At 61.3% G+C, this 56,627-nt stretch carries 56 protein-coding genes (1 of these 56 running past the window's edge); 33 read left to right on the top strand and 23 right to left on the bottom strand.

Features of this window, described 5'->3' with window-relative positions; all coding sequences use genetic code 11:
- The 5 genes from WH299_RS12555 to pilG form a co-directional block, all read right to left on the bottom strand.
- A protein-coding gene (locus tag WH299_RS12555) for an Hpt domain-containing protein (RefSeq protein ID WP_339550409.1) crosses the window boundary here: on the bottom strand, positions 1–3,906 show its 5' portion. 1,899 nt of this gene lie to the left of the window's left edge; 3,906 of the gene's 5,805 nt are visible here — the first part of the coding sequence; it begins with the start codon at positions 3,904–3,906; the stop codon falls past the left edge of the window.
- Positions 3,907–4,073: 167 nt separating this feature from the next.
- Positions 4,074–6,125: a methyl-accepting chemotaxis protein gene (locus tag WH299_RS12550; protein ID WP_339550408.1), complete on the bottom strand. Its 2,052-nt coding sequence runs from the start codon at positions 6,123–6,125 to the stop codon at positions 4,074–4,076.
- A complete protein-coding gene (locus WH299_RS12545; RefSeq protein WP_339550407.1) occupies positions 6,122–6,646 on the bottom strand; it encodes a chemotaxis protein CheW in 525 nt (174 codons plus the stop codon). Before WH299_RS12545 ends, WH299_RS12550 begins: the two co-directional genes overlap by 4 nt.
- A gap of 12 nt (positions 6,647–6,658) precedes the next feature.
- Positions 6,659–7,024 (bottom strand): twitching motility response regulator PilH, encoded by a 366-nt coding sequence (pilH, locus tag WH299_RS12540; RefSeq protein WP_016976047.1) that lies wholly within the window; start codon positions 7,022–7,024, stop codon positions 6,659–6,661.
- Between the two features lie 46 nt (positions 7,025–7,070).
- On the bottom strand, positions 7,071–7,478 hold the full coding sequence (pilG, locus tag WH299_RS12535) for a twitching motility response regulator PilG (RefSeq protein ID WP_010564379.1): 408 nt from the start codon (positions 7,476–7,478) through the stop codon (positions 7,071–7,073).
- A 279-nt stretch (positions 7,479–7,757) separates the two neighbouring features.
- Between pilG and WH299_RS12530 the strand changes: the two genes are divergently transcribed.
- The 9 genes from WH299_RS12530 (at position 7,758) to WH299_RS12490 (ending at position 15,457) form a co-directional block, all read left to right on the top strand.
- Entirely contained in the window at positions 7,758–8,963 is a 1,206-nt protein-coding gene (locus tag WH299_RS12530) for an S-type pyocin domain-containing protein (RefSeq protein ID WP_339550406.1), read from the top strand.
- An 11-nt stretch (positions 8,964–8,974) separates the two neighbouring features.
- A complete protein-coding gene (locus WH299_RS12525; protein WP_339550405.1) occupies positions 8,975–9,337 on the top strand; it encodes a DUF6572 domain-containing protein in 363 nt (120 codons plus the stop codon).
- 232 nt (positions 9,338–9,569) lie between these two features.
- The gene (gshB, locus tag WH299_RS12520) at positions 9,570–10,523 is read left to right on the top strand and encodes a glutathione synthase (protein ID WP_028618297.1); all 954 of its coding nucleotides are present in this window, start codon (positions 9,570–9,572) and stop codon (positions 10,521–10,523) included.
- A 77-nt stretch (positions 10,524–10,600) separates the two neighbouring features.
- Positions 10,601–11,506 carry an energy transducer TonB gene (locus WH299_RS12515; protein ID WP_010207219.1) on the top strand — a complete coding sequence of 302 codons (906 nt, stop codon included), beginning with the start codon at positions 10,601–10,603 and terminating at the stop codon, positions 11,504–11,506.
- A 67-nt stretch (positions 11,507–11,573) separates the two neighbouring features.
- Positions 11,574–12,143, top strand: a complete 570-nt coding sequence (locus tag WH299_RS12510) for a YqgE/AlgH family protein (RefSeq protein WP_028618299.1) — start codon at positions 11,574–11,576, stop codon at positions 12,141–12,143.
- Positions 12,143–12,580: a Holliday junction resolvase RuvX gene (ruvX, locus tag WH299_RS12505; protein ID WP_003195067.1), complete on the top strand. Its 438-nt coding sequence runs from the start codon at positions 12,143–12,145 to the stop codon at positions 12,578–12,580. Before WH299_RS12510 ends, ruvX begins: the two co-directional genes overlap by 1 nt.
- 73 nt (positions 12,581–12,653) lie before the next feature.
- Positions 12,654–13,160: a bifunctional pyr operon transcriptional regulator/uracil phosphoribosyltransferase PyrR gene (gene pyrR, locus WH299_RS12500; protein WP_016976043.1), complete on the top strand. Its 507-nt coding sequence runs from the start codon at positions 12,654–12,656 to the stop codon at positions 13,158–13,160.
- A gap of 24 nt (positions 13,161–13,184) precedes the next feature.
- Positions 13,185–14,189: an aspartate carbamoyltransferase catalytic subunit gene (locus WH299_RS12495; RefSeq protein ID WP_016976042.1), complete on the top strand. Its 1,005-nt coding sequence runs from the start codon at positions 13,185–13,187 to the stop codon at positions 14,187–14,189.
- Positions 14,186–15,457, top strand: a complete 1,272-nt coding sequence (locus WH299_RS12490; RefSeq protein ID WP_122729638.1) for a dihydroorotase — start codon at positions 14,186–14,188, stop codon at positions 15,455–15,457. Before WH299_RS12495 ends, WH299_RS12490 begins: the two co-directional genes overlap by 4 nt.
- Before the next feature lie 149 nt (positions 15,458–15,606).
- Here WH299_RS12490 and WH299_RS12485 read toward each other — a convergent pair whose 3' ends face one another.
- A complete protein-coding gene (locus tag WH299_RS12485; RefSeq protein WP_164393875.1) occupies positions 15,607–16,017 on the bottom strand; it encodes an NINE protein in 411 nt (136 codons plus the stop codon).
- Positions 16,018–16,285: 268 nt separating this feature from the next.
- On the opposite strand from WH299_RS12485, the gene WH299_RS12480 reads away from it, so the two are divergent.
- Positions 16,286–16,924 carry a C40 family peptidase gene (locus WH299_RS12480; protein ID WP_122729642.1) on the top strand — a complete coding sequence of 213 codons (639 nt, stop codon included), beginning with the start codon at positions 16,286–16,288 and terminating at the stop codon, positions 16,922–16,924.
- 123 nt (positions 16,925–17,047) lie between these two features.
- Here WH299_RS12480 and WH299_RS12475 read toward each other — a convergent pair whose 3' ends face one another.
- Entirely contained in the window at positions 17,048–18,082 is a 1,035-nt protein-coding gene (locus tag WH299_RS12475; RefSeq protein WP_123474941.1) for a type IV pilus twitching motility protein PilT, read from the bottom strand.
- Positions 18,083–18,139: 57 nt separating this feature from the next.
- On the opposite strand from WH299_RS12475, the gene WH299_RS12470 reads away from it, so the two are divergent.
- The 9 genes from WH299_RS12470 (at position 18,140) to WH299_RS12430 (ending at position 24,745) form a co-directional block, all read left to right on the top strand.
- Positions 18,140–18,826 (top strand): YggS family pyridoxal phosphate-dependent enzyme, encoded by a 687-nt coding sequence (locus WH299_RS12470; protein WP_339550403.1) that lies wholly within the window; start codon positions 18,140–18,142, stop codon positions 18,824–18,826.
- A 34-nt stretch (positions 18,827–18,860) separates the two neighbouring features.
- A complete protein-coding gene (gene proC / locus WH299_RS12465) occupies positions 18,861–19,679 on the top strand; it encodes a pyrroline-5-carboxylate reductase (protein WP_339550401.1) in 819 nt (272 codons plus the stop codon).
- A gap of 9 nt (positions 19,680–19,688) precedes the next feature.
- A complete protein-coding gene (locus WH299_RS12460; protein ID WP_122729647.1) occupies positions 19,689–20,279 on the top strand; it encodes a YggT family protein in 591 nt (196 codons plus the stop codon).
- A 107-nt stretch (positions 20,280–20,386) separates the two neighbouring features.
- On the top strand, positions 20,387–21,526 hold the full coding sequence (metX, locus tag WH299_RS12455; protein WP_123474938.1) for a homoserine O-succinyltransferase MetX: 1,140 nt from the start codon (positions 20,387–20,389) through the stop codon (positions 21,524–21,526).
- Positions 21,527–21,533: 7 nt separating this feature from the next.
- Entirely contained in the window at positions 21,534–22,154 is a 621-nt protein-coding gene (gene metW, locus WH299_RS12450; RefSeq protein WP_010207236.1) for a methionine biosynthesis protein MetW, read from the top strand.
- Between the two features lie 21 nt (positions 22,155–22,175).
- Positions 22,176–22,613, top strand: coding sequence for a DUF4426 domain-containing protein (locus WH299_RS12445; RefSeq protein ID WP_122729654.1), 438 nt, complete (start codon positions 22,176–22,178; stop codon positions 22,611–22,613).
- Positions 22,610–23,203 (top strand): RdgB/HAM1 family non-canonical purine NTP pyrophosphatase, encoded by a 594-nt coding sequence (gene rdgB / locus WH299_RS12440; RefSeq protein WP_323622874.1) that lies wholly within the window; start codon positions 22,610–22,612, stop codon positions 23,201–23,203. Before WH299_RS12445 ends, rdgB begins: the two co-directional genes overlap by 4 nt.
- Positions 23,200–24,402 (top strand): radical SAM family heme chaperone HemW, encoded by a 1,203-nt coding sequence (gene hemW / locus WH299_RS12435; protein WP_339550399.1) that lies wholly within the window; start codon positions 23,200–23,202, stop codon positions 24,400–24,402. Before rdgB ends, hemW begins: the two co-directional genes overlap by 4 nt.
- A 19-nt stretch (positions 24,403–24,421) precedes the next feature.
- Positions 24,422–24,745, top strand: a complete 324-nt coding sequence (locus tag WH299_RS12430) for a DUF3392 domain-containing protein (protein WP_016972961.1) — start codon at positions 24,422–24,424, stop codon at positions 24,743–24,745.
- A 144-nt stretch (positions 24,746–24,889) separates the two neighbouring features.
- On the opposite strand, the gene trmB is transcribed toward WH299_RS12430, so the two are convergent.
- From trmB to WH299_RS12410, 4 genes are all read right to left on the bottom strand, one after another.
- Positions 24,890–25,615 (bottom strand): tRNA (guanosine(46)-N7)-methyltransferase TrmB, encoded by a 726-nt coding sequence (gene trmB / locus WH299_RS12425; protein WP_122729660.1) that lies wholly within the window; start codon positions 25,613–25,615, stop codon positions 24,890–24,892.
- A 9-nt stretch (positions 25,616–25,624) separates the two neighbouring features.
- The gene (locus WH299_RS12420; protein ID WP_015886353.1) at positions 25,625–26,419 is read right to left on the bottom strand and encodes a thiazole synthase; all 795 of its coding nucleotides are present in this window, start codon (positions 26,417–26,419) and stop codon (positions 25,625–25,627) included.
- 52 nt (positions 26,420–26,471) lie between these two features.
- A complete protein-coding gene (gene thiS / locus WH299_RS12415; RefSeq protein ID WP_185035849.1) occupies positions 26,472–26,672 on the bottom strand; it encodes a sulfur carrier protein ThiS in 201 nt (66 codons plus the stop codon).
- Between the two features lie 71 nt (positions 26,673–26,743).
- Positions 26,744–27,121, bottom strand: coding sequence for a DUF423 domain-containing protein (locus tag WH299_RS12410; RefSeq protein WP_339550391.1), 378 nt, complete (start codon positions 27,119–27,121; stop codon positions 26,744–26,746).
- 74 nt (positions 27,122–27,195) lie between these two features.
- On the opposite strand from WH299_RS12410, the gene mtgA reads away from it, so the two are divergent.
- Complete coding sequence (mtgA, locus tag WH299_RS12405) at positions 27,196–27,918, top strand: monofunctional biosynthetic peptidoglycan transglycosylase (protein ID WP_122729662.1); 723 nt, start codon at positions 27,196–27,198, stop codon at positions 27,916–27,918.
- 193 nt (positions 27,919–28,111) lie between these two features.
- On the opposite strand, the gene rpoH is transcribed toward mtgA, so the two are convergent.
- The 4 genes from rpoH to ftsY all read right to left on the bottom strand — a co-directional run bounded on the left by rpoH (position 28,112) and on the right by ftsY (position 32,120).
- A complete protein-coding gene (gene rpoH / locus WH299_RS12400) occupies positions 28,112–28,966 on the bottom strand; it encodes an RNA polymerase sigma factor RpoH (RefSeq protein ID WP_003176698.1) in 855 nt (284 codons plus the stop codon).
- Positions 28,967–29,095: 129 nt separating this feature from the next.
- Positions 29,096–30,121 carry a permease-like cell division protein FtsX gene (gene ftsX, locus WH299_RS12395; protein ID WP_123474928.1) on the bottom strand — a complete coding sequence of 342 codons (1,026 nt, stop codon included), beginning with the start codon at positions 30,119–30,121 and terminating at the stop codon, positions 29,096–29,098.
- Positions 30,118–30,789, bottom strand: coding sequence for a cell division ATP-binding protein FtsE (gene ftsE, locus WH299_RS12390; RefSeq protein WP_003234627.1), 672 nt, complete (start codon positions 30,787–30,789; stop codon positions 30,118–30,120). The genes ftsX and ftsE overlap by 4 nt, the downstream gene beginning before the upstream one ends.
- A complete protein-coding gene (ftsY, locus tag WH299_RS12385; protein ID WP_122686906.1) occupies positions 30,786–32,120 on the bottom strand; it encodes a signal recognition particle-docking protein FtsY in 1,335 nt (444 codons plus the stop codon). Before ftsY ends, ftsE begins: the two co-directional genes overlap by 4 nt.
- 231 nt (positions 32,121–32,351) lie before the next feature.
- Between ftsY and WH299_RS12380 the strand changes: the two genes are divergently transcribed.
- The 4 genes from WH299_RS12380 to WH299_RS12365 are packed head-to-tail and all read left to right on the top strand — an operon-like array spanning position 32,352 to position 36,832.
- Entirely contained in the window at positions 32,352–33,707 is a 1,356-nt protein-coding gene (locus WH299_RS12380) for a M16 family metallopeptidase (protein WP_068934027.1), read from the top strand.
- Positions 33,700–35,190 carry a M16 family metallopeptidase gene (locus WH299_RS12375; protein ID WP_123474926.1) on the top strand — a complete coding sequence of 497 codons (1,491 nt, stop codon included), beginning with the start codon at positions 33,700–33,702 and terminating at the stop codon, positions 35,188–35,190. The genes WH299_RS12380 and WH299_RS12375 overlap by 8 nt, the downstream gene beginning before the upstream one ends.
- Positions 35,190–35,816, top strand: coding sequence for a 16S rRNA (guanine(966)-N(2))-methyltransferase RsmD (rsmD, locus tag WH299_RS12370; protein WP_122729672.1), 627 nt, complete (start codon positions 35,190–35,192; stop codon positions 35,814–35,816). The genes WH299_RS12375 and rsmD overlap by 1 nt, the downstream gene beginning before the upstream one ends.
- Positions 35,817–35,839: 23 nt before the next feature.
- A complete protein-coding gene (locus WH299_RS12365) occupies positions 35,840–36,832 on the top strand; it encodes a hydrolase (RefSeq protein WP_339550390.1) in 993 nt (330 codons plus the stop codon).
- Here WH299_RS12365 and WH299_RS12360 read toward each other — a convergent pair.
- Together WH299_RS12360 and WH299_RS12355 are read right to left on the bottom strand one after the other, a co-directional pair.
- Positions 36,819–37,673 (bottom strand): sulfurtransferase, encoded by an 855-nt coding sequence (locus WH299_RS12360; protein WP_339550388.1) that lies wholly within the window; start codon positions 37,671–37,673, stop codon positions 36,819–36,821. The two genes, WH299_RS12365 and WH299_RS12360, sit on opposite strands and share 14 nt — an antisense overlap.
- A 34-nt stretch (positions 37,674–37,707) precedes the next feature.
- Complete coding sequence (locus WH299_RS12355; RefSeq protein WP_016976019.1) at positions 37,708–38,379, bottom strand: TetR/AcrR family transcriptional regulator; 672 nt, start codon at positions 38,377–38,379, stop codon at positions 37,708–37,710.
- Positions 38,380–38,523: 144 nt separating this feature from the next.
- On the opposite strand from WH299_RS12355, the gene WH299_RS12350 reads away from it, so the two are divergent.
- The 5 genes from WH299_RS12350 (at position 38,524) to WH299_RS12330 (ending at position 43,095) form a co-directional block, all read left to right on the top strand.
- A complete protein-coding gene (locus WH299_RS12350) occupies positions 38,524–39,951 on the top strand; it encodes a coniferyl aldehyde dehydrogenase (RefSeq protein ID WP_122729679.1) in 1,428 nt (475 codons plus the stop codon).
- A gap of 28 nt (positions 39,952–39,979) precedes the next feature.
- Positions 39,980–40,525: a twin-arginine translocation pathway signal protein gene (locus WH299_RS12345; RefSeq protein ID WP_339550387.1), complete on the top strand. Its 546-nt coding sequence runs from the start codon at positions 39,980–39,982 to the stop codon at positions 40,523–40,525.
- A 37-nt stretch (positions 40,526–40,562) separates the two neighbouring features.
- The gene (locus WH299_RS12340; protein ID WP_339550385.1) at positions 40,563–42,158 is read left to right on the top strand and encodes a GMC family oxidoreductase; all 1,596 of its coding nucleotides are present in this window, start codon (positions 40,563–40,565) and stop codon (positions 42,156–42,158) included.
- A 103-nt stretch (positions 42,159–42,261) separates the two neighbouring features.
- Positions 42,262–42,741, top strand: a complete 480-nt coding sequence (coaD, locus tag WH299_RS12335) for a pantetheine-phosphate adenylyltransferase (RefSeq protein ID WP_003176711.1) — start codon at positions 42,262–42,264, stop codon at positions 42,739–42,741.
- 102 nt (positions 42,742–42,843) lie between these two features.
- Positions 42,844–43,095 (top strand): YfhL family 4Fe-4S dicluster ferredoxin, encoded by a 252-nt coding sequence (locus WH299_RS12330; protein WP_017139475.1) that lies wholly within the window; start codon positions 42,844–42,846, stop codon positions 43,093–43,095.
- A gap of 15 nt (positions 43,096–43,110) precedes the next feature.
- Here WH299_RS12330 and mutM read toward each other — a convergent pair whose 3' ends face one another.
- Entirely contained in the window at positions 43,111–43,923 is an 813-nt protein-coding gene (gene mutM, locus WH299_RS12325) for a bifunctional DNA-formamidopyrimidine glycosylase/DNA-(apurinic or apyrimidinic site) lyase (RefSeq protein ID WP_016976014.1), read from the bottom strand.
- A gap of 21 nt (positions 43,924–43,944) precedes the next feature.
- The gene (locus WH299_RS12320; RefSeq protein WP_177002757.1) at positions 43,945–44,757 is read right to left on the bottom strand and encodes an HDOD domain-containing protein; all 813 of its coding nucleotides are present in this window, start codon (positions 44,755–44,757) and stop codon (positions 43,945–43,947) included.
- Between the two features lie 277 nt (positions 44,758–45,034).
- On the opposite strand from WH299_RS12320, the gene WH299_RS12315 reads away from it, so the two are divergent.
- From WH299_RS12315 to ilvD, 3 genes are all read left to right on the top strand, one after another.
- Complete coding sequence (locus WH299_RS12315; protein ID WP_003195152.1) at positions 45,035–46,231, top strand: class I SAM-dependent rRNA methyltransferase; 1,197 nt, start codon at positions 45,035–45,037, stop codon at positions 46,229–46,231.
- 125 nt (positions 46,232–46,356) lie between these two features.
- Positions 46,357–47,547, top strand: coding sequence for an MFS transporter (locus WH299_RS12310; RefSeq protein ID WP_339550384.1), 1,191 nt, complete (start codon positions 46,357–46,359; stop codon positions 47,545–47,547).
- A 226-nt stretch (positions 47,548–47,773) separates the two neighbouring features.
- Positions 47,774–49,615 (top strand): dihydroxy-acid dehydratase, encoded by a 1,842-nt coding sequence (ilvD, locus tag WH299_RS12305; protein WP_339550383.1) that lies wholly within the window; start codon positions 47,774–47,776, stop codon positions 49,613–49,615.
- 55 nt (positions 49,616–49,670) lie between these two features.
- Here ilvD and WH299_RS12300 read toward each other — a convergent pair whose 3' ends face one another.
- The 4 genes from WH299_RS12300 to WH299_RS12285 form a co-directional block, all read right to left on the bottom strand.
- Entirely contained in the window at positions 49,671–52,118 is a 2,448-nt protein-coding gene (locus WH299_RS12300) for a TonB-dependent siderophore receptor (RefSeq protein ID WP_339550381.1), read from the bottom strand.
- A 132-nt stretch (positions 52,119–52,250) separates the two neighbouring features.
- Positions 52,251–53,198: a FecR family protein gene (locus WH299_RS12295; RefSeq protein ID WP_122729689.1), complete on the bottom strand. Its 948-nt coding sequence runs from the start codon at positions 53,196–53,198 to the stop codon at positions 52,251–52,253.
- Complete coding sequence (locus tag WH299_RS12290; RefSeq protein ID WP_028618331.1) at positions 53,195–53,728, bottom strand: RNA polymerase sigma factor; 534 nt, start codon at positions 53,726–53,728, stop codon at positions 53,195–53,197. Before WH299_RS12290 ends, WH299_RS12295 begins: the two co-directional genes overlap by 4 nt.
- Before the next feature lie 203 nt (positions 53,729–53,931).
- Positions 53,932–54,990 carry a haloacid dehalogenase-like hydrolase gene (locus WH299_RS12285; protein ID WP_445262707.1) on the bottom strand — a complete coding sequence of 353 codons (1,059 nt, stop codon included), beginning with the start codon at positions 54,988–54,990 and terminating at the stop codon, positions 53,932–53,934.
- A gap of 241 nt (positions 54,991–55,231) precedes the next feature.
- Between WH299_RS12285 and WH299_RS12280 the strand changes: the two genes are divergently transcribed.
- Positions 55,232–56,623 carry an L-cystine transporter gene (locus tag WH299_RS12280; protein ID WP_028618333.1) on the top strand — a complete coding sequence of 464 codons (1,392 nt, stop codon included), beginning with the start codon at positions 55,232–55,234 and terminating at the stop codon, positions 56,621–56,623.
- Positions 56,624–56,627: the final 4 nt, after the last annotated feature.

Raw genomic sequence — 56,627 nt, 5'->3', positions numbered from 1 at the left:
CGGGTGCACCAGGCTTTTGATGCGCTCGATGAGCTTGTCCACCGAGCCGACCGGCAAGCCGTCCGCCACCGCGTCGATCATCTGCGCCAGGCGGTCATGGCAGCCTTGCAGCAACGCGAACAACTCCGAGGATGGCGCGAGCAATCCGGCGGACAGGCCTTCATACAGAAATTCCAGCTCATGGGCCAGGTCGCCAATGGGCGCAATCTCAACCATGCGCGCGCCGCCCTTGAGGGTGTGCAGGTCGCGCAGCAGGGTCTCCACTTCCTGGCGATTGCCGGGCTCGGCCTGCCAGCGCGACAGCGCAGCACTGGAGCTGTCGAGGATGTCTGCGGCCTCTTCGAGGAAGATATCCAGCAGCTCAGGGTCGGCGCCGGACGCGGGCGGCGCGGCGACCGGTGCCGCTGGCGCGCTGCCTTGGCGCAGTGCGCGCACCCTGGCGATCAGCTCCGCGCTATCGCTCAGGGGCTGGTGATGGTGCAGTTCTTCAAGCTGCAAGGCGAGGCGCTCATGGCTGGCCATCAGCACGTGGGACAGTTCGGCAGAGTAGCTGTAGCGGCGGTCCACCAGCCCTTCATACAGGCATTCCAACTCGTGGGCCAGGTCGCCAATCAGCTCGATTTCAGCCATGCGCGCACCGCCCTTGAGGGTGTGCAGATCGCGTTGCAACGACGACAGCGGCGCGGCGTTGTCGGGCTCCAGCAACCAGCGCTTGAGCGACTGCCCGGCGCTGTCGAGGATGTCCACGGCTTCTTCGAGGAAGATCTCGACGATCTCGTCGTCCATCGCCGTTTGGTGATCCAACTGCTGTGTGGCGGCGCCCAGTTCGGCAATGCTCAGCGCACGGCTGCCATCGCTTTTGATCAGGCCGGTGGCGGACGGGTCGAGGGCTTCATCCAGCAGCTCACGCAGGGCTTGGACACGAGCCGGCGCCGGGCTGATTTCCTGGCCGGCGGCCAGTTGGTCGAGCATGCTGATCAGCGCTTCATGGGCCTGTTCGGCCTCATGGAAAAACCGCTCGCTGACCGCCAGGCTGCTTTCCTCAACGGCGCCGTACAGATCGAGCAAGGCTTCGCAGAGTGCGTCGATGGCGTACAGGTCGGCAACGTGCGCGCCCTCCCCCAACGTGGTCAATTCATCCAGCAGCGCAGTGAGTTCCTGGCGATCGCCGGGGTGTTGTTGCCAGCGACGCAGCAGGCTCTCGGCGTCGAGCAGGATGTCCATGCCCTGGGCCAGGAAGTTGGCGATCAGTTGTGGATCGCGCTTGATGCGCACGTCGAGCAGTGCTTCAAGTTGCTGATCCAGCAAACGTTGGGTGCGGCTGATCAAGTCCTCTGCACCGTTGATCGGCGCCAGGGGATCGCTCTCCAGATCCCGTAGACCCCGCTGGAACAGTCCTTCGGCTTCCAGCAACAACTCCACTTCGTCCAGGTCCAGCGGCAGGCGGTGGGCCTTGTACTCGCGGGTCAGGTGGTCGAGCGGGCGCGCCAGCTCGGCAATGGGCAGCACGCCAGCCATATAGGCGCTGCCCTTGAGGGTGTGCAGGGCGCGTTGCAGTTCATCGCTGACTTGCAGCGGCACATGCTCGGCGGCCTGTTGCAGGAAGTGGTTGAGGCTGTCCAGATGGCTTTGGGCTTCGTTGCGGAAAATCTCCAGCAGCATCGGATCATGAGGCTCGGCGGCCAGCGCGGGTGTACCGCTGGCCAAGGCGTGGGCACGGGCGGCCAGGGCGTCGACTTCATCGCGTTGACGCTGGTCGTCGATGGCAAAGTCAGCGATCAACTCCGGCAGCAAGGCCACCGCTTCATCCAGCACCTGCTGCACATCCGGACCGAGGGTCACGCTGCGTTCCAGCACACGGTTCAGCAGGTTCTCCACAGCCCAGGCCAACTCCGCCAAGACCAGGGCGCGCACCATGCGCCCGCTGCCTTTGAGGGTGTGGAAGGCGCGGCGCATTTCGGCCTGAGCGGTCTTGTCCGCGCTGTTAGGCAGGTAACGGTGCAGCACCTCGAGGACTTCGTCGGTCTCCTCAAGGAAGACTTCGCGCAGTTCATCATCGATAGGCTCTTCATCGGCCGGCGGCGGCAACAGGCTGCCAGGGCGCTGCAGGGCCGGCGGGTTCAGCCGCGACGTTGGGCTGGCGAGTGCGTCGAACTGCGATTGGCTCGGCGTAACCTCGACCGAGAGCGCGCCATCCGGTACGACCAAGGCCTGGCGCCAGGGTTTTTCGTCGGGCAGGTAACCCAGTGCAGCCAAGCCTTGGGTGGCCAATTCCAGCACACGCTCACCCGCCGCATCCGGGTCCTGGAGCATGCGCTCCAGGTAATATTCCAGGCTGCTGATCACGTCGGCGAAATGCGCCAGTTGCATCTCGGAAGGCGGTGCATCGTTGCCCATCAACTGCTCGTCGACGTAATCGGTGCAGCCGCGCATCAGGCTTGCCGCGCGGGGTAACGGGATCATCGCCAGGGCGCCACGCACCTGGCTCAGCAGCTCCGGCAAGGACTCCAGGCGCTGGCGATCCCAATCGGCTTCGATGCAGTCGATCACCAGTTCCTTGGCCTGCTTGAGGCACTGGCAGGACTCACGGATAACCAACTGGTGGATCTGCGTCAGGTCGGTGGTGGGCAAGCGGCTTTCTTCGCGGCTTTCCGGTTCGACGGTGCCAACCATGCCCGCCAACGTGGCTTCGACGTAGAGCAAGGCGCCGGCGACATCCATCAATACAGCGTCATTGGGTTCGCGCTGGCCTTGGACCAGGCTCAGCACCACGGCGAGTTGGTCGATGATGACTTTACGCGGCTGGCCGAAGCCCAGCACCGCCAGGGTGTCGGCGATCTGCCGCAACGGCGCCAGCAGTGCATCAAGGTCGCTGGTGTGCTGGCGGTCGCTGCGTACGAACAAGTCGAGGCGTTCTTTGACCCGAACCAGCTCTTCACACAAGGCGCCCAGCACCGAGCCCATGGCGTTACGATCCGGCCCGGCCAGACGGGCGCGTTCGGCATCGACCACGGCGCTGTCGGGCAAGGCCTCATCAAGGCCGTAGCGTTCCTTGAGGCTTTGCATGCGCGGCGTCGGACGGGTGACCTTGGCCACATAGAACAGCAGGCTCTTGAGCAATTCATCCGGCGCCGGCTGGTTGATCCCGCCGATGCCCTGGGCCAACAGGCGCTTGAGCTGTTTATCACTGGCCTTGAGCAGGCTGCGCAGCGCCGGGCTGTTGGCGATCACGCCAGTCAGCATGCCTTCGACCAGCGCCGAGGTGACCTGCCACAGCGGCAACAGCGGCGCGCCTTGGCACAGTGCCTCGAGGCGTGCGAACACCCGCGCCATGTCTTCCAGGTTGCTGGGACCATGGTCTTCACGCAGCAGCCCGGCCAGCGCCTGCTGCAAAAGCTGGTGCCACTGGCGCAGTTGCTCTTTCAGGTCGGGCACCGCGCGTTGGGCCAGGGCTTCATCGGGCAGCGGCGCAATCGTCAGCAGTTGCGGGCTGAACAGGCTGGTCTCCGACAGCAGGCTTTCGCCGCGCGCACTGCGCAGGTCATTGAGCAGTGGCAACACCACCAGCGGCAGGTCGCGGCGGGCGCTGTGCACGCGGTCCAGGTACAACGGCAATTGAGTCAGGGCCTGTTGCAGCAGGCGGATGCTTTCGTCGCGCTGACCGACACTCCCGGCTTGCAGGGCCAGCGCCAGCGCTTCGACTTCTTCCGCCAACAGCGCCGCGCCGTAGAACTCGACCATCTGCAACGCGCCATGCACTAGATGGACACACGCCAGGCACTCGCTGATCGCTTCGGCGTCTGAGGTTTCGACGTACGCGTCTAGCGCCGAACGGGCCTGTTTCAGGGTTTCGGCAATGTCGCCCTTGACCCATTCGAGGGCCACGTAGTCGTGCCGATCAACCATAACTGCTCCGCTTAGAATTCGTGGGTTGCTGGTGGTACGAGATCTCAAGACAGATAGAGATCAAATGTGGGAGGGGGCTTGCCCCCGATGGCGATGCATCAGTCAAAGATTGGGTGACTGACCCACTGCTATCGGGGGCAAGCCCCCTCCCACATTGGCACTGCATTTCAATCGTCGACCTGCTTCGGTGGCGGCAAGGTGAAACCCGACACCGACCGGCGCAGTTGGCTGGCCATTTTTGCCAGGTTGCCGATGCTTTCGGCGGTGGCCGTCGACCCCGACGAGGTCTGGGTAGTGATCTGTTGGATCACGTTCATGGTCAGCGATATCTGCCCGGCCGATGAGGTCTGTTGCTGCGCTGCGTTGGAGATGCTCTGGATCAGCGCCGCCAGGGTCTTAGACACGCCTTCGATCTCTTCCAGTGCCACCCCGGCGTCCTGGGCCAGCCGCGCGCCGCGCACCACTTCGGTGGTGGTCTGTTCCATGGAAATAACGGCTTCGTTGGTGTCGGCCTGGATCGCCCGCACCAACGTTTCAATCTGCCGGGTCGCCGCCGATGAACGCTCGGCCAGGCGCTGCACTTCATCGGCGACCACCGCAAAACCACGCCCGGCGTCGCCGGCCATGCTTGCCTGGATAGCTGCGTTGAGGGCGAGGATGTTGGTCTGATCGGCAATGTCGTCGATCAGGCTGACGATGTCGCCAATCTCCTGGGAAGATTCGCCAAGGCGCTTGATGCGCTTGGCGGTGTCCTGGATCTGCTCGCGAATGTTGTCCATGCCGTGGATGGTGTTGTGCACCACCTCGTTGCCCTTGTTGGCGATTTCCACCGAGCGCTCTGCCACCGCCGAGGACTCGGCAGCGTTGGCCGAGACCTGGTCGATGGACTGGGCCATCTGGTTGATCGCGGTGGACGCCTCGGCGATCTGCTGGGCCTGGTGCTCCGAGGCCTGGGCCAAGTGCATCGCGGTAGCCTGGGTGTCCTGCACGGCACCGGCGACTTGCCCGGCGGTGAGGTTGATGGTGGCGACCAGGTCGCGCAGTTGGTCAACGGAATAGTTGATGGAATCGGCGATGGTGCCGGTGAAGTCTTCGGTCACCGAGGCGGTCACGGTGAGGTCGCCGTCTGCCAGGTCTTCGATTTCGTCCAGCAAGCGCATGATCGCGTTCTGGTTGCGTTCGTTCTTCTCGGCGGTTTCGTGCAATTGGCGGTTGGTTTCGCGCACCATCACCAGCCCGATCAAGATGATCGAGGTCAGTGCGAGCAGGCCCAGGACATAGCCGCCGATGGTGTCAAAACTGCGCCCGCTGGCGAGGTTTTCGAACCCGGTGGCCAGGTGCGAGGCTTCATCGAGCAGGGTTTGCGACAGGTTGAAGATATTGCTCGCCGAGGCCCGCACCTGGAACAACTGTGGCGAGGTCTCGAGGATTTCATCCACGGAGCCGGAAACGAATTCGAACAGTTCGGCAATTTCCGCCAAACGCGCGCGGGCGTCGCGGTCTTCGACCTGGGTGATGCGCAAACCGGGGTTGCCCTGCAGCATGCCATTGAGCACCTGGCCGAAGCGGTTGGCGTCGCGGCCAAAGGCATCGGCGGCCTGCACGGCGGTTTCGTCGCCGGCCAGCACGGTGTTCACCGCGCCAAGGATACGTTCGGCCAGCAGTGACTGACGCTGGGCCAGGGCCACCTGGCTCGCCGGGGCGCCACGTTGCAGGAGGATATCGACGACCTTTTCCGATTCCATCTGCAGTTGCGGCACGGTTTCGGCCAGGGTCGCGGCCACCTGGTGCAACGACAGCACGGTCTGCTCGCTGGCGAGAATCGCGTCGGTGTTTTTCAGCAGCGCTTCCCAGTCGGTCTGCACTGCGCGCATTTCGGCACGCACCGCGCTTGGCGCGGCGGGCAGGCCGGTTTCCGGGTCACCTTTTTTCAGGAAGCCCCAGCGCTGGGCGAAGTCGTTGCGCGCATCGCCCAGCAACTTGAACGCCGCAGCCTTGCCGGCGGCGGCTTCGGTGGCGTTCTTGGCGATGCGCTGGGACAGCACGCGCAGCTCACCGGCGTGGCCGATGTACTGTTTGTCGTAGGTGGACTGGGTATTGAGGTACGCGAAGTTGGCGAACAGCAACATGATGAACACGATCAGTGCGATGAACAGCACGATGATCTGCGAGCGGCTGCGTGAGCCGGCCTGGGGTTTGAGTGCGGTAGCGGTGGTCATGCGGCAACATCCATGAAGCCAGGGGCCTGGGCCAGAGCAAAGGGGCTGAACACCTGCCACGACGGATCGCCGTCGAACCGGCCCTGGATAAACGATACGTCAGGCGTAGCGTTCGCCCGCCAGGCGTCTTGTGCGAAATGCTGCATCCCCACTACCTCGTCGACCAGCAGCCCGACAAACAAGTCGCTGAACTCCACCACCAGCACTCGCCGTTGCTTGCGCGCCTTGGACAACTCAAGGCCGAGGAACCCACCCAAGTCCATCACCGGCAACAGGCGCCCACGCAGGTTGGCCACGCCCTTGACCCAGGCCTTGACCCCGGGCATCAGCGTGCAACGCGGCTCATGCAGGACTTCGGCGACTTCGCCCATGGGCGCCACATACCAGTGCTGGCCCAGGCGAAAGCCGATCCCGCTCCAGCGTTGCAGGCGGGTTTCCTGGGACGGCAGGTCAGCGGCCAGCAGGCGGCAGCGGCGGTCGATGTCCAACAGCAGCTCGAAGGCGGTTTGCGACTCGGTCATGATGGCAAACCGTCAGCCGGCCAGCACCTTGTTCAGGGTGGCAATCAGGGTTTCTTCATCCACCGGCTTGGTCAGGTAATCCTTGGCGCCCTGGCGCGCGCCCCAGATCTTGTCGGTTTCCTGGTCCTTGGTGGTGATGATGATGATCGGGATGCCGTTGGTTTCCGGCTCTTTGGACAGCTGGCGGGTGGCCTGGAAGCCATTGAGGCCCGGCATCACGATATCCATCAGCACGGCGTCGGGCAGTTCCTGGCGGGCCAGGGCCACGCCGTCCGCGCCGTTTTCGGCCTTGAGGACCTGGTGGCCATGCTTTTCCAGCATGCCGGTCAATTTGTACATTTCGGTCGGCGAATCGTCGACGATCAGAACACGTGCCATGGTTTTCCCCACTACATAGGTGGACGCCAGCCCTTGTGAGGCGGTGTCAGTGTGCTTGTTCTACTGCGGCGAACCCCGGCACGTAGGCCTTGATCGCGCCCAGCAGTTCTTCCTTGCTGAAAGGCTTGGTCAAAAACTGATCGACACCGACGATGCGCCCCTTGGCCTTGTCGAACAGGCCGTCCTTGGACGACAGCATGATCACCGGGATCGACTTGAACGCCGGGTTGTTCTTCACCAGCGCGCAGGTCTGATAGCCATCCAGGCGCGGCATCATGATGTCGACAAAAATAATATGCGGGTGATGATCAACAATCCGGGCCAGGGCATCGAAACCGTCGATGGCCGTGATGACATCGCACCCCACGTTCTTCAACAAGGTTTCAGCGGTGCGGCGGATCGTCTTCGAATCATCGATCACCATCACTCTCAAGGCGTTGGAATGCTGTTCCATATCTGCTCTGCCATCGCCACAGCGAATCGGTTTTCGGTGTGTACTGCCTGATGTTGCACAGGATGAGCGCCGCAAGCCTTGGAATTCAAGGGCTGCTGCGCCGTGGGAGTCTTTTTAGCACAGTCTGGAGAGAATTCATCTCTGGATGATCAGACGATTTTCTGAGCAACAGCGGAAAAAACACGAACTTTCCCTCATGAATTAACAACCCTTCCTACAGATAGCTCAGGAACTACCCAGTAGCGTTCTTCCACCACAAAGAACGAACAAGGATGCCGCATGAGCGGTTATGTCCCCAAGCCGGCACGCCCCAACGCAAACAGGAAAAACCTCAATAGCGGTGCAGAGCCAATCGACCTGCATGCCTTGCACTGGGCGCAATATCCAGACCTTCCCCAGCACACGCAAACCCGCCCCACGCCCGTGGGCTGTGTTTTCGCCAAGAGTTGCAACCTGCCCGACAGCATCATCAACCACAGCCACCCGACTGGCTTTGTGCCCGTTGAAACGCTGGCCGATTACGGCATGTGGGCCGTGCTGGGCACCGGGGCGGCCATTTCGGCCCAAGGGACACCGCTGCAATGGGTTGCCGGCTCGACTACCGGGCGTACTGTCGCCAGTCGCCTAGCCGGCTCGCTGGCGCTGACACTGCTGGAGAGTGCTGGCGTCCTTGCGGCAAGCGCCACGGTGGGTACGGTCGCACTGCTGATGCCGAACACCCTCGCACCCGACAGTGCCTTCTATACCCAAGATCAATACACAACGCTGGATGTCGGCCGCACACGGGTTCGCGTCAACGTAAAAACCTTGCCGGATGGCTCGGTTAACGCTTACGGCTTCTATACAGGGGGTAAAACGGACTGGGAAAGTGTTCCGGTTATCCAGGCTGAAAAGAATGGCGAGCAGTACGTTGCCGATATTGGCAACGGCATTGGTCTGACGTGGACACCGGCGGCAGACACGGAGGATGTGCTGGGAATTCCGGCGCTGGAAGGTGCCCCTCCGTTACGCACGGTTTGGGTGTATCCGCCGACACCGCAGACGCAAGCGGCGCTGCACAACCCGGAACATCCGCCGGAGTTTCAAGATGCGATTATCTGGTTTCCGGCGGATGCGGGGATTGCGCCGATTTATGTGGTGCTTAGTACGCAGTTGGAGAAGAACAAGATTCAGGGCAAAGACTTTGAGGACGAATCCTATGATGTGTATAGCGCCGAACGGAACCGACACGGTCGAGAGGCGACAGTTAAGACTGAGAAAGGAATACGGGTACGGCTCAATATGCTGGGTGAGGACGCTGACGGTACGATTTCATGCATCGAATGTAAATCTTCTGATACAGCACCGCTTACCCCTAACCAAAAACTCGCATTTCCGGAAATAGAAGAAAGTGGAGCTACCGTGGTTGGCAAAGGAAAACCCGGTTTTCCTGGCGGTACTGTAATACCACCCACAAAAATAAAAATAGTTCGGCCAAATCCCTAGGAAAAATAGCTATGTCCATTACAAATGCAAAGGTAATTGATTTCTGGGCGATACCTCACTGGGAGCCAGAAAACGTAGTACTCGCTATAACCGACCACCTTGAGTGGGGCGATGCCGTCGAGCAAGGAAAGCACTTGCAAATGCTCCAAGAGAAAATAAATGTATACATAGCCTTTATTGAAAGTGGAGAGATTTATACCGAAATTCCTGGCGCGCTGGGCAAACACCCAATTATTCGGATTTTAGGTTTGTATGAGCTTCCAGAACAAGGCAAGCGCTTCATTAATCAGGCCGCCGAGGTATTGAATGAAGCGGGTATCGGATGCGAGTTCGTGCTGAAAGCAACTGACGAAAACTCCAACAGACAACGGTAAACACAGCGCTGCGAGTGGCAATAGTTAACCTCGCTTATTCGGATACCTCTCGCACCCAAAACAAAACTAACGGGCGTCAAACGGTGATAAGAATGAATACGCAGCCTTGCGCACTTGAAAACTCAGCCCGACTCTACCGCTCCCAGATAGTGGTTTTTCCTTGACCCACAACAGCCGCAGCGCCACTCTGACGCCACTTTTATGCGCCCTTATTTGCTAGAGGAAATCCCCCATGAGCGTTCGCGTCGGCATTGTCATGGACCCTATCGCCAGCATTTCCTATAAAAAGGACAGCTCGCTGGCCATGCTCCTGGCCGCCCAGGCCCGCGGCTGGACCCTGTTCTATATGGAACAGCGCGACCTTTACCAGGGCGACGGCGAAGCCCGCGCGCGCATGCGCCCGCTGCAGGTGTTTGCCAACCCTGAGAAGTGGTTCGAGCTGCAAGACGAAATCGACAGCCCGTTGAGCGATCTGGACGTGATCCTGATGCGCAAGGACCCGCCGTTCGACATGGAATTCGTCTACTCCACCTACCTGCTGGAGCAGGCCGAGCGCGCTGGCGTGCTGATCGTCAACAAGCCGCAGAGCCTGCGCGACTGCAATGAAAAGCTCTTCGCCACGCTGTTCCCGCAGTGCACGCCGCCGACCGTGGTCAGCCGCCGCGCCGACGTGCTGCGTGAATTCGCTGCCAAGCACGGCGATGTGATCCTCAAGCCGCTGGACGGCATGGGCGGCACCTCGATCTTCCGCCACCGCGCCGGTGACCCGAACCTGTCGGTGATCCTGGAGACCCTGACCGCCCTGGGCACCCAGCAGATCATGGGCCAGGCCTACCTGCCGGCAATCAAGGACGGCGACAAGCGCATCCTGATGATCGACGGCGAGCCAGTGGATTACTGCCTGGCGCGCATCCCGGCAGCGGGCGAGACCCGTGGGAACCTGGCGGCCGGTGGTCGGGGTGAAGCACGCCCGCTGTCGGACAAGGACCGTTGGATTGCCGCCCAGGTCGGCCCGACCCTGCGTGAAAAGGGCCTGCTGTTTGTCGGCCTGGACGTGATCGGCGAGAACCTGACTGAAATCAACGTCACCAGCCCGACCTGCATTCGTGAGATCGACAACGCATTTGGCACGAACATCGGCGAAATGTTGATGGCCGCCATTGAGCGCAAGCTACAAGCCAAGTGACATAGAACAGCCGGACACGCACCAACATTGCGCTATCATGCCCCACCTGTGAAACGCGCGATGTTGGTTTTTTTGTCATGACACTCCCGTCCGAACTGCCCCCCGAACTCTCCCACAGCGGCGTGCGCCCGGCTGATCGGCTCGGATTTACCCTGTTCCTCGCTGCACTGATTCACCTGGCCCTTATCCTCGGCGTGGGTTTCACCATGGTCGAGCCCAAGCAGATCAGCAAAACCCTGGAAATCACCCTGGCCACGTTCAAGAGCGAAAAGAAGCCCGAGAAGGCTGACTTCCTCGCCCAGGACAATCAGCAAGGCAGCGGCACCCTCGATAAGAAAGCCGTGCCCAAGACCACCGAAGTGGCGCCGTTCCAGGACAACAAGGTGAATAAAGTCACCCCGCCGCCGGTGCCCAAGCCCGAGGTCAAGCAGGCCGCGCCCAAGGCTGCGGTGACCACCGTCGCGCCCAAGCCGCAAAAAGCCCCGACCCAGCGCGAAAAGACCAAGACCGAACCCACGCCCGAGCCCGTAAAGCCTGCGCCGACCTTCGACAGCTCGACCCTGTCCGACGAAATCTCCAGCCTCGAAGCCGAACTGGCCAACGAACAACAGCTGTACGCCAAGCGCCCGCGCATCTACCGGCTGAACGCCGCCTCGACCATGCGCGACAAAGGTGCCTGGTATAAGGACGAATGGCGCAAGAAGGTCGAGCGTATCGGCAACCTCAACTACCCGGAAGAAGCCAGGCGCCAGCAGATTTACGGCAATTTGCGTCTATTGGTTTCAATCAACCGCGACGGCACGTTATATGAAGTGCAGGTGCTGGAGTCGTCCGGCCAGCCGCTGCTGGACCAGGCCGCCCAGCGCATCGTACGCCTGGCCGCGCCTTTCGCGCCGTTCAGCGGTGATTTGAACGACGTCGACCGCCTGGAAATCATCCGCACCTGGAAGTTCGCCAAGGGCGATCGGTTGTCGAGCAATTGATGACAATTGCCACCTGTGGCACATCACCAGCTTGTCAGTTCGCCCCTCCACCGCCACACTATCGAACATGAAAAACGTCAGCCCGACCTACCTCAAGCATCAATTCCTGATCGCCATGCCCCATATGGCCGACCCGAACTTTGCGCAGACCTTGACCTACATCGTCGAGCACACGGCCAATGGTGCGATGGGGCTGGTGGTCAACCGCCCGCAAGAGCTGAACCTGGCGGATATCCTTGAGCAACTGCGCCCGGAAGTCGATCCGCCCACGCGTTGCCAGGGCGTGCCGATCTACATCGGCGGGCCGGTGCAGACCGATCGCGGTTTTGTGCTGCACCCGACCGGGCCAAAGTTCCAGGCCACGGTCGACCTGGACGGTGTGTCACTGTCCACCTCCCAGGACGTGTTGTTCGCCATCGCCGACGGTGTGGGCCCCGAGCAAAGTGTGATCACCCTCGGTTACGCGGGCTGGGAAGCCGGCCAGTTGGAGGCTGAACTCGCCAGCAACGCCTGGCTGACGTGCCCCTTCGATGCCGACATCCTGTTCAACACGCCCAGCGAACTGCGCCTGGAAGCGGCTGCCGCCAAGCTGCGGGTCAACCTCAGCTTGTTGACCAGCCAGGCGGGGCACGCCTGATGGCTTTGCGACTGATCCTGGGTTTTGACTACGGCACCAAACAGATCGGCGTCGCCGTCGGCCAGGTCATCACCGGCCAGGCCCGCGAGTTGTGCACGTTGAAAGCCCAGAACGGCGTGCCGGACTGGAACCAGGTCGAAGCCCTCATTAAAGAGTGGAAGCCCGATGCGGTCGTGGTCGGCCTGCCGTTGAACATGGACGGCACCCCCAGCGACATGTGCCTGCGCGCCGAAAAATTCGCCCGCCGCCTCAATGGCCGCTACAACCTGCCCTTCTATACCCACGATGAACGCCTCACCACCTTTGAAGCCAAGGGTGAGCGCCGTGACCGTGGCGGGCAAAAGGGCAGCTACCGCGACAACCCCGTGGACGCCATCGCCGCCGCCCTGTTGTTGCAGGGATGGTTGGATGAAAACACTGCTTTATTTGAATCCTGACTGACGCGGCTTGCCGCGTCTTTTTACGTTTGAGCCCGGACCTTGCCTGCGCCAAGGTCCTGAAGGAGCCTGCATGAGCCTGCCGAACCCCGCCGAACTGATCAGCCAGATGGCCACAAGCCTCACGGCCCATCTGCAACACCGCAACATCAGCGAGCCGCGCTTCATCGGCATTCGCACCGGTGGTGTGTGGGTGGCCCAGGCCTTGCTGGAAGCACTGGGCAGCGACTCGCCCCTCGGCACCCTCGACGTGTCCTTCTACCGTGACGACTTCAGCCAGAACGGCCTGCATCCACAAGTGCGCCCGTCGGCCCTGCCGTTCGAGATCGAAGGCCAACACCTGGTGCTGATCGACGATGTGCTGATGAGCGGCCGCACCATCCGCGCCGCCATGAACGAACTGTTCGACTACGGCCGCCCGGCCAGCGTGACCCTGGTGTGCCTGCTCGACCTGGATGCCGGCGAACTGCCGATTAGCCCGGATGTGGTCGGCGCCACACTGTCGCTGCAAGCCCACCAACGGGTAAAATTGTCCGGTCCCACGCCGCTCGAACTCGAACTGCAAGACCTCGCCCTTTAAACCGCCTTGTAAAGAGTCCCCGCGATGACGCCTCTCGATGCCAAGCGCCCGCTGCAGCTCAATGCTCAGGGCCAGTTGCAACACTTCTTGTCCCTCGACGGTTTGCCCCGCGAACTGCTCACCGAAATCCTCGACACCGCCGACTCGTTCCTTGAAGTCGGTGGCCGCGCGGTGAAGAAGGTCCCGCTGCTGCGCGGCAAGACCATCTGCAATGTGTTCTTCGAGAACTCCACGCGCACCCGCACCACCTTTGAACTGGCGGCCCAGCGGCTGTCGGCCGACGTGATCACGCTGAACGTGTCCACCTCGTCAGCGAGCAAGGGCGAAACCCTGCTCGACACCCTGCGCAACCTGGAGGCCATGGCCGCCGACATGTTCGTGGTGCGCCACGGCGACTCCGGCGCCGCGCACTTCATCGCCGAACACGTGTGCCCGCAGGTGGCGATCATCAACGGCGGCGACGGCCGTCACGCCCACCCGACCCAGGGCATGCTCGACATGCTCACCATCCGTCGGCACAAGGGCAGCTTTGAAAACCTCTCAGTGGCCATTGTCGGCGACATCCTGCACTCGCGGGTTGCACGCTCGAACATGCTGGCTCTCAAAGCCCTGGGTTGCCCGGATATCCGCGTGATCGCTCCGAAAACCCTGCTGCCGATCGGCATCGAGCAGTACGGCGTAAAGGTCTATACCGACATGGCCGCAGGCCTCAAGGATGTGGACGTGGTGATCATGCTGCGCCTGCAACGCGAGCGCATGGCCGGTGGCCTGCTGCCGAGCGAAGGCGAGTTCTACCGCCTGTTCGGCCTGACCACCGCACGCCTGGCCGGCGCCAAGCCGGATGCCATCGTGATGCATCCAGGCCCGATCAACCGTGGGGTGGAGATTGAGTCGGCGGTGGCCGACGGCCCTCAGTCGGTGATCCTGAACCAGGTCACCTACGGCATCGCCGTCCGCATGGCCGTGCTGTCCATGGCCATGAGCGGGCAAACCGCGCAACGTCAATTCGAGCAGGAGAACGCCCAGTGAAGCTCAGCATTCTTGGCGCTCGCGTTATCGATCCGGCCAGTGGCCTGGATCAAGTTACTGATCTGCACTTGGAAGCCGGCAAGCTCATCGCCATCGGCGCCGCCCCTGCGGGTTTCAGCGCGACTGAAACCATCGACGCCAAAGGCTTGGTGGCCGCGCCTGGGCTGGTCGACCTGAACGTCGCCCTGCGCGAGCCGGGTTACAGCCGCAAGGGCAACATCATCAGCGAAACCCGCGCCGCCGCTGCCGGTGGCGTGACCAGCCTGTGCTGCCCGCCCCACACCAAGCCGATCCTCGACACCTCGGCCGTGACCGAGCTGATCCTCGACCGCGCCCGCGAAGCCGGCAATTGCAAAGTATTCCCTATCGGCGCCCTGAGCAAAGGCCTGGAAGGCGAACAACTCGCCGAACTGATCGCCCTGCGCGACGCCGGTTGCGTGGCGTTCGGCAATGGCCTGGAAAGCTTCCGCAGCACCCGCACGCTGCTGCGCGCTCTGGAATACGCGGCCACCTTCGACCTGACAGTGATCTTCCATTCCCAGGACCGCGACCTGGCCGAAGGCGGCCTGGCCCATGAAGGCGCCGTGGCCAGCTTCCTCGGTTTGCCGGGCATTCCGGAAACCGCCGAGACCGTGGCCCTGGCCCGTGACCTGCTGCTGGTGGAACAAAGCGGCGTGCGCGCGCACTTCAGCCAGTTGACCAGCGCTCGCGGCGTGGCCTTGATTGCCCAGGCCCAGGCCCGTGGTTTGCCGGTGACGGCGGATGTGGCGCTGTATCAGCTGATTCTCACGGATGAAGCGTTGATCGACTTCTCCAGCCTGTACCACGTGCAGCCGCCGTTGCGCACCCTGGCCGACCGTGACGGTTTGCGCGCGGCGGTGAAGTCGGGTGTGGTTTCGGCGATTTCCAGCCATCACCAGCCCCATGAGCGGGATGCCAAGCTGGCACCGTTTGGCGCGACAGAGCCGGGTATCAGCAGTGTTGAACTGTTGCTGCCACTGGCGATGACGTTGGTGGAGGATGGGCTGCTGGACTTGCCGACCTTGCTGGCACGCCTGAGCGCCGGCCCGGCTGAGGCATTGCGCCTGCCGGCGGGTAAGTTGGCAGTGGGTTCGGCGGCGGATCTGGTGCTGTTTGATCCGGCCAGCTCCACGGTTGCCGGGGAGCAGTGGCTGTCGAAAGGCGAAAACTGCCCGTTCATTGGGCATAGCCTGCCGGCGACGGTGCGTTACACCCTGGTTGACGGCCGTATCAGTTACCAGGCCTGATAAAACACGCCTGATGTGGACAAGGCCCATGTGGGAGCTGGCTTGCCTGCGATAGCATCACCTCGGTTTAGCTGAAAGACCGAGGTGTCTGCATCGCAGGCAAGCCAGCTCCCACACAAGCCAGCATCCATATTGGATTGTGTGCAGGCTTACCGTCCGGCGTTGCGCTCGGCATTGCGGATCGAAATCTGCGTATTCAATGTCCAGAAGTCATACAGCACCCCCACCAGGAACAAACCGCCGGTCAGCAGGTAGATCAGGCCGGTGATCCATTTGCCCTGGTACATGCGGTGCACGCCAAATACCCCCAGAAACGCCAACAGTATCCAGGCCACGTTGTATTCGATGGGCCCGGCGGTAAAACGCAGGTCCGCTTCACGGTCCATGGCCGGAATCAGGAAAAAGTCGATCAACCAGCCAATACCCAACAGACCGAGGGTGAAAAACCAGATCGTGCCGGTCACTGGTTTGCCGTAATAGAAGCGATGCGCCCCGGTAAAACCGAAAATCCACAGCAGGTAACCGATCACCTTACTGTGGGTGTCTTGCTGTGGACCAATCTGCTGATAGGTGTTCATCGCGTACCTCTTTTGCCTCGATAGATAAATTTTTTCATTTTCTTTGTGACTTTTTTACAGGCGCCCGACGTACGGCAAATGGTATCTTCCCTGCCCTGAAAGCCTTATGCCACCTGACTTGTGTAGGACAATTGCGGCGAATCGTCGCGTTTTTCCTGATTTTGACGTCAAGGTTCAGTCGACAAACGGCCTGAGAACGACACAAAAAGCTGTTATAAAGTTGCGCGCAAACCCATAAGAGCCACGCCTAATGCGACCATTTTTCAAGACATGGCTAACCATTTGCCTATTAATGCCATTGGCCGCCCACGCCACCAATCGTGAGCAACGACTTCCTAACGTTAACGGTTTCACCCCTAAAGTCCACAGTACGCCAAGCACCGCCAAGTCGGTCAAGCTGACCGTCAACCGCCCGACTCAACTGAGCAAGGCCCATAGCGGTAAAGCCGTTCCAGGTCTGGTTGGCGTTAATACCAAGCAGAGCAGCACCGTCCTCAGCCGCGCCGTCAACGTGCTCGGTACTCCTTATCGTTGGGGCGGCAGCAGCCCAAGTAAAGGGTTCGACTGCAGTGGTTTGGTGAAATATGCGTTTAACGACGTAGCCGCCGTGGATTTACCGCGCACCTCCAACGCCATGGCCGCCGGCCACGGGCAGAAGGTCGATCGCAAGGACCTGAAACCCGGTGACCTGCTGTTCTTCAAACTAAAGAGCCGCCAGGTGAACCACGTTGCCATCTACCTGGGCAATGACCGCTTCATCCACGCACCGCGCCGTGGCAAGTCAGTGAGCATCGATACGCTGAAGAAGCCGTTCTGGGACAAGAACTACGTGATTGCCAAGCGGGTGTTGCCGAAAGAGCAGAACAACCTGCGAGTCGTGCAACGCTGATTCCAGGCTGGAATGCGGTAAACAATGTGGGAGGGGGCTTGCCCCCGATTGCAGTGGGTCAGCTACAAATAAGCTAACTGATCCACTGCTATCGGGGGCAAGCCCCCTCCCACATTTGGATCTTCATATTTCCCCAGGCACTCTCGCCTTCTCCCGCGCATCCTCCCGGCTGATCACCCCCTCCCCGACCAACGCCTTCAAGCTCATATCCAACGTCTTCATCCCCAACGCCCCACCGGTCTGTATCGCTGAAACCATCTGCGCCACCTTGTCCTCCCGGATCAAGTTCCGAATGGCCGGCGTGCCCAGCATGATTTCATGGGCCGCCACGCGTCCGCCGCCGATCTTCTTTACCAGCACTTGGGACACCACCGCCTGCAACGACTCCGACAACATCGAGCGGACCATGGCCTTTTCCCCAGCCGGGAACACGTCCACCAGCCGGTCTACGGTCTTTGCCGCTGAACTGGTGTGCAGGGTGCCAAACACCAGGTGCCCGGTCTCAGCCGCCGTCAGCGCCAGGCGAATAGTTTCCAGGTCACGCAGTTCGCCCACCAGGATCACGTCCGGGTCTTCCCGCAGCGCCGAGCGCAGGGCGGTGGAAAAACAATGGGTGTCGCGATGCACCTGGCGCTGATTGATCAACGCCATTTTCGGCGTGTGGATAAATTCGATGGGGTCTTCAAGGGTGAGAATGTGATGGCGCCGATGCTGATTGAGGAAATCGATCATCGCCGCCAGAGTCGTAGACTTGCCCGAGCCGGTCGGGCCGGTAACCAGAACCAGGCCCTGTGGCAGTTGGGCTATACGCCGGAACACTTCGCCAAGGCCAAGACCTTCCAGACTCTGGACCTCAGACGGAATGGTGCGAAACACCGCACTCATGCCGCGATCCTGCCGGAACACATTGGCCCGGAACCGCGCCACGCCGGGCAGTTCGAAGGCAAAGTCTGTTTCAAGAGATGTTTCGAAATCCTTTTGTTGGTGCTGATTGAGCAAAGGGCTCAGTAAGTCCGCTACTTGCGTAGGTGAAAGCACCGGCCCATCCAGCGGCCAGACCTCGCCATCCACGCGCAACATCGGCGCCAGGCCGGCAGACAAATGCAGGTCGGACGCACCACGGCGCACGCTGGCCGTGAGTAATTCAGTGATATCCATAGGGCTTTCCATTTCCAGTAGAATGCCGCGGACTCCATATCCACGGGCGCATCTTGAATGTCGACGATAGCAGACAACATCGGCCAGGTTAGCCAGCGCATCCGCGCCGCAGCCGACACCGTGCAACGTGACGCAAGCAGCATCCACCTGCTGGCCGTGAGCAAGACCAAACCCGCGCAAGCCGTGCGCGAAGCCTATGCCGCCGGGATGCGCGACTTTGGCGAGAACTATCTGCAAGAAGCCCTGGGCAAACAGGCCGAATTAACCGACCTGCCCTTGAGTTGGCACTTCATCGGCCCCATTCAATCGAACAAGACGCGCGCTATCGCCGAGAACTTCGCTTGGGTGCATTCCGTGGACCGCTTGAAAATCGCTCAACGCTTGTCCGAACAACGCCCGGCCGACCTGCCACCGCTGAACATCTGCATCCAGGTCAATGTCAGTGGCGAAGCCAGCAAGTCCGGCTGTACACCCGCCGACCTGCCGGCCCTGGCCGACGCCATCAGCGCCCTGCCACGCTTGAAGCTGCGTGGCCTGATGGCGATTCCGGAGCCGACTGAAGATCGGACCGCGCAAGACGCAGCGTTCGCCGCAGTACGCGACCTGCAAAACAGCCTGAACCTGCCGCTGGACACACTTTCCATGGGCATGAGCCACGACCTTGAGTCGGCCATCGCCCAAGGCGCCACCTGGGTGCGGATTGGTACCGCCCTGTTTGGCGCCCGCGACTACGGCCAGCCATGAACATGGCTGACTTCCCTCTGAGTAAGGACCTGTCATGAGCAACACGCGTATTGCCTTTATCGGCGCCGGTAACATGGCGGCCAGCCTGATCGGTGGCCTGCGGGCCAAGGGCCTGGACGCCGCGCAGATTCGCGCCAGCGACCCGGGCGCCGACACCCGTGCCCGCGTCAGCGCCGAGCACGGCATTGAAACCTTTGCCGACAACGCCGAGGCCATCCAGGGCGTCGATGTCATCGTGTTGGCCGTTAAGCCGCAGGCCATGAAAGCCGTGTGCGAAAGCCTGCGTCCGAGCCTGCAACCGCATCAACTGGTGGTGTCCATCGCTGCCGGTATCACCTGCGCCAGCATGAACACCTGGCTCGGTGCCCAGCCAATAGTGCGCTGCATGCCCAATACCCCGGCACTGGTCAGCCAAGGCGTGAGTGGGCTGTACGCCACCGCCGAAGTGAGCGCCGAACAACGTGACCAGGCGCAAGAGCTGCTGTCTGCCGTGGGCCTCGCCCTGTGGCTGGAGCAGGAGCAGCAACTGGACGCGGTCACCGCCGTGTCCGGCAGCGGCCCGGCGTACTTCTTTCTGCTGATCGAGGCCATGACCGCCGCCGGCGTGAAACTGGGCCTGTCCAAGGAGGTTGCCGAGCAACTGGCCGAGCAGACTGCCTTGGGCGCCGCGCATATGGCAGTGGCCAGCGATGTGGACGCCGCCGAGTTGCGCCATCGCGTGACCTCGCCAGGCGGTACCACACAGGCGGCCATCGAGTCGTTCCAGGCCGGGGGCTTTGAAGCCCTGGTAGAAAAAGCATTGGGTGCCGCTGCGCACCGCTCGGCGGAACTCGCCGAACAACTGGGCAAATAAGGAGCCAACATGATTGGTTTGAACACCGCAGCCGTCTACGTGCTGCAAACCCTCGGCAGCCTGTACCTGCTGATCGTGCTATTGCGCTTCGTGCTGCAACTGGTGCGCGCGAACTTCTACAACCCGCTCTGCCAGTTCATCGTCAAGGCCACCCAGCCACTGCTCAAGCCGTTGCGCCGGATCATCCCAAGCCTGTTCGGCCTGGACATGTCGTCGCTGGTCCTGGCGATCCTGGTACAGCTGGCCTTGATGGCGCTGACCTTGTTGCTGACCTATGGCACCACCGGCAACTTCGTCCAACTGCTGGTCTGGTCCATCATCGGCGTGACCGCGCTGTTCCTGAAGATCTTCTTCTTCGCCCTGATCATCAGCGTGATCCTGTCCTGGGTCGCCCCGGGCAGCCACAACCCTGGCGCCGAGCTGGTGAACCAGATCTGCGAACCGGCCCTGGCGCCGTTCCGCCGCCTGCTGCCGAACCTGGGCGGCCTGGATATTTCGCCGATCCTGGCGTTCATGGTGCTCAAGTTGCTGGATATGCTGGTGATCAACAACCTGGCAGCCATGACCGGGATGCCAGATATCCTGCGCCTGCTGATCTAACGCCCCTTGTAGGAGCCGGCTTGCCGGCTCCTACAGGGTCAGGGTTCGCTTGCCGCTAGGTGCAGCGGTCTTTAGACTTACGCCTCATTTAAACGAGAGCAGGGTCGATGCCAGCTGCCTTCCCCCCCGATTCTGTTGGACTGGTCGTGCCCCAAGTGGCGCACTTCAGCGAACCGCTGGCCCTGGCCTGCGGGCGTTCGCTGCCTGCCTATGACCTGATCTATGAAACCTACGGCCAACTGAACGCCACAGCGAGCAACGCCGTGCTGATCTGCCACGCCTTGTCCGGCCATCATCACGCCGCCGGCTTTCACTCGGTCGACGACCGCAAGCCCGGCTGGTGGGACAGTTGCATCGGCCCCGGCAAGCCCATCGACACCAACAAGTTCTTCGTGGTCAGCCTGAACAACCTCGGCGGCTGCAACGGTTCCACCGGCCCTAGCAGTATCAACCCGGAAACCGGCAAGCCGTTCGGCGCCGATTTCCCGGTACTGACCGTGGAAGACTGGGTGCACAGCCAGGCCCGCCTCGCCGACTTGCTCGGCATCCACCAGTGGGCCGCCGTGATCGGTGGCAGCCTGGGCGGCATGCAGGCGCTGCAATGGACCATCACATACCCGGACCGCGTGCGCCATTGCCTGGCCATCGCCTCGGCCCCCAAGCTGTCAGCGCAGAACATCGCCTTCAACGAAGTAGCGCGCCAGGCGATCCTCACCGACCCGGAGTTCCACGGCGGTTCGTTCCAGGAAGCCGGGGTAATCCCCAAGCGTGGCCTGATGCTGGCGCGGATGGTGGGGCATATTACCTACCTGTCCGATGACTCCATGGGCGAAAAATTCGGCCGGGGCCTCAAGAGCGAGAAGCTCAACTACGACTTCCACAGCGTCGAGTTCCAGGTGGAAAGCTACCTGCGTTATCAGGGTGAGGAGTTCTCCGGGCGTTTCGACGCCAATACCTACCTGCTGATGACCAAGGCCCTGGACTATTTCGACCCGGCCGCCAATCACGACGACGACCTGGCGAAAACCTTCGAAGGCGCCACGGCCAAGTTCTGCGTAATGTCGTTCACCACCGACTGGCGCTTCTCGCCAGCCCGCTCCCGTGAGCTGGTGGATGCGCTGATGGCCGCGCGCAAAGACGTTTGCTACCTGGAAATCGATGCGCCGCAAGGCCACGACGCCTTCCTGATTCCGATCCCGCGTTACTTGCAGGCGTTCGGCAATTACATGAACCGGATTACTGTGTGAGAACGCCATGAGAGCCGACCTGGAAATCATCCAAGAATGGATCCCCGCCGGCAGCCGCGTGCTCGACTTGGGCTGCGGCGATGGCGAACTGCTGAGCTGGCTGCGCGACAACAAGCAAGTCACCGGCTACGGCCTGGAAAACGACCCGGACAACATCGCCCAGTGCGTGGCCAAGGGCATCAACGTGATCGAACAGGACCTGGACAAGGGCCTGGGCAACTTTGCCAGCAACAGCTTCGACATCGTGGTGATGACCCAGGCGCTGCAGGCGGTGCACTACCCGGACCGCATCCTCGACGAAATGCTGCGCGTCGGCCGCCAGTGCATCATCACCTTCCCCAACTTCGGCCACTGGCGCTGCCGCTGGTACCTGGCCACCAAGGGCCGCATGCCGGTGTCGGACTTCCTGCCCTACACCTGGTACAACACGCCGAACATCCACTTCTGCACCTTCGAAGACTTCGAAGCCTTGTGTGGCGAGCGTGAAGCCAAGGTGATCAACCGCCTTGCCGTCGATCAACAGCACCGCCACGGCTGGGCGAGTAAACTATGGCCCAACCTGTTGGGCGAAATTGGTATTTACCGGGTCAGCAGTCCTGGCCTGACCGACCACAAGATTGCCGTCTAATCATCTTCAAGAGGGACGCTCATGAGTCGTTTGGCTATTTTTCTATTGACCGCCTGCCTGGGCGCCAGCGCCGTGGCCGCAGACGCAATAGACGCTAACCGCAAGAAAGACTTCGGTGACATCACCGTGCACTACAACACTTTCACCTCCAGCTTCCTGCAACCGGAAACTGCCCAGGCAGTCGGCGTGGTACGCAGCAAGGAGAAGGGCCTGATCAACGTGACCGTGATCAAGGGCGTAACCCCGGTGGCCGCGCAAGTCACCGGCACCATCAAGGACCTGGGCGGCAAGAGTGAGGTCCTGACCTTCAAGCAAATCAACGAGAAAGGCGGCGTCAATTATCTCGCGCCCTACTCCGTGACCCAGCGGGAATACAAGACGTTTACCATCAATGTTGAAACCGGCGGCAAAGCCCATAGCTTCCAGTTCAGCCAAGAACTCTTTCCGGGTACCAAATGAACCTGACCCGACTCGTACTCGCCAGCCATAACGCCGGCAAACTCAAAGAACTGCAGGCGATGCTCGGTGACTCCGTGCAGCTGCGCTCGATTGGCGAATTCAGCCAGGTGGAGCCGGAAGAGACCGGCCTGTCGTTCGTCGAGAACGCCATCCTCAAGGCGCGTAATGCCGCACGTATCTCCGGCCTGCCGGCGCTGGCGGATGACTCTGGGCTGGCGGTGGATTTCCTCGGCGGCGCCCCTGGCATCTACTCGGCGCGTTATGCCGACGGCAAGGGCGACGCGGCCAACAACGCCAAGCTGCTGGACGCGCTCAAGGACGTGCCGGACGCCGAGCGCAGCGCGCAGTTCGTCTGCGTGCTGGCCCTGGTGCGCCACGCCGATGACCCGCTGCCGATCCTGTGTGAAGGCCTGTGGCACGGGCGCATCCTGCATGCGGCCAGTGGCGAACATGGCTTTGGCTATGACCCGCTGTTCTGGGTGCCGGAGCGCAATGTCTCCAGCGCCGAACTGAGCCCGGCCGACAAGAACCAGATCAGCCACCGTGCTCGCGCAATGGATTTGCTGCGCCAACGCCTGAGCCTGAAATGACCCAGAACACCTCTGCGCAGCCGCTGATCCACGGCGGCGCGCAAACACCTCGGGCGGCCCTGCCGGTACTGCCACCCCTGGCGCTGTATATCCACATCCCGTGGTGTGTGCGCAAATGCCCTTACTGCGACTTCAACTCCCACACCGCCAGCAAGGTGCTGCCGGAAGAGGAGTATGTGGACGCACTGCTGGCCGACCTCGATCAGGACCTGCACGCTGTGTACGGTCGCGAGCTGAGTTCGATCTTCTTTGGCGGGGGTACGCCGAGCCTTTTCAGCGCCGCCGCATTGGGCCGCCTGCTCAAGGGTGTGGAAGCGCGCATCCCGTTTGCCAGCGATATCGAAATCACCCTGGAAGCCAACCCAGGGACCTTCGAACAAGAGAAGTTCGTCGCCTATCGCAAGCTGGGGATCAACCGCCTGTCCATCGGCATCCAGAGCTTCCAGCAGGAAAAGCTTGAGGCCCTCGGCCGTATCCACAATGGCGACGAAGCCGTGCGCGCTGCTGGCATGGCGCGCCAGGCCGGGTTCGATAACTTCAACCTGGACTTGATGCACGGTTTGCCCGATCAGTCCCTGGACGATGCCCTGAGCGACTTACGCCAGGCCATCGCGCTGAAGCCGACGCATCTATCCTGGTATCAACTTACGCTAGAGCCAAACACAGTATTCTGGAACCAGCCACCCGCGCTGCCGGAAGACGACACGCTGTGGGATATCCAGGAAGCCGGCCAGGCGCTGCTCGCTGAACACGGTTACGCGCAGTATGAAGTGTCGGCCTACGCCCAACCCGGCCGCCCGGCGCGGCATAACCTGAATTACTGGAGCTTCGGCGACTTTATCGGCATTGGCGCCGGAGCCCACGGCAAGCTTAGCCACCCCGACGGGCGCATCGTACGCACCTGGAAGACCCGAGCACCGAAGGACTATCTCAACCCGGCCAAAAGCTTTCAGGCCGGCGCGAAAGAACTGACCAACGAAGAACTGCCGTTCGAGTTTCTGATGAACGCGTTGCGCCTCACCGATGGCGTCGAGGCCAAGCTCTACGCCGAGCGTACCGGCCTGGAACTGGCGAGCCTGGATGAAGGCCGCCGCGACGCAGAACAAAGTGGCTTAATGCAGGTCGAACCGTCACGCCTGGCGGCGACCGACCGTGGGCAACTCTTTCTCAATGACCTGTTGCAGAAGTTTTTGAGCTGACCGCTCTTAAGGAAATCGAATGGATTTGGTACTCGACCTGCTCGCCACCGTATCCCGCTGGAGCCGAAGCAACCTGTCAGAAATCTCCCTGGCCCTCGTCGGCTGCCTGCTGGTGCTGTTTGGCGCTGATATCAAAGGCTGGGTGGAAGCGCGCTTGGGCAGCATCGCCGGCGCGTTGCGCGTACCGTTGATGGCGTTGGTGTGCATGATCGGCAGCGGCGCCGCATTGATCTACGCCACGCCGTGGATTGTGCGGGGGTTGAGCCAGTTCAATAACTACAGCCTGGCGCCGGTGTTGGTTGTAGTGCTGGTGTTGATTGGCGTAGTAGCAGACCGCCGCTGACTCCCACGCCAACGCAGATACACATGTGGGAGCGGGCTTGCTCGCGAATGCGGAGTGTCAGTCACTGGAGATATTGACTGATCGACCCCATTCGCGAGCAAGCCCGCTCCCACATTTTTGACCGCATTCCAAACCAACGGTTTGTCAGTCAACCTTCTCGAACTTCAAATCCCAAACCCCATGCCCCAACCGCTCGCCACGGCGTTCGAACTTGGTGATCGGACGCTCAGCCGGGCGTGGCACGCATTTGCCGTCTTCGGCGATGTTGCGGTAGCCAGGGGCGACGTTCATCACTTCCAGCATGTATTCCGCATACGGCTCCCAGTCGGTGGCCATATGCAGGATGCCGCCAACCTTAAGCTTGCTGCGTACCAGTTCCGCAAAGGAGGCCTGGACGATACGGCGCTTGTGGTGACGGGATTTGTGCCAAGGATCGGGGAAGAACAACATCAGGCGGTCAAGGCTATTGTCGGCGATGCAGCGGTTGAGCACTTCAATCGCATCACAATCGTAGACCCGCAGGTTGGTCAGCCCCTGGGTGAGTACGCCGTTGAGCAGCGCGCCGACACCTGGGCGGTGCACTTCCACACCGATGAAGTCCTGGTCCGGGGCGGCGGCGGCCATTTCCAGCAGGGAGTGGCCCATGCCGAAGCCGATTTCCAGGGAGCGCGGGGCCGAACGGCCGAACACCTGGTCGTAGTCCACCGGCGCGTCGGCCAGGGGCAACACGAACAGCGGCGTACCTTGCTCCAGGCCCTTTTGCTGGCCTTCGGTCATGCGACCGGCGCGCATCACAAAACTCTTGATGCGGCGGTGCTTGGACTCGTCGCCTTCTTCTACAGTGTTCGGCGTTTCGTTTGATTCAGTCATCAATGGCTCTTACTTGATCAGACCATCCAGCGGCGAGGAGGCGCTGGCGTAGAGTTTTTTCGGCATGCGACCGGCGAGGTAGGCCAGGCGGCCCGCGACGATGGCATGGTTCATGGCTTCGGCCATCATGATCGGCTGCTGGGCGTGGGCGATGGCGGAGTTCATCAGCACCGCGTCGCAGCCCAGCTCCATGGCGATGGTTGCGTCTGAGGCTGTGCCTACACCCGCATCCACCAGCACCGGGATCTTGGCTTCTTCCAGGATGATCTGCAGGTTGTACGGATTGCAGATACCCAGGCCGGAACCGATCAGGCCGGCCAACGGCATGACGGCGATACAGCCGATTTCCGCCAGTTGGCGCGCGATGATCGGGTCATCGCTGGTGTAGACCATCACGTCGAAACCTTCCTTGACCAGGGTTTCGGCGGCCTTGAGGGTTTCAATCACGTTGGGAAACAGGGTTTTCTGGTCGGCCAGCACTTCCAGCTTCACCAGGTTGTGGCCGTCGAGCAGCTCACGGGCCAGGCGACAGGTGCGCACGGCCTCGATGGCGTCGTAGCAACCAGCGGTGTTCGGCAGGAAGGTGTAGCGATCCGGCGACAGCACTTCGAGCAGGTTCGGCTCGCCTTCGATCTGGCCGAGGTTGGTGCGGCGCACGGCGAAGGTGACGATCTCGGCGCCCGAGGCTTCGATGGCCAGGCGGGTTTCTTCCATGTCGCGGTACTTGCCGGTGCCGACCAGCAGACGGGACTGGTAGGTACGACCGGCCAGGACGAAGGGCTTGTCGCTACGAACGATGCTCATGGGAAATCCTCGAAATGGGGTGAGGTTCTGCAGAATTCAGGAAGCTGCGCGACTAACCGCCGCCGATAGCGTGGACCACTTCGACCTGGTCACCCTCGGTGAGCGTGGTTTCGGCGTGCTGGCTACGCGGGACGATATCCAGATTGAGTTCCACTGCAACACGACGTCCGGTCAATTCCAGACGGGTCAGCAGGGCCGCAACGGTTTCACCGTCGGGTAGTTCAAAGGATTCGCCGTTCAACTGAATGCGCATGCCACGGGCCGCCATCGTTTTTAGGGGCCCGCATTCTAGCCCGATTGACGTTGCCGGCCCAAGCCCCTTGGTCAGGCGGCCTGCAAGCGCCACGCCGCCAGACCGAGGAAAAACCAACCTAAAAGGAACGCTAGCCCGCCAAACGGCGTAATGATGCCTAGCTTGCTGATCCCGGTCAGGGTCAGCACATACAGGCTGCCGGAGAACAGCAGGATGCCGACGGTAAACGAGAGGCCCGCCCAGCTGACCAACCGGCCAGGAATATGCGCCGCCAGCAACGCCACGCCGAACAGCGCCAGGGTATGGACCAGTTGGTAGGTCACGCCGGTATGGAAGATCGCCAGGTACTCGGCGCTCAAGCGGTTTTTAAGGCCATGGGCGGCGAACGCACCGAGGGCCACGCCGGTAAAGCCGAAAAAGGCAGCCAACATCAGAAAGCCACGCAACATGAGGAACTCCAGTCAGACTCAAAGGGCCGGGTCTGTATAATGGCCCGCTCAACGGGTTCGGCCAAGCCATCTCTATGCTGCGTCTCCTCTTCAAACGCTTTCTCACCCTTGTGAAATGGTTTGCCATCGGCAGTGTGCTGCTGGTGCTGCTGTTTCGTGTCGTCCCGCCGCCGTTCACCGCGCTGATGGTGGAACGCAAGGTTGAATCCTGGTTCGACGGCGAACCCATTGACCTGCAGCGCAGCTGGGTGCCGTGGGATGAGATCTCCGACGACCTCAAAGTGGCGGTGATGGCGGGTGAAGACCAGCGCTTCCCGCAGCATTGGGGGTTTGACTTCGGCGCGATCCAGGCGGCGATCCTGCACAACGAGCGCGGTGGCTCGATTCGCGGCGCCAGTACGTTGAGCCAGCAAGTGTCGAAGAACCTGTTCCTGTGGGCCGGCCGTAGTTATTTGCGCAAAGGCTTGGAAGCCTGGTTTACCGGGCTGATCGAGGTGTTGTGGCCCAAGCAGCGGATTCTTGAGGTGTATCTCAACAGTGTTGAGTGGGATGAGGGGGTGTTTGGCGCGGAAGCAGCGGCTCGGCATCACTTTGGGGTGAGTGCCAAGGGCTTATCGCGACAGCAGGCCAGCTATTTGGCTGCTGTACTGCCTAACCCGAGGGTGTGGAGTGCCAGTCACCCGACGGCGTATGTGGCGAGGCGAGCGGCTTGGATTCGCCAGCAGATGAGCCAGTTGGGTGGGGATGGGTATCTGGTTGAGCTGAACAACTCACGCAAAGCACCCTGGTCCGACTGACACCCCGCGATTCCTGTGGGAGCTGGCTTGCCTGCGATAGCGGTGGGTCAGTCAACAGTTATTTTGGCTGACACGGCCTCATCGCAGGCAAGCCAGCTCCCACATTAAACCGAGTTGACCTGAGACTCTTTGAGCACAAACGAAAATGCCCCGATCTTTCGATCGGGGCATTTTTTTATCTTTTCGCAGCGTTTTAGGCGGCGATCGACAACTTCAGCTTGTTCATCGCGCTTTTCTCAAGCTGACGAATTCGCTCGGCCGACACGTTGTACTTCTGTGCCAGGTCGTGCAGCGTGGCTTTCTCTTCCGCCAGCCAGCGCTGGTAGAGGATGTCACGGCTTCGGTCGTCCAGCACTTCCAGCGCTTCGTGCAGGTTGTGGTTGGAGTTGTCGCTCCAGTCCGCATCCTCCAGTTGACGCGCCGGGTCGTACCGGTGGTCTTCCAGGTAGTTGGCCGGCGATTGGAAGGCGCTGTCGTCGTCCGCTTCAGCAGCGGGGTCGAAGGCCATGTCATGGCCGGTCAGGCGGCTTTCCATTTCGCGCACTTCACGCGGTTCCACACCGAGGCTTTCGGCCACGCGGTGGACTTCCTCGTTGTTCAGCCACGCCAGGCGTTTTTTCTGGCTGCGCAGGTTGAAGAACAACTTGCGCTGGGCCTTGGTGGTCGCCACTTTCACGATGCGCCAGTTGCGCAGGATGAACTCGTGGATTTCCGCCTTGATCCAATGCACAGCAAACGACACCAGACGCACACCCATTTCCGGGTTGAAGCGTTTCACAGCCTTCATCAGGCCGACGTTGCCTTCCTGGATCAGGTCAGCCTGGGCCAGGCCGTAGCCGCTGTAGCTACGGGCGATATGTACAACAAAACGCAGGTGGGCGAGCACCATCTGCCGAGCCGCCCCCAAATCCTGCTCATAGTAGAGACTCTCGGCCAGTTCACGCTCCTGCTCAGGCGTCAGCAATGGAATGCTGTTGACCGTGTGCACATAGGCTTCCAGGTTCGCACCCGGGACCAAGGCATAAGCAGGTTGCAAAGAAGTGGTCATACGAAAAAACCTCCGACTCACATAACTCGTGCAGTGAAGCACTGCGAAAATTGACCGGGAACCGTAGGACAAGTTCCCTAAACCACCAATACGGTCAATACAAACGAAACCACATTAATCTGACATTAACTACTTCGGTGCCAACTCGCGTAAATGACGAGCGACCGCAATCCAAGCACCGATATACCCCAACAATACCGCGCCAAGCAAGAGACTCAGACCATCGGCTACCGGCACACCGGCCAGCGCGAAATCACTGCCGTACAAGCCAGCCAGCCCGATAACCGCGTCGTTCAGCCAGTCCAAGCCAAAAGCCAGGACGCCCCAGGACAAAATCCCGGCACCAAAGCCATAAAGCGCGCCCATGTACAGAAAAGGACGACGCACATAGCTGTCCGTGCCGCCGACCAGTTTAATCACTTCTATCTCGGTGCGACGGTTTTCAATATGAAGACGAATGGTATTACCTATCACCAAAAGTAATGCAGACACCAACAGCACCGTCAGGCCGAACACAAAGCGGTCGCCCAGCTTGAGGATCGCCGCCAGGCGCTCTACCCAGACTAGATCAAGTTGCGCCTGCTGCACCTTGGGCATCTCTGCGAGTTTTTGTCGCAGGGCTTCCAGCGCCGGCTTGTCGACTTCATTCGGCGTCACCAGTACCACGCCCGGCAGCGGGTTCTGCGGCAGCTCTTTAAGCGCCTCGCCCAGGCCGGATTGTTGCTGGAACTCTTCAAGGGCCTGGTCGCGGCTGATGTACTCGGCATCCGCCACACCTGGGATATTCTTGATGTCGTCGCGCAACGCTTCGCCGTCTTTGGCGCTGGCGTCGATGTTCAGGTACAACGAGATCTGCGCCGCGCGCTGCCAGGAACCGCCGAGGCGCTCCACATTATTCAGCAGCAACGACAAACCCATCGGCAGGCTCAGGGCCACCGCCATCACCAGGCAGGTGAAAAAGCTGCCAATCGGCTGCTTGCCCAGCCGGCGCAGGCTGTCGACCAGGCTGGCGCGATGGCTTTCGATCCAGGCGCGCAGCAGGGTGCTGAAGTCCGGACCGTCATCGTCGTGATCGTGTTTTTTCTTCGGCGGTTGCGGATCGGCCGGTTTCGGCGCCACGCGCTCGGAGACTTTAGGGCTGCGTGTCGCACTCATACGCCGGCCTCCCCGTCACCGATCAAGCGGCCGCGTTGCAGGGTGAGCATGCGATGGCGCATACGCGCGATCAGCGCCAGGTCGTGACTGGCGATCAGTACGCTGGTACCCAAGCGGTTGATGTCTTCGAACACCCCCATGATCTCGGCCGCCAGGCGCGGGTCGAGGTTACCGGTGGGTTCGTCCGCCAGCAGCAGGGCCGGGCGGTGCACGATGGCGCGGGCGATGCCCACGCGCTGTTGCTGGCCGGTGGACAGGTCGCCAGGGTAGAGGTCGGTCTTGTCCGACAGCGCCACGCGCTCCAGGGCCGAATCCACGCGTTTGACGATCTCGGCCTTGGACAACCCGAGTATCTGCAGCGGCAGCGCCACGTTATTGAATACAGTGCGGTCGAACAGCAACTGGTGGTTCTGGAACACCACACCGATCTGGCGGCGCAGGAACGGAATCTGTGCATTGCTGATGGTGGCCAGGTCCTGGCCCGCCAGCAGCAGTTTGCCGGTGGTCGGGCGTTCCATGGCCAGCAGCAGGCGCAACAGGGTACTTTTGCCGGCGCCGGAGTGGCCGGTTACAAACAGAAACTCGCCGCGACGCACCCGAAAGCTCAGCTCATGCAAGCCCACATGCCCGTTGGCATAGCGTTTACCGACCTGCTCGAATCGAATCATGAACGCTCCCGCTCGGCAAACAGTGCCTGTACAAAGGGTTCGGCTTCAAAGGTGCGCAGGTCGTCGATGCCTTCACCGACGCCGATATAACGAATCGGCAACCCGAACTGTTTGGCCAGGGCGAAGATCACGCCGCCCTTGGCCGTGCCGTCGAGCTTAGTCAATGCCAGGCCAGTCAGTTGCACCGTCTGGTTGAATTGTTTGGCCTGGCTGATGGCGTTCTGGCCCGTGCCCGCGTCAAGCACCAACAGAACCTCGTGCGGCGCGTCTGCATCCAGCTTGCCGATCACGCGACGGACTTTCTTCAGCTCTTCCATCAGGTTGTCTTTGGTGTGCAGGCGACCGGCGGTATCGGCGATCAACACGTCGATGTTGCGGGCCTTGGCGGCTTGCACTGCGTCGAAGATCACCGAGGCGGAATCCGCGCCGGTGTGCTGGGCGATCACCGGGATCTTGTTGCGCTCGCCCCAGACTTGCAGTTGCTCAACCGCTGCGGCGCGGAAGGTGTCACCAGCGGCCAGCATGACTTTTTTGCCTTCGGACTGCAGCTTCTTGGCCAGCTTGCCGATGGTGGTGGTCTTGCCGGCGCCGTTGACGCCCACTACCAGGATCACGAACGGCTTGTTCGGGGTGATCACCAGCGGTGCTTCAACCGGCTTTAACATCGCCGCCAGTTCGGCCTGCAGGGATTTGTACAGCGCGTCGGCATCAGTCAGTTGCTTGCGCGCGACCTTCTGGGTGAGGCTCTGGATGATCACGGCGGTGGCTTCGACGCCAACGTCGGCGGTGAGCAGGCGGGTTTCGATGTCTTCCAGCAGTTCGTCATCGATGACTTTTTTGCCGAGGAACAGGCTGGCCATGCCTTCGCCAATGCTGGCGCTGGTCTTGCTCAGGCCTTGCTTGAGGCGGGCAAAGAAGCCGGTCTTGTTGGTTTCGACGGCAGCCACTACGGGTTCTGGCTCGATAACCGCAGGTGCAGCGACCTCGACCACAGCCGGAATGGGCGGAGTCACGTGCTCAGCCTGCACATCTTCAACCAGTGCCACGGGCTCTTCGGCCACCGGCAGTTCCGGCCACGCCTTGTGTTCTGGTTCTGGTTCTGGCTCAGCTTCGACCACCGGCTGCAACACCGGCTCGGCCATCGTCAACACCACCGGCTCCGGAGTTTCGGCAACCGGCTCGGCTTCTACTATTGGCTCAGGGATAGGTTCAGGCTGAACCGGCGGCTGTTCGTCGACGGTTTCCTGCGGCTTTTTGCGCAGCCATCCGAACAGGCCTTTTTTCTCGCCAGCCGCAGCTGGGGTCTTCTTGTCGTCGTTGGAACCAAACATGGAGACGGCTATCTCAAGGTAGCGACGCGCCAGTAGGCGCGTCGGTAAATAAAATTCGATGCGTAACAGACTGTTTTTTAGCCAGCTCGTTCATGCGCAACATTTTGAAGGCCAAAATAGGGCCTCAACAAGACAGCCGCAGTGGCCGTCACTCAGTCGGATCAGTATCCTAGCACCTCCTCGCCCGCCGACGCTAAGACCAAGCGGGCAGCCCAACAGGTTTAAAAACGAATGAATGCTCTAGCCCGCCGCGCCGCAGGCCTGCTGTTCAGCACAGTTTGTCTGCCTCTTTCAGCCTTGGCTGCCGACCCACAACCCACCCATGAATTCACCTTGGATAACGGCCTGAAGGTGGTCGTACGCGAAGATCATCGCGCGCCTGTGGTGGTTTCCCAGGTTTGGTACAAGGTCGGTTCGAGCTACGAAACCCCGGGCCAGACCGGTTTGTCCCACGCCCTGGAACATATGATGTTCAAGGGCAGCGCCAAAGTCGGCCCCGGCGAAGCCTCGCTGATCCTGCGCGACCTGGGCGCCGAAGAGAACGCGTTCACCAGCGACGACTACACCGCCTACTACCAAGTACTGGCCCGTGATCGCCTGGGCGTGGCCTTCGAGCTGGAAGCCGACCGCATGGCCAGCCTGCGCCTGCCGGCCGACGAGTTCAGTCGCGAAATCGAGGTCATCAAAGAGGAGCGCCGCCTGCGCACCGACGATAACCCGATGTCCAAGGCCTACGAGCGCTTCAAGGCCATGGCCTTCCCGGCCAGCGGCTACCACACGCCGACCATCGGCTGGATGGCCGACCTGGACCGCATGAAGGTCGAAGAGCTGCGTCACTGGTACCAATCCTGGTACGTGCCGAACAATGCCACGTTGGTGGTGGTCGGCGACGTCACCCCGGACGAAGTGAAAAACCTGGCCCAGCGCTACTTTGGCCCGATTCCCAAGCGTGACGTACCACCGGCCAAGATCCCGATGGAATTGGCCGAGCCCGGCGAGCGCCTGCTGACCATGAAAGTGCAGACCCAACTGCCGAGCGTGATCCTGGGCTTCAACGTGCCAAGCCTGGCCACCGCCGAAGACAAACGCTCGGTACAGGCCCTGCGCCTGATCTCGGCTTTGCTGGACGGCGGCTACAGTGCACGGATCTCCGAGCAGTTGGAACGCGGTGAAGAGCTGGTTTCCGCTGCCTCCACCAACTACGACGCCTACACCCGTGGCGACACCCTATTCATGCTAACCGCCACCCCCAACCAGCAGAAGAAAAAGACCGTCGCCCAAGCCGAAGCCGGCCTGTGGCGCCTGCTGGAAGAGCTGAAGGCCAAGCCGCCGACCGCCGAAGAACTGGAACGCATCCGCGCCCAGGTGATTGCCGGCCTGGTCTACCAGCGTGACTCCATTACCAGCCAGGCCACAGCCATTGGCTCCCTGGAGACCGTGGGCCTGTCCTGGAAACTGATGGACACGGAACTGGCCGACCTGCAAAGCGTGACCCCGGAAGATATCCAGAAAGCCGCGCGCACCTATTTCACCCGCGAACGTCTCAGCGTCGCCCATGTCTTGCCTCTGGAGACCGCTCATGAGTGATCGCAAAAGCAGCCGCCTGATCTTCCCCGGCCTGATCGTCGTCACCCTGATCGCCGCCACCGCCGTGTATTTCCTGCGCCCGAGTGACTCCGTCGCCAGCCCGGCACTGGAAAAAGCCCAGTCGAGCAACAAGCTACAATCCCTGGCAGAGCTGGACGACAAGGCACCGACCAACCGCAAGCTCGACGTACAAACCTGGAACACTGCCGAAGGCGCCAAGGTGCTGTTCGTCGAAGCCCATGAACTGCCGATGTTCGACGTGCGCATCCTGTTCGCCGCCGGCAGCAGCCAGGACGGCAACGTGCCGGGCCTGGCGCTGATGACCAACGCCATGCTCAACGAAGGCGTGCCGGGCAAGGATGTAAGCCAGATCGCCCGTGACTTCGAGGGCCTGGGCGCAGATTTTGGCAATGGCGCGTACCGCGACATGGCGCTGGTGTCCCTGCGCAGCCTCAGCGACAGCGATAAACGTGACGCCGCCCTGAGCCTGTTTGACCAGGTGATCGGCAAGCCGACCTTCCCCGCCGATTCCCTGGCGCGGATCAAGAACCAGATCCTCGCCGGCTTCGAGTACCAGAAGCAGAACCCCGGCAAGCTGGCGAGTCTGGAGCTGTTCAAGCGCTTGTACGGCGATCACCCTTACGCACACCCGAGCGAAGGCACGCCAGAAAGCGTTCCGAAGATTACCCTGGCGCAGTTGCAGGCATTCCACGCCAAAGGCTATGCGGCCGGCAACGCGGTGATCGCAGTGGTGGGCGACCTGACCCGCGCCGAGGCCGAAGCCATGACGGGCAAGATTTCCGCCTCGCTGCCTAAAGGCCCGGCCTTGCCGAAAATCGCCCAACCGACTGAACCCAAGCCTGGCTTGAACCGCATCGAATTCCCGTCCAAGCAGACGCACCTGTTGTTCGCCCAACTGGGCATCGACCGTGCCGACCCGGACTATGCAGCCCTGTCCCTGGGCAACCAGATCCTCGGCGGCGGTGGTTTTGGCACCCGCCTGATGAGCGAAGTGCGTGAAAAACGCGGCCTCACCTACGGTGTGTACTCCGGCTTTTCACCGATGCAGGTACGCGGCCCATTCATGATCCAGCTGCAGACCCGCGCCGAAATGAGCGGCGGCACCCTGCGCCTGGTGGAAGACGTGGTGAAGGACTACCTCGACAACGGCCCGACGCAAAAGGAACTGGATGACGCCAAGCGTGAGCTGGCCGGCAGCTTCCCGCTGTCCACCGCGAGCAACGCCGATATCGTCGGGCAGCTGGGTGCAATGGGTTTCTACAACCTGCCGCTGACCTATCTGGAAGATTTCATGAAACAATCCCAGGCCCTGACCGTAGAGCAGGTCAAGGCTGCCATGAACAAACACTTGAGCGCCGACAAGATGGTCATCGTGACCGCCGGCCCGACGATTGCGCAAAAGCCACTACCGCCCCCCACTGATAAACCCGCCGAGCAGCCGCTCGGGGTTCCGGAGCATTAATGGCCAGTTCATCTCGCCCGAAAAAACCTGTCCACAACGTGCATAACGGTGTGGGCCAGCTGCGCATCATTGGCGGCGAATGGCGCAGCCGCAAGCTGAGTTTCCCCGACGTCGTAGGCCTGCGCCCGACGCCGGACCGCGTACGTGAAACCCTGTTCAACTGGCTCGCGCCCTACATCGCCGGTGCCAAGGTGCTGGATCCGTTTGCCGGCAGTGGCGCGTTGTTCCTGGAGGCGCTGTCCCGTGGCGCCGCCCTGGGCCAGGCGCTGGACGCCAGCAACGTGGCCGTTTCCAGCCTCAAGGAACACCTTGGCACCCTGCGTTGCACCACCGGCCAGGTCCAGACCGCCGACGCCCTGCGCTACCTGGAAACCCAGCCGGCCAGCCAGTTCGACGTGGTGTTCCTCGACCCGCCGTTTAACCAGAACCTGCTGCCGACCGTGTGCACGCTGCTGGAAGAGCGCCAATGGCTGGCGCCGGATGCGTGGATCTATACTGAGAGCGAGACCGCGCCTTCGACCCTGGGCCTGCCGGCAGGCTGGCGCCTGCACCGGGAACAGAAGTCTGGGCGGGTGTATTACGCGTTGTGGCATCGGCTGGTCGAGAGCGCCGCTCACCACAATTAAGTGCGTTCGCCACCGAGAGTTTCATGAAGCCTTCCGTCGACTTGTTCACCCCCGCCTTCGGCCTCGGCAACCCCCACCTGCAAACACTGTGGGGGCCGTTGTGGCGTCCCACCACCCACATCGAACGCCAACGCGAACGCCTGTGGCTGGACGACGGCGACTTCCTCGACCTCGACTGGCACGGCCCCCATGACGCGCAAGCGCCGTTGGTGCTGGTGCTGCACGGGCTGACCGGTTCATCCAACTCGCCCTACGTGGCCGGCCTGCAAAAAGCTCTGGCTGCGCAAGGCTGGGCCAGCGCTGCGTTGAACTGGCGTGGCTGCTCGGGTGAACCGAACTTGTTGGCGCGCAGCTATCACTCGGGCGCCAGCGAAGATCTGGCGGCGGCGATCGCCCATCTGCACGCCAAGCGCCCGTTGGCGCCGCTGTATGCAGTGGGTTATTCGCTGGGCGGCAATGTGCTGCTCAAGCATCTGGGTGAAACCGGCGCGGCATCGGGACTGCAAGGCGCGGCGGCGGTGTCGGTGCCGTTTCGCCTGGACCAATGTGCGGACCGCATCGGCCTGGGCTTCTCGCGGGCTTATCAGAGGCATTTCATGCGTGAGATGCTGGCGTATATCCGCGTCAAGCAGAGCCGTTTTCTGCAGGATGGCCGGGCAGACGGGCTCAAAACCCTGGAAGCCTTGGGCTCACTGGAGAAGATGCGTACGTTCTGGGATTTCGATGGCCGGGTGACTGCGCCGCTCCACGGGTTTCTGAGTGCCGAGGACTATTACCGCCGCGCATCGAGCCGTTATTACCTGGGCGATATCCGCACGCCCACCCTGATCATCCAGGCTGCCGATGACCCGTTTGTGTTCGCCCACAGCCTGCCTGAGGCGAGCGAATTGTCGGCATGCACGGAGTTTGAGCTGCTGGCCAAGGGTGGGCATGTCGGTTTTGTCGATGGAACCCTCAAGCGCCCCGGTTATTACCTGGAGCGCCGCATTCCCGCCTGGTTGCTCAGTCGCCGGTAGCGATTGCCCGTGCCGGATCAGTAATCCACTCGCTCCACGACCCCGCATACAACTTGCCCAACGGATAACCCGCCAGGCTCAGGGCGAACAGATTGTGGCAGGCCGTCACGCCGGAACCGCAATACGCCACCAGTTCATCCGGCGAGCGGCCTTGCAGTTGGGCGGCGAAACGCTGCTTGAGCTGTTCAGGCGGAAGGAAGCGGCCATCGGCGCCCAGGTTTTCGTTGAAGGCCGCACATTGCGCGCCAGGGATGTGCCCGGCGATCGGGTCGATCGGCTCCACTTCGCCGCGAAAACGTGGTTGAGCGCGGGCGTCGATCAGGGTCAGACCCGGCTGGCCCAAGCGTTTTTGCAGGTGTTCGGCGTCCAGCAGCAGGCGGTTGTCCGGCGTACCGGCGAAGCTCCCAGGCTCAACCAGCGGCGCGTCCAGGCTCAGCGGGAAACCGGCGGAGTGCCAGGCCTTGAGGCAGCCATCCAGGATAAACACGCCATCGCGCTTGCCCAGCCAGGCCAGCAGCCACCAGGCGCGGGCGGCATAGGCGCCGGGGCCGTCGTCATACAGCACAATATCGGTATCTGCGCTGATGCCCCAGGCCCGCAATTGCTGAACCAAGGTGTCCGCCGCCGGCAATGGGTGACGTCCAGTGACCCCCTTGGTCACCGGGCCACTGAGGTGTCGCTCCAGGTCGGCGTATTGCGCGCCTTCGATATGCCCTTCGGCATAGCTGCAACGCCCGTAGTCCGGGTCTTCCAAGGCAAAACGGCAATCCAGGATCACCACCCCGCCGGCCTTCTGGCGCTCGGCCAGTTGCTGGGGGCTGATCAGTTGGGCAAGCGGCATGACGGACTCCTAGTGAACAGATTCGGGAAAGGTCCTACTTCACTTCTTCCAATGCTTGATTCAACGGCACGTAAAACTCTTTGAACAAGGCATCTACCGCCTCTTTGGCCTGGGGCGTGACAAACCCAGCCTCCAGCACCAGCACCTGATACACCCCGCGCTTGATCGCCTCGGCGCTCAAGTGGGCAGAGTTTTCATTGGTGGTGCACAGGAAACGCACCCAGGAGGTGAGGATGATCCAGGCATTGAGGGTCAGGGCTTCGGTTTGCACCGGGTCCATATTGAGGATGCCGGCGTCGACGAACCCTTGGTAAATAGCCCCGCCCTGGGTCAGGCAACGCTGGGAGAAGCGCCGATAGCCGGTGGCCAGTTCCGGGTCGCTTTCCAGCAGGTGTTCAAGGTCGCGGTGCAGGAAACGGTAGCGCCACATGCCGGCCAACACGGCCTGCAGGTAGAAACGCTTGTCTTCGACAGTAACGGCGCGACCTTGGGGCGGGCGCAGGAAACTGTCCACCAGCGCTTCATATTCGCGAAACAGCACGGCGATGATCGCCTGCTTGTTGGGGAAGTGGTAGTACAGGTTGCCCGGCGAAATTTCCATATGGGCGGCGATGTGGTTGGTGCTCACGCTGCGCTCGCCCTGCTGGTTAAAAAGCTCCAGGCTGGTTTGCACAATGCGCTCGCTGGTCTTTACTCGGGGTGCCATAGGGGATCAGCTTCTGTACACGTGATGGGGCATCTTACGGCCTAATCTTGCGAGGATAAATCCGCAACTGCGTAATGATATTTGACAATTTAGAGCAATGACTCTAAAAATCCAGGCAGACCTATAACAATCGGGAACGCCGCCATGTCTGCCAACGTTGCCTACCTGCAAGATTCCCAGGCGCTGGACCAGCTCCAGAGCCTGTTCGACACCCAGCGCCGAGCCTACGCCGCCAACCCGATGCCGCCGGCCGCACAACGCCAGCAATGGCTCAAGGCCCTGCGTGACCTGCTCAGCGACGAGCGTCAGGCGCTGATCAACGCGATCAGCCAGGACTTCAGCCACCGCAGTGCGGACGAAACCCTGTTCGCTGAACTGATGCCCAGCCTGCACGGCATTCACTACGCCAGCAAACACCTCAAGGGTTGGATGAAACCTTCCCGTCGCGCCGTAGGCATTGCCTTCCAGCCCGCGTCAGCCAAAGTCATCTATCAACCCCTGGGTGTGGTCGGCGTGATCGTGCCCTGGAACTATCCGTTGTACCTGGCTATCGGCCCGTTGGTCGGCGCATTGGCGGCGGGTAACCGGGTGATGCTCAAGCTCAGCGAATCGACACCCGCCACCGGCGAGCTGCTCAAGACGCTGCTGGCGAAGATCTTCCCCGAGGACCTGGTGTGCGTGGTGCTGGGTGAGGCCGAAGTGGGCATGGCGTTCTCCAAGCTGCCCTTCGATCACCTGCTGTTTACCGGCGCCACCAGCATTGGCAAGCACGTGATGCGTGCGGCGGCCGAACACCTCACGCCGGTCACCCTGGAATTGGGTGGCAAGTCGCCCGCCATCGTGTCCGCCGATGTGCCGCTCAAGGACGCCGCCGAGCGCATCGCCTTCGGAAAAGCGCTGAACGCTGGGCAAACCTGCGTGGCACCCGACTACGTGCTGGTGCCGGAGGATCGCGTCGAAGGTTTTGTCGAAGCCTACACCCAGGCCGTTCGCGGGTTTTATCCGACCCTGGTCGACAACCCGGACTACACGGCCATCATCAACGAACGACAACTGGCCCGGCTCAACGCCTACGTCAAGGACGCTACCGACAAAGGCGCCACCCTGATTCCGCTGTACGACCAAGGCCAGGCGCGGCGCATGGCCCATAGCCTGTTGCTGAATGTCAGCGACGACATGACCGTGATGCAGGACGAAATCTTCGGCCCGGTGCTGCCGATCGTGCCCTATCGCGGCATCGACCAAGCCTTTGCCTACATCAACCAACGCCCTCGCCCACTGGCCCTGTATTACTTCGGCTACAACAAGGGCGAGCAGGATCGTGTACTCCACGAAACCCATTCCGGCGGCGTCTGCCTGAACGACACCTTGCTGCATGTGGCCCAGGACGACATGCCGTTCGGCGGCATCGGCCCGTCGGGCATGGGCCATTACCACGGCCACGAAGGCTTCCTCACCTTCAGCAAAGCCAAAGGCGTGCTGGTGAAACAGCGCCTGAACGCGGCGAAGTTGATCTATCCGCCTTACGGCAAATCGATCCAGAAGTTGATCCAGAAACTGTTCGTCCGCTGAAACCGCCACCCACGGGATAACAATAACAATGAACCCTAGCCTGACTGAAACACCCGCGCTGTCGCGGCGCGGCGTCCTGAAAATCGGCCTGTGTGCCAGCGCCTTCCTGGCTACCGCCGGGCTGGGTGCCAGTCTCAGCGGTTGCTCCAGCAGCACGCCGGCCAGCGGTTTCGTGATGTTGCGTAGCAGTGATCTACCGTTCCTGCGCGCCGTGATCCCGGTGCTGCTGGAAGGTGTGGCCAGTGCCCAGGCAGTTGCCAGCGGCGTTGAAGACACCCTCAAGAAACTCGACTTCAGCCTGCAACGCCTGTCGCCGGAGATGTTCAAGCTCACCCAGCAACTGTTCGACGTGCTGGGCATGGCCATCACCCGTGGCCCGCTGACCGGGATCTGGGGCAGTTGGGAAAACGCCAGCGGCGAGCAAATCCGCAACTTTCTGCACCGCTGGGAAAACAGCTACCTCAACCTGCTGCGCATGGGCCAGGGCTCGCTGCTCAAGCTGGTGATCATGGCCTGGTATTTCCAGCCGGTGTCCTGGGCCCATTGCGGCTACCCCGGGCCGCCGAAAATTTGAATCGCCTCCCCCACAATAAAAACTAGAGACGACCCTGATGCCCGTACCCGATCCCTTCCGCGACGGCATGGCCCGTGGCTGGAAAACCCACAATGGCGCCGCCCTCGACAACGACCTGACTCTGGAAGCCGATGTGGCGATCATCGGCAGCGGTGCCGGTGGCGGCACCACCGCCGAAATCCTCAGCGCCGCCGGCTACAAAGTACTGCTAATCGAAGAAGGCCCGCTCAAGACCAGCAGCGACTTCAAGCTGTTGGAAGACGAGGCCTACACCAGCCTGTATCAGGAGGGCATCGGCCGCATGAGCAAGGATGGCGCGATCACCATCCTGCAAGGCCGTGCAGTGGGCGGCACGACGCTGATCAACTGGACGTCGAGCTTCCGTACGCCGGACGCCACCCTCAGCCACTGGGCCAGCGAATACGCGGTGAAGGGCCACAGCAGCGCCGAAATGGCACCGTGGTTCGAAAAGATGGAGCAGCGCTTGGGCATCGCGCCCTGGGCCCTGCCGCCCAACCCCAACAACGATGTGATCCGCAAAGGCTGCGAGAAGCTCGGCTACAGCTGGCACGTGATCCCACGCAACGTGCGTGGTTGCTTCAACCTGGGGTATTGCGGCATGGGTTGCCCGGTCAATGCCAAGCAATCGATGCTGGTGACCACAATCCCGTCCACCCTGGAGAAAGGCGGCGAACTGCTCTACCTGGCCCGCGCCGAACGTCTGCTCTACAGCGGCGACACGATCGGCAGCCTAGAATGCGTGGCCATGGATAACCTGTGCGTGGCGCCGACTGGCCGCAAAATCACAGTGAAGGCCAAGCACTATGTGCTCTCCGGCGGCGGCATCAACAGCCCGGCGCTGCTGATGCGTTCGGATGCGCCCGACCCGCACAAACGGTTGGGCAAACGCACCTTCCTGCACCTGGTGAATTTCTCCGCCGGGTTGTTCGATGAGGTCATCAACCCGTTCTACGGTGCGCCGCAATCGATCTATTCCGACCATTTCCAGTGGCAGGACGGCACCACCGGCAAAATGTCCTACAAACTGGAGGCGCCGCCCTTACATCCTGCGTTGGCCAGCACGTTGCTCGGCGGTTATGGCACTCAGAACGCCTTGGACATGAGCCAATTGCCCAATACCCACGCGATGCTGGCGCTGCTGCGTGATGGTTTCCACCCCGACAGCCCGGGCGGCAGCGTGGAGCTGCGCGGTGATGGCACGCCGGTGCTCGACTACCAGGTATCGGATTACGCCTGGGATGGATTGCGCCGCGCGTTCCACAGCATGGCCGAGATCCAGTTCGCCGCGGGCGCCAAGTCGGTCAAGCCGTTGCATCACGATGCGCGCTACGTGAAAACACTGGGCGAAGCCCGAACGATGATCGAGGAGCTCAACCTGGAATTGCACCGCACTTGTCTGGGCAGCGCCCATGTGATGGGCGGTTGTGCCATGGGTGAGGACCCGAAAAATGCAGTGGCCGACAGCCTCGGTCGCCACCACCAATTGCGCAACCTGTCGATCCACGACGGGTCTTTATTCCCCACCAGCATTGGGGCCAACCCACAATTATCGGTGTACGGTTTAACTGCCCAACTGGCGACAGCTTTGGCCGAACGTCTGAAAACGGCATGAAAAAACGCGCGATTAGCGGTATGTATCTACATAAGTCGACTTGGCCGACCGGGATGGCTGCGATACCATCCGGTTCCCCAACGGACTCCGCCAGGACGACGCGATGAACCGAGTGTTGTACCCAGGAACCTTCGACCCGATTACCAAAGGCCATGGCGATCTGGTCGAACGTGCCTCACGCTTGTTCGACCATGTGATCATCGCGGTCGCAGCCAGCCCCAAGAAAAATCCGCTGTTTCCCCTGGAACAGCGCGTGGAACTGGCGCGTGAGGTCACCAAGCACCTGCCCAACGTCGAAGTGGTGGGCTTTTCGACGCTGCTGGCGCATTTCGCCAAAGAACAGAACGCCAATGTGTTCCTGCGCGGCCTGCGTGCGGTGTCGGACTTCGAATACGAATTCCAGCTGGCCAATATGAACCGCCAACTGGCGCCGGACGTGGAGAGCCTGTTCCTCACCCCGTCGGAACGTTATTCGTTCATTTCCTCGACGTTGGTCCGTGAAATCGCCGCTTTGGGCGGGGATATCACCAAGTTCGTGCATCCGGCTGTGGCGGATGCGTTGACGCTGCGCTTCAAGAAGTAACACCGTTCAATCGGCGCCTGCTCGCACTGCGGGCGCCAATGCGGCACAATTGCGCGCATTAGTTTTCAGATGCCTTGGCTGACAGCCCTGGCAGGAGTTTCCATGTCCCTGATCATCACCGACGATTGCATCAACTGCGACGTCTGCGAACCCGAGTGCCCGAACGCCGCAATTTCCCAGGGCGAAGAGATCTACGTGATCGACCCCAACCTGTGCACCCAGTGTGTCGGCCACTACGACGAGCCTCAGTGCCAGCAAGTGTGCCCGGTGGATTGCATCCCGCTGGATGAAGCCCATCCGGAGACGGAAGAGCAGTTGATGGCCAAGTACCGGTTGATTACCGGTAAAGCCTGAAGGCCTCACGCAGCATCAGCTCTGGCACTTGGGGCAAAACACACTCGCGCGCTGCCCCAGCACCACATTGCGCAACTCGCTCCCGCAGACCTTGCATGCCTCGCCACCACGGCCATAGACGAACAATTCCTGCTGGAAATACCCCGGTTGCCCGTCGCCACCGATAAAGTCCCGCAACGTGGTACCGCCGCGCTCGATGGCAGCGGCCAGCACGCGTTTGATCTCAATCGCCAGCTTCAAGTAACGCGCTCGCGAAATGCCGCCCGCCTCGCGACGCGGATCAATGCCCGCCGCGAACAGCGCTTCCGTCGCGTAGATATTGCCCACACCCACCACCACCGCGTTATCCATGATGAACGGTTTCACCGCCATCGAACGACCACGGGACAGCTGGAACAAGCGCTCGCCGTCAAACAGATCCGTCAGCGGCTCGGGTCCCAGGCGGATCAGCAGTTCATGGTTGTGCGGGTCCTGGCTCCAGAGCATCGCGCCGAAACGTCGGGGGTCGGTGTAACGCAGGGCCAGGCCCGACTCCAACTCGATATCCACATGCTCATGCTTGGCCGCTGGCATGCCGACTTCCACCAGACGCAGGTTGCCCGACATACCCAAGTGGCTGATCAAGGTGCCCACTTCGGCATTGATCAGCAGGTATTTGGCCCGCCGCTCCACCAGCACGATGCGCTGCCCGGACAGGCGCACATCGAGGTCTTCCGGGATCGGCCAGCGCAGGCGCCGTTCACGCACCACCACGCGGCTGACCCGCTGGCCTTCCAGGTGTGGCGCGATGCCGCGTCGGGTGGTTTCGACTTCGGGTAACTCGGGCATGTGTACCTCTTGAAGAAAGGGTCAGTGGGCGCCCAGTTCGCGGATCGACAACTTCATGCTTTCGAAGTCGTAGTCCGACAGGCCCACGTAGTCCAGCACCAGATGGCCGATGGCATTCCACTCATGGTCCACCGCCTGGTTGCCCAGCACACGATAGGACGAGCAGATGTGCTCGGCCATCTTCAGGATCGCCAGCAGGTTCTTGAGCTGCGAATTGCGCGAAGACTCATCGCTGAACACCGCCAGGGCGTTGTGGTGGTTGGCGATGGCATCGGTCACATGTTCCGGCAGGCGCCAGGACTTGGCGGTGTAGTAACCAACCACGGCATGGTTGGTGTTGAACGCGTTGTTCTCTGTGTCGACCACGCGGCAGTCGGGGCCGGCATTGGCGTAGGCCTGCTCCAGTACCGACATGTAATTGGGGAAACGCTTGAGCATCAGCGGCACGCCGCAATCGTGGAACAGGCCCAGGGCATAAGCCTCGTCCACCGCCTGGGCGCCGGTGCGCTTGGCCAGGGTGAGGCAGGTCATCGCCACATCCTGCGCGGTGTCCCAGAAGCGGTTGAGGGTGACGATGGTGTCGTCGCTCATTTCGCCCTTGATCGACAGCGCGTTGATCAGGTTGATGATCGAACGGCTGCCCAGCAGGTTCACGGCGCGCTGGATCGAGGCGATCTTGTTGCTCAGGCCGAAATACGACGAGTTGACGATCTTCAGCAATGCACCGGACAGGCCCGGGTCTTGGGCGATCAACCGTGCGATCACTTCCAGGTCCGGGTCAGGCATGTATTGCTCCATCTGCAAATCCACCATGATTTGCGGTTGGGGCGGCACGCTGATGCCTTGCAGGGCCTGTTGGATCTGTTCGGCGGAAAGCTCTTGGGACATAAGTACACACTCTGGGCTAGGCGGGGATTCTAACCTCTAAGCAAACCTGACCGACACCCAAATGCCCGATTGAAATCGGACTAAATGTGGGAGTGGGCTTGCCCCCGATTGCATCACCGCCGTACGTCAGATACACCGCGCCGCCTGCATCGCAGGCAAGCCCACTCCCACATGAACCGCGCCGCAACAGGTATACTCCCGCTCTTTTTTCCGGAGCGACGTCATGTCCCTGCCAAGCCTGCGTCTCAAAGCCAACGCCGATCGTCGTTTGCGCAACGGCCACCTGTGGGTCTACAGCAACGAAATCGACGTGGCCGCCACCCCACTTCACGGCTTCCAGGCAGGCGACCAGGCTATCCTGGAAGCGGCCGGCGGCAAGACCCTGGGCATCGTGGCCATGAGTCCGAACAACCTGATCTGCGCCCGCCTGCTGTCGCGCGACATCAAGTTGCCACTGGACAAGTCGCTGCTGGTGCACCGCCTGAACGTCGCCCTGTCCCTGCGTGATCGCCTGTTCGACAAGCCGTTCTACCGCCTGGTTTACGGCGATTCCGACCTGTTGCCAGGCCTGGTGGTCGACCGTTTCGGCGACATCCTGGTGGTGCAGATCGCCTCGGCGACCATGGAAGCGCATAAAGAAGACGTGATCGCCGCGCTGACCCAAGTGCTCAAGCCGAGCGGCATCCTGTTCAAGAACGACTCCGCCGCGCGCGACGCCGAAGGCCTCAACCGCTACGTCGAGACCGTGTTCGGCCTGGTGCCGGAGTGGGTTGCGCTGGAAGAAAACGGCGTGAAATTCGAAGCCCCGGTGATCCAGGGCCAGAAGACCGGCTGGTTCTACGACCACCGCATGAACCGCGCACGCCTGGCCCCGTATGCCAAAGGCAAGCGCGTGCTCGACCTGTACAGCTACATCGGCGGCTGGGGTGTGCAAGCTGCGGCCTTCGGCGCCAGTGAAGTGTTCTGCGTCGACGCCTCCGCCTTCGCCCTCGACGGCGTGGAGCGCAATGCCGCGCTGAACGGCTTTGCCGAGAAGATGACCTGCATCGAAGGCGACGTGTTTGAAGCCTTGAAAGAACTGAAAGCCAGCGAAGAACGCTTCGACGTGATCGTCGCCGACCCACCGGCCTTCATCAAACGCAAAAAAGACATGAAGAACGGCGAAGGCGCCTACCGCCGCTTGAATGAGCAAGCCATGCGCCTGCTCAGCAAGGACGGCATCCTGGTCAGCGCGTCGTGCTCCATGCACCTGCCGGAAGATGACCTGCAAAACATCCTGCTGACCAGCGCCCGTCATTTGGATCGCAATATCCAGATGCTGGAGCGTGGCGGCCAGGGCCCGGACCACCCGGTGCATCCGGCAATTGCCGAGACGCGTTACATCAAGAGCATTACGTGCCGGTTGCTGCCGAACAGCTGATGCCGTTGGCCTGTAGGAGCCTCCGGGTTCCTACAGGTTTTCAGGAAGTTTCATCGCACGCCATGCTTTGACTTTCCTCCGCGAAGGCTCGATTCTCCACTCCCTCAAGGAATCGAGGCTCGTCCATGTCGTCGGCAATCACGCACGCTGAAAAACCCTTCATTGTTTTCTGGCTGATGACCATGACGCTGCTGGGCGTCTTCCCGCTTGACGTCGTGCTGCCGTCCTTTCCCGCCCTGGCGGAACACTTCTCCACCTCGACCACCCAGATCGCCCGCTCAGTCAGCCTGTTCGCCATTGGCTTTTCCTGCTCCATGCTGCTGATCGGCCCGCTGTCCGACAGGATCGGCCGCAAGAAGCTGCTACTGGCAAGCATGGTCGTTGCAATCATTGGCGCGGCCGGGTGCCTGGCTGCCAGCAACACGCCCCAATTCCTGTTCTTCCGGGTCATTCAAGCCATCGGCTGCGGAGGTTTCATACTGTCTCAAGCGCTGGTGCAGGACCTTTTTTCCGGCAGGGAACAAGTGCGTTTGCGCATAGCAATGGCCACGGCCGGGGGCATCTTCATATCAATTTCTCCGTTACTGGGCGCGTGGTTGCAACTGCACTGGGGATGGCAAGCCAGCTTCTACGTGTTTATAGCCCTCAGTGCAGCAACCTTGATCATGGCTCAGCGGTTACTGCATGGCGGACTGGCTCGAGCGGCACCAAGCCAACAGAGTATTCTCAAGGCCTACACCAAGGTCTTCGCCAACCGCCATTTCACCAGCTATGCCACGATTTCGGCGATTACCTTCGCCTGCCATTTCTCATTCATCGTGGTTTCTCCACTCATTTTCATGGACCAACTCAAGCTGTCGCCCCACGAGTACTCCTTAACCTTGCTCCTCTACGGCGGCGCTTACGTACTGGGTGGTATCTGTGCAGGCATCCTGCACAAACGGCTTGCTGCAGCTACCCAGATGGCCATCGGGCTGGTGCTGATCGCGATCTCTGGCGTGGTCATGCTTTTTCTGACCTACCAGTTCGGCTTATCAACCCTGACCGTGCTGATCCCCATGTTGCTCTGCACAGCGGGCACCACCATCACCCGGCCTATCTCCAACTCTGAAGCCATGGGCCTGTTCCCAGACAATGCAGGTACGGCAGCCTCTGCCGTGGCAGCCGAGTTATTTATTGCGGGAGGTCTCATCAGTGCGTTCATCAGCACCTTTACCTACCACCTGAGCACGGCGCTGGGTCTGTGCTTTCTGATCCTGAGCATCGCCGCCCTGGTCTTGAACGTATGGGCGCGGCGCCACCCGCACGTCCCGTAGCCGTTATCTTCACGGTTTCGGCCATTCCCTCCAGCCGCCAGCGGTGTAGAATCGACGCTATTCATCGCCAGTCATCCCCCGGCGGGTTTATGAGCTCGAGGCCCAAGCAAGCGGCGATCCCGCGATGCGAGTGGCAACTTCCGGACACACGGCCATTTCTGAGTGTTCCAGACGTCAATAGAAGCTCACTCCCCATTGATACCGATTAGCCGCCCGGAGTGCTCCAATGCCTGATTACCGCTCGAAAACATCCACCCACGGCCGCAACATGGCCGGCGCGCGCGCACTGTGGCGTGCCACGGGGATGAAAGATGACGACTTCAAGAAGCCGATCATCGCGATTGCCAACTCGTTCACCCAATTCGTACCGGGCCACGTCCACCTCAAGGACCTCGGCCAACTGGTCGCCCGCGAGATCGAACGCACCGGCGGTGTCGCCAAAGAATTCAACACCATCGCCGTAGATGACGGCATCGCCATGGGCCATGACGGCATGCTGTATTCCCTGCCGAGCCGCGAGATCATCGCCGACTCCGTGGAATACATGGTCAACGCCCACTGCGCCGACGCCATCGTCTGCATCTCCAACTGCGACAAGATCACCCCCGGCATGCTGATGGCCTCCCTGCGCCTGAACATCCCGGTGATCTTCGTTTCCGGCGGCCCGATGGAAGCCGGCAAGACCAAGCTCGCCTCCCACGGCCTCGACCTGGTCGACGCCATGGTCATCGCCGCCGATTCCAGCGCTTCTGACGAGAAGGTCGCGGAATACGAGCGCAGCGCTTGCCCAACCTGCGGTTCGTGCTCCGGCATGTTCACCGCCAACTCGATGAACTGCCTGGTGGAAGCCCTGGGCCTGGCCTTGCCGGGCAACGGTTCCACGCTGGCGACCCACAGCGACCGTGAACAACTGTTCCTGCAGGCCGGCCGCACCATCGTCGAACTGTGCAAACGCTACTACCACGACAACGATGAGTCGGTGTTGCCGCGCAACATCGCCAACTTCAAGGCGTTCGAGAACGCCATGACCCTGGACATCGCCATGGGCGGTTCCACCAACACCATCCTGCACTTGCTGGCTGCGGCCCAGGAAGCCGAGATCGATTTCGACCTGCACGACATCGACCGCCTGTCCCGTCACGTTCCGCAACTGTGCAAAGTCGCGCCGAATATCCAGAAGTACCACATGGAAGACGTGCACCGCGCCGGCGGGATCTTCTCGATCCTCGGTTCGCTGGCCCGTGGTGGCCTGCTGCACACCGATCTGCCGACCGTGCACAGCAAGTCCATTGCCGAAGGCATCGCCAAGTGGGACATCACCCAGACTGACGACGAAGCCGTGCACACCTTCTTCAAGGCAGGCCCAGCGGGTATCCCTACGCAAACTGCGTTCAGCCAGTCGACCCGTTGGGACACCCTGGACGACGACCGTGAAAACGGCTGCATCCGCAGTGTCGAGCACGCCTACTCCCAAGAAGGCGGCCTGGCCGTTCTCTACGGCAACATCGCCCTCGACGGCTGCGTGGTGAAAACCGCCGGTGTGGATGAGTCCATCCACGTCTTCGAAGGCCGCGCCAAGATCTACGAAAGCCAGGACAGCTCGGTTCGCGGCATCCTCGCCGACGAAGTGAAGGAAGGCGACATCGTGATCATCCGCTACGAAGGCCCGAAAGGCGGCCCGGGTATGCAGGAGATGCTGTACCCGACGTCCTACCTGAAATCCAAGGGCCTGGGCAAAGCCTGCGCTCTGCTGACCGACGGCCGTTTCTCCGGTGGTACGTCGGGCCTGTCCATCGGCCACGCTTCGCCAGAAGCCGCTGCCGGCGGCGCGATTGGCCTGGTGCAGGATGGTGACAAGGTGCTGATCGACATTCCGAACCGTTCGATCAACCTGTTGATCAGCGATGAAGAGCTGGCCGCGCGCCGGGTTGAGCAAGACAGGAAGGGTTGGAAGCCAGTGGAGAAGCGTCCACGCAAAGTGACTACCGCGTTGAAGGCTTACGCCCTGCTGGCCACCAGTGCCGACAAGGGTGCTGTGCGTAACAAGGCGATGCTTGACGGTCTGTAAGCTGCGCCCATAAAAATGCCCCGCCAAGTGCGGGGCATTTTTTTGCCGATCGTAATCAGAACTGCGGCGTGTAGGTCATGGTGAACATCACATTGCGCGGGTCGCCATAGTAGTTACTGCCCCAGTTCGCGTTATACGCAGGGATGTAGTACTTCTTGTCGAAAATATTGTTCAGGTTCGCCGCGACGGTGAATTCCTGATTGATCTTGTAGGCCACCCGCGAATCCCACAAGGCATTGCCGGGCACGCTGAATGTGCGGTCATAGGCGACGGTGCTGCTTTGCGCGGTCACACCGGCGCCGACGCTGACGTTGCTCCAGTCCCCCGGCAACTGGTAGTCACCCCAGACCTTGAGCAGGTGCTTGGGCGTCCAGGTGCTGAAGATCTTGCCCTCGTAAGTGTCGTCCTTGATGAATTTGGTGGTGTTGTAGGTGTAGCTGGAAACCAGTTGCAGGCCCGGCAGCACCTCACCGCTCAAGGTGGCCTCGAAGCCCTGGCTGCGAACCTTGCCGGACGCGAGCGAGCAGTACCAGCCGCCACAAACCTTGCCGCCTTGCAGATCTTGAGCCGCACGGTTTTCCTGGTCATAGCGAAAGACAGCGAACGACGTATTGAGGCGGCCATCCGCCAGTTCGCCCTTCAGGCCCAGCTCGTAGTTCTGGCCCTCAATTGGCTTGAGCACGGTCAATGAGGTGGTCAGGTTGGTTTGGGGCTCAAAGGCGTCGGTATAGCTGGCATAGGCCGACCATTGCTCGTTGAGCGCATAAACCAGGCCGGCGTAGGGCGTGACGTGACCATTGCTTTGCGTGGTGCTGCTGGTCGGCTCGCCGTACACCCCCCTGGCACCGCTCTCGTCCTGATAGGAATAGTCATACCAACTGGTACGCGCACCGAGGATCAACGTCAGCGGGTCCAGTACTTGGACGCGCCAGGTGCCATAAATCCCCTTCTGGCGAATGTCATACCAGCTCTTCGTCGCATTCCCTGCCTGGAACAACTGGTTCCTGTCGCGCTGCGGACGGTTGTGGTCGATGTTGAAGATATCTGCCCCCGGCGTCGCCGCGCGCGCCCAGAAATCATCCGTGGTGAGTTTGGAATAGTTGGCGCCCAGCACCATCTCCTGCCGCAACCCCAGGCCTTCGAACTTGCCGTCGACATACACGTCCACACCGCGACTCTTGGTGTTGAAGTCAGTGACCCAGTCCACGTAACGCACGGTGCCGGTGTCACCGGGATTGGGGATGGTGTCCCACGTGGCCTGGTAGGTCGCGTCGTTGTGTTCATCCATGGCCACCAGAGCGGCCTTCACTTTCCAGTCATCGTTGAAGCGATGCTCGATATCGGCAAACACCTGGGTCTGGTTATTGACGTTGCGGTTCCAACTGGCGCCGACAAAGGTCGAGCGCGACAGGCCGATATCGCTGCCGTTGGCGTACCGGGGCAGCGACATGAAGTTGGGCCGCGAGTGCCCCTTCTGGTTGCTGATGCCCACGCCGACGGTGGTGTCTGGCGTGAAGTCGTAGTCCACCGCTGCATAAACCGTCTGGTTCCAACCGCCGGCGTAATCGACAAAAGAATCGGTCGTGTCGTAGTCCGCCACAAAACGGCCGCGCAAGGTGCCTTCGGTATTGAGCGGGCCACCCGCGTCCACTTGTGTGCCGTAGTGGTCCCAGGAACCGGCCTTGGCAGTGACGGTGACGGTCGGCGCCTGTTGCCCGCGCTTGCGCACCAGGTTCATCGTGCCGCCGGGGCTGTTCGCGCCCTGCAGCAAGGCGGCCGGGCCACGCAGGGTTTCCACGCGGTCATAGATCGCCATGTTTTCGGTGAGGTAGCTGCCCAGCGCGTAGGTGTTGCGCGGAATGCCGACGCCGTCGTATTGCAGGGTGCCGACCTCAAAACCACGGGAGAAGATAAACATGCCGGGGCCAGGGGACTTGGTCGCGGTCAGGCCGGGGGTGCGCTTGACCACTTCGGAGAGTTTGGTGGTGTTCTGGTCGTCCATCTGCTTGCGGGTCATGACGCTGACCGATTGCGGGATGTCCTTTAGCTTTTGCTCGCCTTTGCCGATGGTCACGGCACCGGTGGTGTAGGAGCCGGTGCCTTCGGTGGTCGCACCCAAGCGTTCAGCGCTGATGGTGGTGGCACCGACTTCGAGGGCGCCACCGGTGTCCACGCGTTTTTCCAGGGTGACGGTATCGGCGTTGATAAACGCCGCGCTCAGCCCAGTGCCGCCGAGCAGTTGCCCCAAGGCTTCACGCTGGCCCAGGTTGCCACTCACCCCCGGCGACACCACCCCCTGAGTCAATTCACCACTCACCAACACCTGCACCCGTGTCACCGCCGAAAACGCTGCCAGCGCACCGTCCAGGCTCTGCCCTGGAATATCAAAACGGTAGGTCTGTGCTTGAGTGGTCTCAGCGGCCTGTAAGTACAGCGGTGCAGTGCCGCAGGCCAAGGAAATGGCCAGTGCCAGCAAGGGCCGTGCGGCGTATCGGTGTGCCATGGATGAAGCTCCCCGGTGCAAAAAAGTCTGTGATCGGCGCCGCACTACTTGAGAGTGCTTACTATTTACGCCTCAGTGATCAAGGACGATGGCTTGCGGGGAAACCCTGAAACTATTTTGAAAAAGTTGTCGTCAGGACGCCTTGCCTTCGCGCAACACCAGCAAATACGGGGTGTAGTGCTCGGCCTGCAGATTGAGGGTGTATTCCAGCGCCTTGATCACGGCGTCGGGTTTGTCGATCTCGAACACGCCGGACACCACGCGATTGCGCAGCGCATCGCCCAGCACCAGAGTCTTGCCGGGCCAGTAGCGATTCAACTCGCTGACCACTTCCGACAGGGGCTGCTGGCGGAACACCAGTTGCCGTTGGCGCCAGGCGAAACCGCTGGCCGGGTCGAAGCCATGTACCTCTGCGAGGTGCTGGTCCTGATACTCCACCGCCCGGCCTGGCTCCAGGAAGACCGGCTCACCACTGCCCGCACTGACCTGCACCTTGCCCTGAGCCACCTGCACACGCGTCTGTGCATCACGCCGCGCCACGCTGAACTGTGTGCCGACCACTTTCACCCAGCCATCGCCGGACTGCACCACGAAAGGCCGCGCCGGGTCCTTGGTCACGCTGAAAAACCCTTCACCACGCAGCAGACGAATCTGACGCTCACCGCCGCTCATGCGCACTTGAATCGCGCTGTCAGTGTTGAGTTGCAACTGGGAGCCGTCGGCCAGTTCGACAGTGCGCGATTCGCCGGTGCGGGTGGCGTAGTCCGCGCGCAGGCGGTCGAGCCAGGGGGTGTTTTGCACGGTCAGGCCCACTGCTAGCAATATGGCAGCGGCATATGCCCAACGGCGCGCAGGTTGGCGCCAGGCAGCCTGTTCGGCGCGGCGGATCACCCGCGCCGGTTCACGCAAACCGCCGAGCATGGCCTGCACTTCCTGCCAAGCGTCATCCTGTGGCTGGCCCTGCCCAAGCCAGGCGGCAAAGGCGTCCATTTCGGCTGCCGTGACATCTTCGGCCTGTAGGCGGAAATACCAGCCAGACGCTTCTTCGAACAATTCGTCGGCAGTGGGTGTGGCGGTCATGACCGACGTCCTTGTGTGTCGCTGGCGAGCCGCGTCTTGATGTAGGCGCGGCATTCAATCAAGGCGCGACGCAATTGGTATTCCACGCTGCGCGGGGTGATCGACAGTCGCTCGCCAATCTCGCGGTAGGAAAGTTCGTCGACATGATAGAGCAGGAAGATCTGCCGAGTCGCCTCGGGCAACGCCAGGATAGCGTCCTGCATCAGTTGCTCCTGCTGATAGGCGGCCAATTGCTCATCGGCGCCAGGATTGCTGCAAGGCAGTTCTTCACTGGGCTCGCCGGCATCCAGGCGTTCACGGCGAATGGCCTGGCGCTGGTGATCGCGCACCAGGTTGCTGGCGATGGTGAAAAGGAATGCTGGGAGGTTGTCGATCTTCTCGCCGGAATCCAGGCGCGCCAGGCGCAGGAACGATTCCTGGGTCAAGTCAGCGGCCACCTGAGCGCTACCCGTGCGACGGGTGACGAAGGCTTCGAGGGCTTTCTTCTGCTCCGCGAACAGGCGCGCGATCTGCGAATTCCAGGAGGACACAGCACTACCTTGAGAAGAACGGAGGGTTCAGGAAGTGCGCACGCTAGCAGAGGATGAGATTTGTTCGCAATTGATATCTATTTTTGCCTAGGCTTTGCGGCGTTATTGAGGCCGCCATCGGGGGCAAGCCCCCTCCCACATTTGAATGTGTTCACACATCAATATGTGGGAGGGAGCTTGCCCTCGATGCAGGCGACTCAGTGTTACTGAATCTCCTCCGGCTTGACGATCACCCAGTTCTTGTCCGCCGTCACCGGCAACCCTTCCTTGGCCTGCGCCGCCGCATGCTTGGCGATCATGCCGTTCAGTTGGGTCATGTATTTGTCCTTGCGGTTGATCCACAGGTGGATGCCGCCCTTGGCCACGTCCACATCGTGGAACAGCATGTAGCCATCGCTGCTCGGCGTGTCGCCACCTACCAACACCGGTTTTTTCCACTCGTCGATGTAGGTGAGGATTGCCGCGTGCTTGCCCGCCATCCAGGTCGCCGGGGTCCACAGGTAAGGGGTGAGTTCCAGGCCGAGGTTGGCCTTCTCGTCATATTTGCCGGCGGTGATCTGTTTGCGTGCGGTGGTCAGTTCGCCGGTCTTGCGGTCCTTGAGCAGGGTGGTCACGCCGATAACGTTCTCGGGTTTGACGTTGTAGCCGTACTTGGGATCGGCGGCGACCATGCGCACCAGTTCTTCCGAGGCGGCGGTCATCACATACACCTGGATGCCGTTTTCCATCAGTTTGTTGTACAGCTCGGCCTGGCCGGTGAAGACTTTCGGCGGTTGCACCTCGGATTTCTTCACCACATCGCCTTCGAAATAGCTGACGGGCACGGGCTTGCCGGAGGCCATCAGCTCATCGACCTGCACTTTGAGTTCCTTGAGGGTGAAACCCGAAAACACCTGGGCGACCCACGGGTAGCAGACCATGTCGTCCACTTCGCAGAGGCGATAGTAGTAACTGAACAGACTTTCCTTATGGTCGGCGGTGTCTTTGAACGGCATAAGCTTGAGCGACGGATCAAGGCTGTCGCGGGTGATCAGGCCTTTGTTTTCCATGTAGGGCAGCAGGGATTCTTCGAGGTCGTAGCGGTAACTGGTGTTGTCCATGTCGAACACCGCGAAGTTACCCTTGTTGGCGTTGGCGGCGATCATTTCGTTCAGTTGCTTGGCGGCGGGGGCCGGCCAGTGTTTCAACTCGGTGGCGGCCATGGTTTGGCCGGCAAGGCCAAGGCACAGCGCGGCGGCAAACAATCTCGAAGCGAGCTTCATATGCGTTTTCTCCCTGAGTGAAAGACACCGACGCTAACAAATCCCTGTGACAGTTATCGCCCGAGCGCGACCGCTTGCGTCGTGATCGCGCCAACGGCATGTGCCTGAGCGTCAAACGCTTATTCCAAAAACGACAGTCACCATTCCATATCGGTATTAAATCAATATATTTCAAGCTGTTAGGATTTCCGGTTCGCAATCGCAGGCTCACGCGATTGGCTGCCTTCTCAACGGAGCTTCAATGAATCTGCCCCTGATTCTCAACTTACTGGTGTTCGTGGCCCTGTTGCTGGGCCTGGCACAAACCCGTCGTACTAACTGGAGCCTCGCCAAGAAGGTCCTGTTCGCCCTCGTACTCGGGGTGGTGTTCGGCACCGTTCTGCACACGATCTACGGCGATGGCAATCCGGTGCTCAAGGCCTCCATCGGCTGGTTCGATCTGGTCGGCAACGGCTACGTACAACTGCTGCAAATGATCGTGATACCGCTGGTATTTGCCTCGATCCTCAGCGCCGTGGCCCGTCTGCACAACGCGTCGTCGTTGGGCAAGATCAGCTTCTTGACCATCGGCACGCTGCTGTTCACCACAGCGATTGCGGCGTTGATCGGTATCGGCCTGACCAACCTGTTCGGCCTCACCGCCGAGGGCCTGGTGGCCGGCACCCAGGAAATGGCGCGCCTGCAAGTGATCCAGAGTGATTACGCCGGCAAGGTTGCCGACCTGAATATCCCGCAACTGCTGCTGTCGTTCGTGCCGGCCAACCCGTTTGCCGACCTGGCCCGGGCCAAGCCGACCTCGATCATCAGCGTGGTGATTTTCGCCGCTTTCCTGGGGGTTGCCGCGCTGCAACTGCTCAAGGATGACGTGGAAAAAGGCCAGAAAGTCCTCAACGCCATCGACACCCTGCAAGCCTGGGTCATGCGTCTGGTGCGCCTGGTGATGAAGCTGACCCCGTACGGCGTATTGGCGCTGATGACCAAAGTGGTCGCCGGTTCCAACCTGCAAGACATCATCAAGCTCGGCAGTTTTGTGGTGGTGTCGTACCTGGCCCTGGGCCTGATGTTCGTGGTGCACGGCCTGCTGCTGTCCCTGGCCGGGATCAACCCGCTGCGTTTCTTCCGCAAAGTGTGGCCGGTGCTGACCTTTGCCTTCACCAGCCGCTCCAGCGCAGCGGCGATCCCGCTGAGCATTGAAGCGCAGACCCGTCGCCTGGGCATCCCACAGTCCATCGCCGGTTTCGCTGCCTCGTTTGGCGCGACCATCGGCCAGAACGGTTGCGCCGGTCTTTATCCTGCGATGTTGGCGGTGATGGTCGCGCCGACCGTAGGCATCAACCCGCTGGACCCGCTGTGGATCGCGACTTTGGTGGCGATCGTGACCTTGAGTTCGGCAGGCGTTGCCGGCGTGGGCGGCGGTGCGACCTTTGCTGCGCTGATCGTACTGCCGGCCATGGGCTTGCCGGTGTCACTGGTGGCGCTGCTGATTTCCGTAGAGCCGCTGATCGACATGGGCCGCACGGCGCTGAACGTAAATGGATCGATGACGGCCGGTGCGATCACCAGCCAGGTCATGGGGCAGACGGATAAAGCGTTGTTGAATGCCGATGAGCATGCTGAGTTAGCGCAGGCCTGATGGA

This window comes from Pseudomonas sp. MYb541, assembly GCF_037479595.1.
GTDB classification, from domain to species: Bacteria; Pseudomonadota; Gammaproteobacteria; order Pseudomonadales; family Pseudomonadaceae; genus Aquipseudomonas; species Aquipseudomonas canadensis.
Note: the sequence above shows the minus strand (reverse complement) of the source record. Positions and strands in the feature narration are given on the sequence as shown.

Coding starts and splice junctions, on each gene's coding strand:
- pilH (WP_016976047.1), bottom strand. CDS start 7,024: ATGGCACGTGTTCTGATCGTCGACGATTCGCCGACCGAAATGTACAAA.
- WH299_RS12545 (WP_339550407.1), bottom strand. CDS start 6,646: ATGACCGAGTCGCAAACCGCCTTCGAGCTGCTGTTGGACATCGACCGC.
- WH299_RS12475 (WP_123474941.1), bottom strand. CDS start 18,082: ATGGATATCACTGAATTACTCACGGCCAGCGTGCGCCGTGGTGCGTCC.
- WH299_RS12380 (WP_068934027.1), top strand. CDS start 32,352: ATGAATGCTCTAGCCCGCCGCGCCGCAGGCCTGCTGTTCAGCACAGTT.
- rsmD (WP_122729672.1), top strand. CDS start 35,190: ATGGCCAGTTCATCTCGCCCGAAAAAACCTGTCCACAACGTGCATAAC.
- WH299_RS12285 (WP_445262707.1), bottom strand. CDS start 54,990: ATGAAGCTCGCTTCGAGATTGTTTGCCGCCGCGCTGTGCCTTGGCCTT.
- WH299_RS12430 (WP_016972961.1), top strand. CDS start 24,422: ATGGATTTGGTACTCGACCTGCTCGCCACCGTATCCCGCTGGAGCCGA.
- WH299_RS12280 (WP_028618333.1), top strand. CDS start 55,232: ATGAATCTGCCCCTGATTCTCAACTTACTGGTGTTCGTGGCCCTGTTG.
- mutM (WP_016976014.1), bottom strand. CDS start 43,923: ATGCCCGAGTTACCCGAAGTCGAAACCACCCGACGCGGCATCGCGCCA.
- WH299_RS12530 (WP_339550406.1), top strand. CDS start 7,758: ATGAGCGGTTATGTCCCCAAGCCGGCACGCCCCAACGCAAACAGGAAA.
- WH299_RS12365 (WP_339550390.1), top strand. CDS start 35,840: ATGAAGCCTTCCGTCGACTTGTTCACCCCCGCCTTCGGCCTCGGCAAC.
- WH299_RS12295 (WP_122729689.1), bottom strand. CDS start 53,198: ATGACCGCCACACCCACTGCCGACGAATTGTTCGAAGAAGCGTCTGGC.
- WH299_RS12550 (WP_339550408.1), bottom strand. CDS start 6,125: ATGACCACCGCTACCGCACTCAAACCCCAGGCCGGCTCACGCAGCCGC.
- mtgA (WP_122729662.1), top strand. CDS start 27,196: ATGCTGCGTCTCCTCTTCAAACGCTTTCTCACCCTTGTGAAATGGTTT.
- WH299_RS12300 (WP_339550381.1), bottom strand. CDS start 52,118: ATGGCACACCGATACGCCGCACGGCCCTTGCTGGCACTGGCCATTTCC.
- WH299_RS12340 (WP_339550385.1), top strand. CDS start 40,563: ATGCCCGTACCCGATCCCTTCCGCGACGGCATGGCCCGTGGCTGGAAA.
- ftsX (WP_123474928.1), bottom strand. CDS start 30,121: ATGAGTGCGACACGCAGCCCTAAAGTCTCCGAGCGCGTGGCGCCGAAA.
- coaD (WP_003176711.1), top strand. CDS start 42,262: ATGAACCGAGTGTTGTACCCAGGAACCTTCGACCCGATTACCAAAGGC.
- WH299_RS12525 (WP_339550405.1), top strand. CDS start 8,975: ATGTCCATTACAAATGCAAAGGTAATTGATTTCTGGGCGATACCTCAC.
- ftsE (WP_003234627.1), bottom strand. CDS start 30,789: ATGATTCGATTCGAGCAGGTCGGTAAACGCTATGCCAACGGGCATGTG.
- WH299_RS12375 (WP_123474926.1), top strand. CDS start 33,700: ATGAGTGATCGCAAAAGCAGCCGCCTGATCTTCCCCGGCCTGATCGTC.
- WH299_RS12470 (WP_339550403.1), top strand. CDS start 18,140: ATGTCGACGATAGCAGACAACATCGGCCAGGTTAGCCAGCGCATCCGC.
- WH299_RS12355 (WP_016976019.1), bottom strand. CDS start 38,379: ATGGCACCCCGAGTAAAGACCAGCGAGCGCATTGTGCAAACCAGCCTG.
- hemW (WP_339550399.1), top strand. CDS start 23,200: ATGACCCAGAACACCTCTGCGCAGCCGCTGATCCACGGCGGCGCGCAA.
- ruvX (WP_003195067.1), top strand. CDS start 12,143: ATGGCTTTGCGACTGATCCTGGGTTTTGACTACGGCACCAAACAGATC.
- WH299_RS12495 (WP_016976042.1), top strand. CDS start 13,185: ATGACGCCTCTCGATGCCAAGCGCCCGCTGCAGCTCAATGCTCAGGGC.
- ftsY (WP_122686906.1), bottom strand. CDS start 32,120: ATGTTTGGTTCCAACGACGACAAGAAGACCCCAGCTGCGGCTGGCGAG.
- metX (WP_123474938.1), top strand. CDS start 20,387: ATGCCAGCTGCCTTCCCCCCCGATTCTGTTGGACTGGTCGTGCCCCAA.
- trmB (WP_122729660.1), bottom strand. CDS start 25,615: ATGACTGAATCAAACGAAACGCCGAACACTGTAGAAGAAGGCGACGAG.
- WH299_RS12350 (WP_122729679.1), top strand. CDS start 38,524: ATGTCTGCCAACGTTGCCTACCTGCAAGATTCCCAGGCGCTGGACCAG.
- WH299_RS12420 (WP_015886353.1), bottom strand. CDS start 26,419: ATGAGCATCGTTCGTAGCGACAAGCCCTTCGTCCTGGCCGGTCGTACC.
- WH299_RS12315 (WP_003195152.1), top strand. CDS start 45,035: ATGTCCCTGCCAAGCCTGCGTCTCAAAGCCAACGCCGATCGTCGTTTG.
- WH299_RS12360 (WP_339550388.1), bottom strand. CDS start 37,673: ATGCCGCTTGCCCAACTGATCAGCCCCCAGCAACTGGCCGAGCGCCAG.
- WH299_RS12330 (WP_017139475.1), top strand. CDS start 42,844: ATGTCCCTGATCATCACCGACGATTGCATCAACTGCGACGTCTGCGAA.
- gshB (WP_028618297.1), top strand. CDS start 9,570: ATGAGCGTTCGCGTCGGCATTGTCATGGACCCTATCGCCAGCATTTCC.
- WH299_RS12310 (WP_339550384.1), top strand. CDS start 46,357: ATGTCGTCGGCAATCACGCACGCTGAAAAACCCTTCATTGTTTTCTGG.
- WH299_RS12515 (WP_010207219.1), top strand. CDS start 10,601: ATGACACTCCCGTCCGAACTGCCCCCCGAACTCTCCCACAGCGGCGTG.
- proC (WP_339550401.1), top strand. CDS start 18,861: ATGAGCAACACGCGTATTGCCTTTATCGGCGCCGGTAACATGGCGGCC.
- WH299_RS12510 (WP_028618299.1), top strand. CDS start 11,574: ATGAAAAACGTCAGCCCGACCTACCTCAAGCATCAATTCCTGATCGCC.
- WH299_RS12445 (WP_122729654.1), top strand. CDS start 22,176: ATGAGTCGTTTGGCTATTTTTCTATTGACCGCCTGCCTGGGCGCCAGC.
- pyrR (WP_016976043.1), top strand. CDS start 12,654: ATGAGCCTGCCGAACCCCGCCGAACTGATCAGCCAGATGGCCACAAGC.
- ilvD (WP_339550383.1), top strand. CDS start 47,774: ATGCCTGATTACCGCTCGAAAACATCCACCCACGGCCGCAACATGGCC.
- metW (WP_010207236.1), top strand. CDS start 21,534: ATGAGAGCCGACCTGGAAATCATCCAAGAATGGATCCCCGCCGGCAGC.
- rpoH (WP_003176698.1), bottom strand. CDS start 28,966: ATGACCACTTCTTTGCAACCTGCTTATGCCTTGGTCCCGGGTGCGAAC.
- WH299_RS12345 (WP_339550387.1), top strand. CDS start 39,980: ATGAACCCTAGCCTGACTGAAACACCCGCGCTGTCGCGGCGCGGCGTC.
- WH299_RS12480 (WP_122729642.1), top strand. CDS start 16,286: ATGCGACCATTTTTCAAGACATGGCTAACCATTTGCCTATTAATGCCA.
- WH299_RS12460 (WP_122729647.1), top strand. CDS start 19,689: ATGATTGGTTTGAACACCGCAGCCGTCTACGTGCTGCAAACCCTCGGC.
- rdgB (WP_323622874.1), top strand. CDS start 22,610: ATGAACCTGACCCGACTCGTACTCGCCAGCCATAACGCCGGCAAACTC.
- WH299_RS12410 (WP_339550391.1), bottom strand. CDS start 27,121: ATGTTGCGTGGCTTTCTGATGTTGGCTGCCTTTTTCGGCTTTACCGGC.
- thiS (WP_185035849.1), bottom strand. CDS start 26,672: ATGCGCATTCAGTTGAACGGCGAATCCTTTGAACTACCCGACGGTGAA.
- pilG (WP_010564379.1), bottom strand. CDS start 7,478: ATGGAACAGCATTCCAACGCCTTGAGAGTGATGGTGATCGATGATTCG.